Source organism: Acidovorax kalamii, assembly GCF_002245625.1.
Classification (GTDB): domain Bacteria; phylum Pseudomonadota; class Gammaproteobacteria; order Burkholderiales; family Burkholderiaceae_C; genus Acidovorax; species Acidovorax kalamii.
The window spans coordinates 162,330-217,595 of record NZ_NOIG01000005.1 but is presented as its reverse complement, the minus strand read 5'-3'; the positions used below and the strand labels follow the sequence as shown (position 1 = coordinate 217,595).

At 66.2% G+C, this 55,266-nt stretch carries 57 protein-coding genes (2 of these 57 running past the window's edge); 28 read left to right on the top strand and 29 right to left on the bottom strand.

The features are described 5' to 3' along the window. The 7 genes from CBY09_RS08740 to CBY09_RS08710 all read right to left on the bottom strand — a co-directional run. A protein-coding gene (locus CBY09_RS08740; protein ID WP_094288535.1) for a LysE family translocator crosses the window boundary here: on the bottom strand, positions 1-5 show its 5' end (the start). 637 nt of this gene lie to the left of the window's left edge; 5 of the gene's 642 nt are visible here — the first part of the coding sequence; it begins with the start codon at positions 3-5; its stop codon lies off the left edge, out of view. A 132-nt stretch (positions 6-137) separates the two neighbouring features. Continuing rightward, positions 138-698: an ABC transporter ATP-binding protein gene (locus tag CBY09_RS08735; RefSeq protein ID WP_240515647.1), complete on the bottom strand. Its 561-nt coding sequence runs from the start codon at positions 696-698 to the stop codon at positions 138-140. A gap of 90 nt (positions 699-788) precedes the next feature. Next, the gene (locus tag CBY09_RS08730) at positions 789-1,688 is read right to left on the bottom strand and encodes an EamA family transporter (protein ID WP_420807443.1); all 900 of its coding nucleotides are present in this window, start codon (positions 1,686-1,688) and stop codon (positions 789-791) included. A 14-nt stretch (positions 1,689-1,702) separates the two neighbouring features. Continuing rightward, entirely contained in the window at positions 1,703-2,713 is a 1,011-nt protein-coding gene (locus CBY09_RS08725; RefSeq protein ID WP_094288529.1) for an SDR family oxidoreductase, read from the bottom strand. Next, positions 2,710-3,645, bottom strand: a complete 936-nt coding sequence (locus CBY09_RS08720; protein ID WP_094288527.1) for a bile acid:sodium symporter family protein — start codon at positions 3,643-3,645, stop codon at positions 2,710-2,712. The genes CBY09_RS08725 and CBY09_RS08720 overlap by 4 nt, the downstream gene beginning before the upstream one ends. A gap of 10 nt (positions 3,646-3,655) precedes the next feature. Beyond that, complete coding sequence (locus CBY09_RS08715) at positions 3,656-4,990, bottom strand: flavin-containing monooxygenase (RefSeq protein ID WP_094288525.1); 1,335 nt, start codon at positions 4,988-4,990, stop codon at positions 3,656-3,658. After that, positions 4,987-5,835 (bottom strand): SDR family oxidoreductase, encoded by an 849-nt coding sequence (locus tag CBY09_RS08710; protein WP_094288523.1) that lies wholly within the window; start codon positions 5,833-5,835, stop codon positions 4,987-4,989. The genes CBY09_RS08715 and CBY09_RS08710 overlap by 4 nt, the downstream gene beginning before the upstream one ends. Before the next feature lie 90 nt (positions 5,836-5,925). Here CBY09_RS08710 and CBY09_RS08705 point away from each other — a divergent pair, with 90 nt between their 5' ends. The 5 genes from CBY09_RS08705 to CBY09_RS23845 all read left to right on the top strand — a co-directional run bounded on the left by CBY09_RS08705 (position 5,926) and on the right by CBY09_RS23845 (position 9,074). After that, on the top strand, positions 5,926-6,678 hold the full coding sequence (locus tag CBY09_RS08705; protein WP_094288521.1) for an IclR family transcriptional regulator: 753 nt from the start codon (positions 5,926-5,928) through the stop codon (positions 6,676-6,678). Positions 6,679-6,697: 19 nt separating this feature from the next. Beyond that, positions 6,698-7,066: a hypothetical protein gene (locus tag CBY09_RS08700; RefSeq protein WP_094288519.1), complete on the top strand. Its 369-nt coding sequence runs from the start codon at positions 6,698-6,700 to the stop codon at positions 7,064-7,066. A 136-nt stretch (positions 7,067-7,202) separates the two neighbouring features. Then, positions 7,203-8,171, top strand: a complete 969-nt coding sequence (locus CBY09_RS08695) for an MBL fold metallo-hydrolase (protein ID WP_094288517.1) — start codon at positions 7,203-7,205, stop codon at positions 8,169-8,171. Next, entirely contained in the window at positions 8,149-8,751 is a 603-nt protein-coding gene (locus tag CBY09_RS08690) for a histidine phosphatase family protein (RefSeq protein WP_094288515.1), read from the top strand. Before CBY09_RS08695 ends, CBY09_RS08690 begins: the two co-directional genes overlap by 23 nt. Positions 8,752-8,903: 152 nt before the next feature. Further along, positions 8,904-9,074, top strand: a complete 171-nt coding sequence (locus CBY09_RS23845) for a hypothetical protein (RefSeq protein ID WP_165773888.1) — start codon at positions 8,904-8,906, stop codon at positions 9,072-9,074. 100 nt (positions 9,075-9,174) lie between these two features. On the opposite strand, the gene CBY09_RS08685 is transcribed toward CBY09_RS23845, so the two are convergent. Then, positions 9,175-10,089: a LysR substrate-binding domain-containing protein gene (locus tag CBY09_RS08685; RefSeq protein ID WP_094288513.1), complete on the bottom strand. Its 915-nt coding sequence runs from the start codon at positions 10,087-10,089 to the stop codon at positions 9,175-9,177. A 161-nt stretch (positions 10,090-10,250) separates the two neighbouring features. Between CBY09_RS08685 and CBY09_RS08680 the strand changes: the two genes are divergently transcribed. Both CBY09_RS08680 and CBY09_RS08675 read left to right on the top strand, forming a co-directional pair. Then, positions 10,251-11,249, top strand: coding sequence for a Bug family tripartite tricarboxylate transporter substrate binding protein (locus tag CBY09_RS08680; protein ID WP_094288511.1), 999 nt, complete (start codon positions 10,251-10,253; stop codon positions 11,247-11,249). Continuing rightward, complete coding sequence (locus CBY09_RS08675) at positions 11,246-12,193, top strand: N-formylglutamate amidohydrolase (RefSeq protein ID WP_094288509.1); 948 nt, start codon at positions 11,246-11,248, stop codon at positions 12,191-12,193. The genes CBY09_RS08680 and CBY09_RS08675 overlap by 4 nt, the downstream gene beginning before the upstream one ends. A gap of 75 nt (positions 12,194-12,268) precedes the next feature. Here CBY09_RS08675 and CBY09_RS08670 read toward each other — a convergent pair whose 3' ends face one another. The 4 genes from CBY09_RS08670 to CBY09_RS08655 all read right to left on the bottom strand — a co-directional run bounded on the left by CBY09_RS08670 (position 12,269) and on the right by CBY09_RS08655 (position 16,804). Next, a complete protein-coding gene (locus tag CBY09_RS08670; protein WP_240515646.1) occupies positions 12,269-14,746 on the bottom strand; it encodes a PAS domain-containing sensor histidine kinase in 2,478 nt (825 codons plus the stop codon). Positions 14,747-14,814: 68 nt separating this feature from the next. Further along, positions 14,815-15,609 (bottom strand): ABC transporter substrate-binding protein, encoded by a 795-nt coding sequence (locus CBY09_RS08665; protein WP_094288615.1) that lies wholly within the window; start codon positions 15,607-15,609, stop codon positions 14,815-14,817. A gap of 50 nt (positions 15,610-15,659) precedes the next feature. Next, the gene (locus tag CBY09_RS08660) at positions 15,660-16,430 is read right to left on the bottom strand and encodes an HD-GYP domain-containing protein (protein ID WP_094288505.1); all 771 of its coding nucleotides are present in this window, start codon (positions 16,428-16,430) and stop codon (positions 15,660-15,662) included. A 2-nt stretch (positions 16,431-16,432) separates the two neighbouring features. Continuing rightward, a complete protein-coding gene (locus CBY09_RS08655) occupies positions 16,433-16,804 on the bottom strand; it encodes a response regulator transcription factor (RefSeq protein WP_094288503.1) in 372 nt (123 codons plus the stop codon). A 145-nt stretch (positions 16,805-16,949) separates the two neighbouring features. On the opposite strand from CBY09_RS08655, the gene CBY09_RS08650 reads away from it, so the two are divergent. The 4 genes from CBY09_RS08650 to CBY09_RS08635 all read left to right on the top strand — a co-directional run bounded on the left by CBY09_RS08650 (position 16,950) and on the right by CBY09_RS08635 (position 20,753). Then, a complete protein-coding gene (locus tag CBY09_RS08650) occupies positions 16,950-17,639 on the top strand; it encodes a response regulator (RefSeq protein WP_094288501.1) in 690 nt (229 codons plus the stop codon). Continuing rightward, positions 17,636-18,364 (top strand): response regulator, encoded by a 729-nt coding sequence (locus CBY09_RS08645; RefSeq protein WP_094288499.1) that lies wholly within the window; start codon positions 17,636-17,638, stop codon positions 18,362-18,364. Before CBY09_RS08650 ends, CBY09_RS08645 begins: the two co-directional genes overlap by 4 nt. A gap of 21 nt (positions 18,365-18,385) precedes the next feature. Further along, positions 18,386-19,075: a glutathione S-transferase family protein gene (locus tag CBY09_RS08640; RefSeq protein ID WP_094288497.1), complete on the top strand. Its 690-nt coding sequence runs from the start codon at positions 18,386-18,388 to the stop codon at positions 19,073-19,075. Positions 19,076-19,316: 241 nt separating this feature from the next. Then, on the top strand, positions 19,317-20,753 hold the full coding sequence (locus CBY09_RS08635) for a GGDEF domain-containing protein (RefSeq protein WP_094288495.1): 1,437 nt from the start codon (positions 19,317-19,319) through the stop codon (positions 20,751-20,753). A gap of 19 nt (positions 20,754-20,772) precedes the next feature. Here the strand turns inward: CBY09_RS08635 and CBY09_RS08630 are convergent, their stop codons facing one another. The 7 genes from CBY09_RS08630 to CBY09_RS08600 form a co-directional block, all read right to left on the bottom strand. Next, positions 20,773-21,846, bottom strand: a complete 1,074-nt coding sequence (locus tag CBY09_RS08630) for an XdhC family protein (RefSeq protein WP_094288493.1) — start codon at positions 21,844-21,846, stop codon at positions 20,773-20,775. 29 nt (positions 21,847-21,875) lie between these two features. Beyond that, positions 21,876-22,508: an SRPBCC family protein gene (locus tag CBY09_RS08625; protein WP_094288491.1), complete on the bottom strand. Its 633-nt coding sequence runs from the start codon at positions 22,506-22,508 to the stop codon at positions 21,876-21,878. A gap of 39 nt (positions 22,509-22,547) precedes the next feature. Continuing rightward, the gene (locus CBY09_RS08620) at positions 22,548-23,762 is read right to left on the bottom strand and encodes a vWA domain-containing protein (RefSeq protein ID WP_094288489.1); all 1,215 of its coding nucleotides are present in this window, start codon (positions 23,760-23,762) and stop codon (positions 22,548-22,550) included. A 10-nt stretch (positions 23,763-23,772) separates the two neighbouring features. Continuing rightward, positions 23,773-24,681: an AAA family ATPase gene (locus CBY09_RS08615; protein WP_094288487.1), complete on the bottom strand. Its 909-nt coding sequence runs from the start codon at positions 24,679-24,681 to the stop codon at positions 23,773-23,775. 197 nt (positions 24,682-24,878) lie between these two features. Further along, positions 24,879-25,670, bottom strand: a complete 792-nt coding sequence (locus CBY09_RS08610) for an FAD binding domain-containing protein (protein WP_094288485.1) — start codon at positions 25,668-25,670, stop codon at positions 24,879-24,881. 12 nt (positions 25,671-25,682) lie between these two features. Beyond that, on the bottom strand, positions 25,683-28,070 hold the full coding sequence (locus CBY09_RS08605) for a xanthine dehydrogenase family protein molybdopterin-binding subunit (RefSeq protein WP_094288483.1): 2,388 nt from the start codon (positions 28,068-28,070) through the stop codon (positions 25,683-25,685). 21 nt (positions 28,071-28,091) lie between these two features. Continuing rightward, entirely contained in the window at positions 28,092-28,562 is a 471-nt protein-coding gene (locus tag CBY09_RS08600) for a (2Fe-2S)-binding protein (protein WP_094288481.1), read from the bottom strand. A 178-nt stretch (positions 28,563-28,740) separates the two neighbouring features. Here CBY09_RS08600 and CBY09_RS08595 point away from each other — a divergent pair, with 178 nt between their 5' ends. Next, positions 28,741-29,910, top strand: a complete 1,170-nt coding sequence (locus CBY09_RS08595) for a sigma-54-dependent Fis family transcriptional regulator (protein WP_094288479.1) — start codon at positions 28,741-28,743, stop codon at positions 29,908-29,910. A gap of 139 nt (positions 29,911-30,049) precedes the next feature. On the opposite strand, the gene CBY09_RS08590 is transcribed toward CBY09_RS08595, so the two are convergent. Together CBY09_RS08590 and CBY09_RS08585 are read right to left on the bottom strand one after the other, a co-directional pair. Continuing rightward, positions 30,050-30,859: a TOBE domain-containing protein gene (locus CBY09_RS08590; RefSeq protein ID WP_094288477.1), complete on the bottom strand. Its 810-nt coding sequence runs from the start codon at positions 30,857-30,859 to the stop codon at positions 30,050-30,052. Positions 30,860-30,898: 39 nt separating this feature from the next. Then, positions 30,899-31,342, bottom strand: a complete 444-nt coding sequence (locus CBY09_RS08585; RefSeq protein ID WP_094288475.1) for a helix-turn-helix domain-containing protein — start codon at positions 31,340-31,342, stop codon at positions 30,899-30,901. A 105-nt stretch (positions 31,343-31,447) separates the two neighbouring features. Between CBY09_RS08585 and CBY09_RS08580 the strand changes: the two genes are divergently transcribed. From CBY09_RS08580 to CBY09_RS08530, 11 genes are all read left to right on the top strand, one after another. After that, entirely contained in the window at positions 31,448-31,945 is a 498-nt protein-coding gene (locus CBY09_RS08580) for a DUF2938 domain-containing protein (protein ID WP_094288473.1), read from the top strand. A 47-nt stretch (positions 31,946-31,992) separates the two neighbouring features. Beyond that, positions 31,993-32,592, top strand: coding sequence for a flavodoxin family protein (locus tag CBY09_RS08575; protein ID WP_094288613.1), 600 nt, complete (start codon positions 31,993-31,995; stop codon positions 32,590-32,592). After that, positions 32,589-32,837 carry a DUF2798 domain-containing protein gene (locus CBY09_RS08570; RefSeq protein WP_094288471.1) on the top strand — a complete coding sequence of 83 codons (249 nt, stop codon included), beginning with the start codon at positions 32,589-32,591 and terminating at the stop codon, positions 32,835-32,837. The genes CBY09_RS08575 and CBY09_RS08570 overlap by 4 nt, the downstream gene beginning before the upstream one ends. 80 nt (positions 32,838-32,917) lie before the next feature. Beyond that, positions 32,918-34,888: a sensor domain-containing diguanylate cyclase gene (locus tag CBY09_RS08565; RefSeq protein ID WP_094288469.1), complete on the top strand. Its 1,971-nt coding sequence runs from the start codon at positions 32,918-32,920 to the stop codon at positions 34,886-34,888. A gap of 169 nt (positions 34,889-35,057) precedes the next feature. Continuing rightward, positions 35,058-35,828, top strand: a complete 771-nt coding sequence (gene modA / locus CBY09_RS08560) for a molybdate ABC transporter substrate-binding protein (protein ID WP_094288467.1) — start codon at positions 35,058-35,060, stop codon at positions 35,826-35,828. A 35-nt stretch (positions 35,829-35,863) separates the two neighbouring features. Then, positions 35,864-36,544 (top strand): molybdate ABC transporter permease subunit, encoded by a 681-nt coding sequence (modB, locus tag CBY09_RS08555; protein WP_094288465.1) that lies wholly within the window; start codon positions 35,864-35,866, stop codon positions 36,542-36,544. Between the two features lie 7 nt (positions 36,545-36,551). Next, positions 36,552-37,676 (top strand): molybdenum ABC transporter ATP-binding protein, encoded by a 1,125-nt coding sequence (gene modC, locus CBY09_RS08550; RefSeq protein ID WP_094288611.1) that lies wholly within the window; start codon positions 36,552-36,554, stop codon positions 37,674-37,676. 171 nt (positions 37,677-37,847) lie between these two features. Then, positions 37,848-38,975, top strand: coding sequence for a saccharopine dehydrogenase NADP-binding domain-containing protein (locus CBY09_RS08545; RefSeq protein WP_094288463.1), 1,128 nt, complete (start codon positions 37,848-37,850; stop codon positions 38,973-38,975). Beyond that, positions 38,972-39,358: a DoxX-like family protein gene (locus tag CBY09_RS08540; RefSeq protein WP_094288461.1), complete on the top strand. Its 387-nt coding sequence runs from the start codon at positions 38,972-38,974 to the stop codon at positions 39,356-39,358. Before CBY09_RS08545 ends, CBY09_RS08540 begins: the two co-directional genes overlap by 4 nt. Then, on the top strand, positions 39,355-39,840 hold the full coding sequence (locus CBY09_RS08535; RefSeq protein WP_094288459.1) for a DUF2269 family protein: 486 nt from the start codon (positions 39,355-39,357) through the stop codon (positions 39,838-39,840). Before CBY09_RS08540 ends, CBY09_RS08535 begins: the two co-directional genes overlap by 4 nt. Before the next feature lie 15 nt (positions 39,841-39,855). Continuing rightward, positions 39,856-41,556, top strand: a complete 1,701-nt coding sequence (locus tag CBY09_RS08530) for an ABC1 kinase family protein (protein WP_094288456.1) — start codon at positions 39,856-39,858, stop codon at positions 41,554-41,556. A 182-nt stretch (positions 41,557-41,738) separates the two neighbouring features. Here the strand turns inward: CBY09_RS08530 and CBY09_RS08525 are convergent, their stop codons facing one another. The 3 genes from CBY09_RS08525 to CBY09_RS08515 are packed head-to-tail and all read right to left on the bottom strand — an operon-like array spanning position 41,739 to position 44,037. Then, the gene (locus tag CBY09_RS08525) at positions 41,739-42,578 is read right to left on the bottom strand and encodes an ABC transporter substrate-binding protein (RefSeq protein ID WP_165773887.1); all 840 of its coding nucleotides are present in this window, start codon (positions 42,576-42,578) and stop codon (positions 41,739-41,741) included. Next, positions 42,575-43,303 carry an ABC transporter ATP-binding protein gene (locus CBY09_RS08520; RefSeq protein ID WP_094288454.1) on the bottom strand — a complete coding sequence of 243 codons (729 nt, stop codon included), beginning with the start codon at positions 43,301-43,303 and terminating at the stop codon, positions 42,575-42,577. Before CBY09_RS08520 ends, CBY09_RS08525 begins: the two co-directional genes overlap by 4 nt. Then, entirely contained in the window at positions 43,300-44,037 is a 738-nt protein-coding gene (locus CBY09_RS08515) for an ABC transporter permease (RefSeq protein WP_094288452.1), read from the bottom strand. Before CBY09_RS08515 ends, CBY09_RS08520 begins: the two co-directional genes overlap by 4 nt. Positions 44,038-44,100: 63 nt before the next feature. Here CBY09_RS08515 and CBY09_RS08510 point away from each other — a divergent pair, with 63 nt between their 5' ends. From CBY09_RS08510 to CBY09_RS08495, 4 genes are all read left to right on the top strand, one after another. Beyond that, positions 44,101-45,219, top strand: a complete 1,119-nt coding sequence (locus CBY09_RS08510) for a substrate-binding domain-containing protein (protein ID WP_094288450.1) — start codon at positions 44,101-44,103, stop codon at positions 45,217-45,219. 297 nt (positions 45,220-45,516) lie between these two features. Beyond that, a complete protein-coding gene (locus CBY09_RS08505) occupies positions 45,517-46,056 on the top strand; it encodes a TRAP transporter small permease subunit (RefSeq protein WP_094288448.1) in 540 nt (179 codons plus the stop codon). A gap of 92 nt (positions 46,057-46,148) precedes the next feature. After that, positions 46,149-47,669: a TRAP transporter large permease gene (locus tag CBY09_RS08500; protein WP_094288446.1), complete on the top strand. Its 1,521-nt coding sequence runs from the start codon at positions 46,149-46,151 to the stop codon at positions 47,667-47,669. Positions 47,670-47,721: 52 nt separating this feature from the next. Continuing rightward, entirely contained in the window at positions 47,722-48,186 is a 465-nt protein-coding gene (locus tag CBY09_RS08495) for a hypothetical protein (protein WP_240515645.1), read from the top strand. Positions 48,187-48,527: 341 nt separating this feature from the next. On the opposite strand, the gene CBY09_RS08490 is transcribed toward CBY09_RS08495, so the two are convergent. The 5 genes from CBY09_RS08490 to CBY09_RS08470 form a co-directional block, all read right to left on the bottom strand. Continuing rightward, a complete protein-coding gene (locus CBY09_RS08490; RefSeq protein ID WP_094288442.1) occupies positions 48,528-49,610 on the bottom strand; it encodes a TRAP transporter substrate-binding protein in 1,083 nt (360 codons plus the stop codon). Between the two features lie 199 nt (positions 49,611-49,809). After that, positions 49,810-50,892 (bottom strand): TRAP transporter substrate-binding protein, encoded by a 1,083-nt coding sequence (locus CBY09_RS08485; RefSeq protein ID WP_094288440.1) that lies wholly within the window; start codon positions 50,890-50,892, stop codon positions 49,810-49,812. A gap of 263 nt (positions 50,893-51,155) precedes the next feature. After that, positions 51,156-53,036, bottom strand: a complete 1,881-nt coding sequence (dxs, locus tag CBY09_RS08480; RefSeq protein ID WP_094288438.1) for a 1-deoxy-D-xylulose-5-phosphate synthase — start codon at positions 53,034-53,036, stop codon at positions 51,156-51,158. A 66-nt stretch (positions 53,037-53,102) separates the two neighbouring features. Then, entirely contained in the window at positions 53,103-54,023 is a 921-nt protein-coding gene (locus CBY09_RS08475) for a polyprenyl synthetase family protein (RefSeq protein ID WP_165773886.1), read from the bottom strand. Positions 54,024-54,052: 29 nt separating this feature from the next. Then, complete coding sequence (locus CBY09_RS08470) at positions 54,053-54,295, bottom strand: exodeoxyribonuclease VII small subunit (RefSeq protein WP_094288433.1); 243 nt, start codon at positions 54,293-54,295, stop codon at positions 54,053-54,055. Between the two features lie 325 nt (positions 54,296-54,620). Between CBY09_RS08470 and CBY09_RS08465 the strand changes: the two genes are divergently transcribed. After that, positions 54,621-55,266, top strand: the 5' portion of a protein-coding gene (locus tag CBY09_RS08465) for an aromatic ring-hydroxylating oxygenase subunit alpha (protein ID WP_094288431.1). Its footprint extends 509 nt past the window's final position; the window shows 646 of its 1,155 coding nt (coding positions 1-646); the start codon lies at positions 54,621-54,623; its stop codon lies off the right edge, out of view.

Here is a 55,266-nt window from a genome sequence, read left to right as displayed (position 1 = left end):
TCCATGGTGCGGTCCTTGCAGGGTGAGGCGTGTGAGAGGAAACGAAACGGCCAGCGCTGCAGTCTACGGCAGACCTTGCCTACACAACCGCCCCCAGGGTACATGCCCCCAAGGCGCCCTCTACCACCTCACGACCGCTACAGATCCAGCACCGAGCCCCAGGGCACATCGGGCAGGGCTTCGTAATGCGCCACCACGGTCAGGCGGTCTGGCCGGGCCGCCTGGGACGCCAGGGCCTGCGCCAGGTAGCGGGCGGAAGGTTTATCCAGCCCGCCCACCGGCTCATCGATCAAGGTCAGCGGTGCGTTCGAGGCCAAGGCCCCAGCCATGAGCACCTTGCGCTTGCTGCCGGTAGACAGGGCATAAAAAGGCTTGTCCAGGTGCTCGTGGAGGCTGAACCCGTCGATGTGCTCCACCAGGGCTGCCGCATCCCACAGGGGGTAGCGCGCCGGCAGACTGTCGAGCCAACCCCGGGCCGTGAGCGGGTCCCACTCGCTGGATCGCGGGTCCGCCCAGAAGACCAGTGGTGCCGAGGCCTTGGCGGCCTGGTTCAGGTCCACCCCTTGCAGCACGATATGGCCAGCCTGCGCCGTCAGTTCGCCAGCCAGCACACGCAGCAGCGTGGTTTTGCCGGTGCTTTCATCACCCCGCACCAAAGCCAGACCCGGGGGCCAGGCCAGCGACAGGTTGTCCAGCACCGCACACTCCGGGTACGCAAACCGCAACCCTTTCACCCACAAAAACGCGCTCTCAGCCACCCTGTCTCCTCGATGCGGAAAGCGGCCATTCTAGGAAGCTGCAGCACGCCGGGCCCACCACAAGCCTCCCACCTGGTTCACCACCAGCCCGCAGAGCACTGCGGCTGCGCCCAACCACTGCAGAGGCGCCGGGGTTTCACCCAGAAAGGCATAAGCCGCCCACAGCCCCACCACCGGCACCAGCAGCGAAAACGGTGTGACACGCCCCGCCGCATGGCGTTGCAGCAGTTGCGTCCACAGCGTGTAGGCCAGCAGTGTGGCCAAAAAGGCCAGGTAGGCCACGGCCAGCAACCCTTTGCCATTCAAAGACTGCAGCTGTGCCCACACGGCGGTGGAGCCTTCACTCCACAACGCCAGCGCAAAGAACGGCCCGATGGGCACCACGCTGCTCCACACGATGAAGGGAAACGGCGCATACGCCCCGGCCTGTGCCGCGCGGCGCGCCACCAGGTTGGACACCGCCCACATGAATGCGGCGCCGAGGGTGAGCACAAACCCCGCCAACGTCATCTGGCCCGGCCCCTCGCCATGCGCGAGGCCGATGGTCATCAAGCCGCCGAACGCCAGCAACAAGCCGCCCCACTGCCAGGGCTTGGCGCGCTCCCCCAGCAACGGCGCGGCCAGCAGCAAGGTGAAGAACGCCTGGGTCTGCATCACCACCGACGCCATGCCCGCCGTCATGCCCAGCTGCAGCCCCAGAAACAGAAAACCAAACTGCCCCAAGCCCTGCGCCAACCCGTAGCCCACCACAAAACGCCAGGGCAGCGAAGGGCGCGGCACGAACAGCAGGAATGGCAGCGACGCCGCCGTAAAGCGCAGCGCGCCCAGCAGCATCGGGCTGAGCCCCTGCAAGCCGAGCTTCATCACCACAAAGTTCAGCCCCCAGATGACCACCACCGCCAAGGCGCGCAACAGGTCGCCACGGCTCAAGGCCGCTGGCGCACTCATGCGGCAGCCACCGATGCGCCCGCCGCCACCGGGCGGCCCTGCCGCGCCCGTGCAGTGACGAAAGCCTCAAACGCCTGGGCACTGGTCTTGCCGGGCACATAGCCCAGCACCTCCTTGAGTGCGGTATTCAGCAGCACCGGCCGGTAGCGCAGAAAGTCGAGCTGCTCAGGGCCATAGCGGCTCACACCGAGCGCAGAGCCCACCGCCAGCGCGGTGCGCAGCAGCCCGGCGGGCAGCTCCAGCACGGGCTTGCCCAGGCGCCGGGCGATCTCACGCAAAGGCAAGGCACCATCACCCGCCAGGTTGAAACAGCCCGCCAGCTGCGTGCGCAAGGCATGCAGGATGGCACCGGTCACGTCTTCGTCCCAGATGAAGACAAACGGGCTCTCGCTGCCCCGGATGGCAAGCAGGCGCGGCTTTTCAAACAAGGCGGTGATCTGGTTGTCCACCCGCTCACCCAGGATGGTGCCAATGCGCAGCACCGTCTGCGCCAGCGCCGGGTGCTGCGTGCGGTATTGCGCCAGCATCTCCTCCACCAGCCGCTTGTGGTGTGAATAGGCAAACACCTCGTTGCCCCGCAGCGCATCCGTCTCGCGCAGCCATTCGGGGTTGTCGGCGTGGTAGCCGTAGGCCGCACCGCTGGAGCTGACGACCAGCTGCTTCACGCCAGTGGCCACACAGGCATCCAGCACGTTCTGGCTGCCCAGCACGTCCACCGAATATTCGAACTCGCGGCTGGAGCCCTTGCCGGGCGTGACGATGGACGCCAGGTGCACTACGCTGTCGATGGCGTGGGCCACCAGCGTCTGCGCCAATGCGGGGTCGCGCACGTCCTGCACCAGATAGGACACGCCGGACAGGCGGCGCTCAGCAGGCACCTCGCGCACATCGGCCGCCACGATCACGCCCGCCTGTTCGCGTGCCAGCGCTGCCACCACGCTACGGCCCAGAAAGCCGTCGGCGCCGGTGACGAGGATGCGGCGGTTTGCCCATGCCGCGCCGCTCATGCGCGCTGCTCCCTGGCGCCATCGGCGGGCGGCACGGCAGCGGGCCTGCGGCCCCACCAGCCCGCCAGCGCCAGGCCAGCGATGATGTCCCAGAAACCCCAGACACCCGCCACCACCGCCATGCCCCCCAGCCCGCCAAAGAAGCTGAAAATCAGCACCAGGCCCAACCCGGCGTTTCGGATGCCGACCTCGATGCTCACTGCGCGCCGGTCGTAGTCCGGCAGGCCGCTCAGGCGCGCGCAGGCATAGCCGGTGCCAAAGGCCAAGGCATCGTGCAGCGCCACAGCCAGCAACACCAGGCCCACGTAGTCCAGAAAGTAGCGCCAGTTGCCCGCCACGGCACCGATGATGAAACCGATCAGGCAGACAAAACTGAGGATGCGCACGGGCTTGTTCACGCGCTGTGTGAGGCGCGGCAACTTTTCGGCACAGAGAATACCCAGCACAAACGGAATGCCGATGATGGCCACAATGTGGCCCGCCATCTCCAGCGGGTCGAGCGCAATGCTGCGCAACAGCGGCGCCGCCGTGGGGTGCATGCCCCCCCAGAAGGCGAAGTTGAGCGGCATGAGCACGATGGCCAGCGCGTTGGAGATGGCCGTCATCGACACCGACAGCGCCACATTGCCTCCGGCACGGTGTGTGAGGATGTTGCTCACATTGCCCGGCGGGCAGCAGGCCACCAGGATCATGCCCAGCGCAATGCTGGGCCCAGGCTGAAGCAGCAGCGTGAGCACAAAGGTCACTGCAGGCAGCACGATGAACTGCGCGGCAATGCCCACCGCCATGGCGCCCGGCATGCGCAGCACGCGCTTGAAGTCGGCAACGCGCGTGTCCAGTGCGATGCCGAACATGAGAAAACCCAGCACCACGTTGAGCACCACCAGCGATGCGGGGTTGAAGTTCAGGCGTATTTCGTCCACGGGCAGCATGGCGGTCCTTTCAGGCGAGGGCAGCGGCCGCTGCGCGCACCGCGTTGCGGTAGGTGTCCTTGTGCACGTAGTACGCCATGCGTTCGAGCTTGAGGTACTTGAAGCCACCCGACAGATCGGGTGGTGGCCCGGCCTTGGCCTGTCGCAGGGCCTCGGCGCGCTGCGACCCCTCGGCCTGCGCCTTGAAGAAGCGCGCCACCAGTTCGGCCTGCTCGTAGCGCCCCTGCCAGCCGATGCCACTCGCCTCGATCATGCCCATCACCGCCAGGTTGTCGAAACGGGGCGACAGGATGTTGAGGTACAGCTGCGGCGCCATGCCCTGCCAGTTGAGCAGGCTGTGGTCGATGAAGGGGTAGTGCAGCTTGTAGCCCGTGGCGCAGAGCACCAGATCGTAGTCCTGTGCGCGGCCGTCCTTGAAGAACACGGTGCGGCCCTCAAAACGTGCGATGTCAGGCTTCACATGAATGTCGCCATGGCCCAGGTGGTGCAACACCAGCGAATTGACCACCGGGTGCGACTCGTACATCTTGTAGTCGGGCTTGGGCAAACCAAACCGCACAGGATCGCCGGTGAACCACTGCAGCACCACGCTGTCGATCTTCTGCTTGAGCCAGGGCGGCATCTTGAACTTGCTCCCCAGCGTGTCAGCGGGCTGGCCGAACACGTATTTGGGGACGAAGTAGTAGCCGCGCCGCACCGAAAGATCCACGCTGCGCGCGTAATGCACCGCATCCACGGCTATGTCGCAGCCCGAGTTGCCCGCGCCCACCACCAACACGCGTTTGCCTTTGAACAACTCCGCACTTTTGTAGGCGCTGGTGTGCAGCAGTTCGCCATCAAACTGGCCTTCAAAGCGCGGCATGTTGGGCTCGGCCAGCGTGCCATTGGCAATCACCACGCCCTTGAACTCTGCGGTCTGCGCGGGTCCGCCGTGCTTGCTCCAGGTGATGCGCCACAGCGGTGCGGGGCTCTCACCCACAGGCTCGACCTTGAGCACCCGTGTGCCAAACCAGAAGTGCGGGCGCAGGCCAAAGTGCTCGGCAAAGTCCATGAAGTACTGCCGCATCTCGCGGTGACTGGGGTAGTCGGCCACCTCGGCGCGCATGGGGAACTCGGTGAACTCCGTGGTGTGTTTGCTGGAGATGAGGTGTGCCGATTCGTAGACTGTGCTGCGCGGGTTCTCGATGTTCCACAAACCGCCCACGTCGATGTGCGCCTCAAAGCCCTGGAAGGGCACGCCCAGCTTTTGCAGGTTGCGCGCAGCCGCCAGGCCACTGGGGCCTGCGCCTATCAGAGCGATCTGGGTGCGGGTATCTGCCACAGTGGGTGTTGTCTCCGTTGTCATGCGTTTTTGCTTTCGTTGTGTATCGGTGTCTCTGCAGGCAACGGCAGGCCCGGAATGGCCGTGGCCCCCGCCTCGCCCACGCGCGGCTTGCGCGGCTGGCCCAGCAGCAGTCGGTCGTGCAGGGCGTCGGGCAACAGGTTCAGCAAGCGGGCCAACCAGCCGATGCGCGCGGGCAGCACGATGTGGGTACGCCCTTGCGCGACGCCCGCCAGCAGAGCCCGGGCAGCGGCTTCGGGCTCCATCAGGCCCGGCATGGCAAAACGGTTGCCCGCCGTGAGCGCGGTACGCAAATAGCCGGGGCTGACCGTGCTGACCACAATGGATTCGCCGCGCAACTCAGCCCGCAGGCTCTCCAGGTAGCGGATGAGCCCGCCCTTGCTGGCGCAGTAGGCGCCGTTGCCCGGCATGCCACGCCAGCCCGCAATGCTGGCCACGCCCACCAGGGCACCGCGCCGCTGCGCGCGCATGGCTTTCACAAACGGCTGGAAGGTGGTGGCGGCGCCCAGCAGGTTGATCTCCAGCATACGGCGCAGCACCGCGAGGTCGTCGGCTTCGGCAGTGTCAAAGCCGCCCGCCACGCCCGCGTTGGCAATGACGAGGTCGGGCACCGCGCCCGAGCGCGCCATCCAATCGGCCGCCATGGCCTGCATCGCGATGCTGTCGGACACATCGGGCGTGTACACCGCGCAGCGCCCAGGCGCCATCGCAGCCAGTGCCTGCAACGTGGGCAAGTGAAGCCCCACCAGCGCCACGGCGGCGCCCTGGCCGATCAGCTCCCGCGCCAGGGCCTGCCCCAGGCCACCACAAGCGCCTGTGAGTACCGCGTTCTGAAAAGTCGCCGCCATGAGCACCCCGTGAAATGTTGATTTGCAGCTTAGCCACAATGCTCAATAATCCCGAAATGTTTTATGGATTCGTCTCGAATTCCGGGATTTATGACCAACTCATCCCCCAGCCTGCGCCTGTTTGAACTGCTGGAAATCATGTGCGCCCACGGCCGCCCGTTCAGCCTTGCAGATGCCATCGAGGCATCGGGATGGCCCAAACCCAGCGTGCACCGCATGCTGGGCCAGCTCGAAAGCGGTGGCCTGCTGGCACGTGAGCCCGATGGGCGCCGCTACACCCCCGCGCCCCGCCTGCTGCGCCTGGCCGAAAGCACGCTCAGCGCGGGGACCCAGCATGGCGTGCGCCATGCGGTGCTGCGCCAGCTGGTGGCCGATATTGGCGAGAGCTGCAACCTCACGGCGCTCAGCGGCGCCGAGGTGATCTACCTGGACCGCGTGGAGTCGGCCTTTCCGCTGCGCATGGAGCTGCGGCCCGGCACGCGCGTGCCGATCCACTGCTCGGCCAGCGGCAAGCTGTTTCTGGCCCACCTGTCGGCCGCGCGCCGGGCGGCGATCCTGGACGGACTGCCGCTGACCCGCCACACGGCCACGACTTTGACCGACCGCGCCGCCCTGGAGGCCGAGCTGGAGCAGATCCTGCGGCAGGGTTACGCCACAGACGCCGAAGAGTTTGTGGACGGTCTCGTTTGTGTGGCCGTGCCTGTGCTGGGCAGCGGGCGGCGGCAGGTACGCTGCGCCGTGGCACTGCAAGCACCAGCAGCACGCATGCCGCTGGCGCAGGCGCTACAGCAGGTGACCCGCCTGGGCGAAGCCGCCCAGGCGCTGGGCCGTACCTGGACATGACATCTCTTTAACGGACACCATGAACCTGAACTACCTGGATTTTGACTACAGCGAAGACGCGGACGGCGTAGGTACGTTTGACGCCATGGCGAGCGTGCAGCCCGCGCAGATCCCCACATTGCACGCCGAAATCGTTGCAGTGCTGGCCTGGGCGCACCAGCATTGGCCCGATGCCTGTGGCCCCTCAGAAGACGGCGGCGAATGGCACTACGACCTGCATGGCACGCAGGAGGTCAGCACACCGCTGGCGCTGAGGTTTGACGACTCCGCCGGGCAACTTCACGCGACGGCAGGCAGCCCTGCCCCACCCCGGACCACGATCACCCTCACAGTCAGCGGGAGCCCCGCCTTTTGCGATGCACTGCGCGCGGCTTTCGCGATCGACTAGGCCCTCGATGCGGGGTTAACCCCAATTACCAGCAAAAGCCCCACGTTGCTAACAGGTTAGTGCAACGGCACGTGGCAATCTCTCGGGCACCGCTACAGTTGCGACTCCCCAGTTCAACTCAAGACCGGAGAGTTTCATGCTGTCACGCCGCCACTTCCTGGGCGCAAGCCTGGCCACCACCGCTTACGCAGCGGGCTCCTTTGTTCCCGTATGGGCACAGAACGCGCCCAACTTCGGAACCCCCACCTTGCCCAGCCCCGGCTTTCGCCGCATGAAGGTGGGCGATGTGGAGGTGATTGCGCTGAACGATGGCATCACGCGCCGCCCGCTGGGAGAGGAGTTTGTAAAGAACGCGCCGCTGGCCGAGGTGCGTGCGCTGCTGGCATCCCAAGGGTTGCCCACCGACTACATCGACGTGCCCTACACGCCCTTTCTGGTGGTGGCGGGCGCACGCAAGATCCTCATCGACACGGGCCTGGGGGAGTTTGGCGGCGCCACCACGGGCAAGCTGCTCGACAGCCTGCGCGCGGCGGGCCTGCAGGCAGCCGACATCGACACGGTGCTGATCAGCCACTACCACGGCGACCACATCAACGGCATCCGCAACAAGGCCGGTGAGTGGGTGTTCCCCAAGGCCAAGGTGATGGTGCCCGCCGCTGAACACGCGTTCTGGATGGGCGACGCCCGCATGGCCGCTGCGCCTGCGGGCATGAAGGGCGCATTCGAGAACGTGCGGCGCACCTTTGCCACCATGCCCGCCGACACCCTGGTGCAGTTTGCGGCCGATGCGGAACTGGCGCCAGGCATCAAGTCCGTGGCGGCCTACGGCCATACGCCGGGGCACACGCTGTTCGAGCTGACCTCATCGGGCCAGAAGTTCTTCTACGTCGCGGACCTGACCAATGTGCCCGCGCTGTTTGCACGCAACCCCGACTGGGCCGTGACGTTTGACATGGATGCCGAGGCTGCGCGCAAGGTGCGGCGCGATGTGTTCCAGCGCATCACCGCCAGCAACGCCATGCTGGGCGGCTTCCACTTCCCGTTCCCGGCCTTTGGCCGCATGGCAGCCTCGGGCAGCGGCTATGCCTTCCAGCCTGCTGCCTGAACCCCGCGTTGCGCGCCGTGCGGTGCTGGGTGCCGGGCTGGCCCTGGCCAGCCTGCGCAGTTGGGCAGCACAAGACCCGGATGCCGAAGCCTTGTTGCGCAAAGGCGGGGTGGTGGCCGCGTTCCGCCATTCGCTGGCCCCCGGCACGTTCGACCCGCCCGGATTCCGCCTGGGTGACTGCAGCACCCAGCGCAACCTGAACGACGAAGGCCGCGCCCAGGCGCGCAGCGTGGGGGCGTGGTTTCGGCAGCGCCAACTGCAACCAGGCAAGGTTTTGTCGAGCCCCTGGTGCCGCTGCGTGGACAGCGCCACCCTTGCCTTTGGCCCACCCCAGGTCTGGGCGGCGCTCGGGTCCCCCCGGGGCAGCCCGGAGACCACCAGCGCGGCCTACCTGCGTGAACTGCGGGCGGCGCTGGTTGCGGCGTCGTCCCGGCCTGGTCGATTCGAGGCGTGGTTCACCCACATGTTTGTGCTGTCCGACCTGGCAAACACCAATACCAGCTCGGGTGAAGCGCTGATCCTGCGGGCGGACACCAAAGGTAAAACCGAGGTGCTGGCACGTCTTGCGGTTCCTGGCTGACGAAGGGGCTGGCTCGCGCACCGGGTGCTGTTGGGGGCCGCAGTTTGTGACGCTATGAGAGTCTGTAAAACAGCTGCCAAACACCTTTCAGCGCCCGGCCACCCGGCTGTGGCCTAAAATCGCTCTCTTTTCCACCAACTTTGAGACCTACCATGGGCAACAAGATCGTCACCGAAGCAGACCGCAAGCGCACCCCCCGCCCAACGCCCCTGCCCGGCTACACCCTGGCCACCCCCGGCCGTGGCCAGCGCGTGAGCCTGGAGCGCGGTGTGGCAACCCGCAGCAAGAAGAACCCTGGCAAGCGCTCCAAGAAGGGCGGCTGATCGCCAGATCGTCATAGGCCGGTGGCACAAACCGGCACCTTGCAAAAGAGCCCTCGCAAGAGGGCTTTTTGTTTTGAGTGCACGCTTTGCCAACCAGGCCCTACACAGGCATCGACCCAATGTCCTGGCGCGCCATCTCCAGCAGCCACTGGCGAAACACGGGCAGGCTGGCCGCCGTGTGGCGGCCGGGCAGGCGGCACAAAAAGTAGCCACGCTGCAGGCTGATCGGCAGGTCAAACGGCGTGACAAGGCGGCCCGCCTCCAGCTCCGCACGCACCAGGCAGCGCTGCACCAACGCCACGCCCATGTCGGCCAGGGCCGCCTGGATCAGGATGGAAACCTGATCGAACACCGTCGATAGCTCGGGCTCCATCCCTTCGACCCCAGCGGCACGTAACCACTGAGCCCAGTTACCAGGGGATGTGGAATGGGCCAGCAAGGGTTCGGCAACCAGATCTGCGGGGCGCCGCCAGCGTTGCCTGGCTGCACGTGCTGGGTGGCACACGGGCACCACTTCGCGGCCGATGAGGTAGTCGCACTCCCAGGTGGGCCATTGCGACGGCCCCAAGCCGGTCAGGATGGCGGCATGCGGTGTGGGCCCCGAAAAATCCTCGTCCTTGCGGTAGGGGACGAAACGCACACGCACCTCGGGGTGCCGGGCCTGGAAATCCGGCAGGCGCGGCACCAACCACACACTGGCCAATGTGGGCACCACCGAAAGAACCAGCTCCATGGTCTGCGAGGGGCCCACGCGCAGCGCCTCGCTTGCCGCTTCAATCACAGCCAAAGGTTCCCGCACGGCCTCCAGCAATTGTTCGCCAGACTGGGTAAGCACCATCTGGTGCGCACTGCGCCGCAGCAGCACCTTGCCGTAGTGGCTCTCCAGCCGCGCCACCGCCCGGCTGATGGCGCCCTGCGTCACACACAGTTCCTCAGCCGCCCGCGAAAAGCTGCCCGTGCGTACCACCGTGACAAAGGCATGCAGCTCAGACATGGATGCGGAATGAAGACGCATAGGGCACAGAAGCGTGAAAAGAAGCGGACGCCAAAGGCAATGGCGCGATGACGGCTGTATGACTAATGGTAATGCAGCAATGCGAGACTGTCGTTTGCGGGCACGCGCCGTTCACAGGAGACTTGCCGGCACCTTTTTGGCCACCGAGACAACCCACCACCATGGCAACCTTCCACTCCTCCTTTTCACCCGCCCGCAGGGCCGCGCTGCTGGTGCTGGCCTTTGCACCATGGAGCGGCATGGCCCACGCGCAGGCAAGCTACCCAGACCGGCCCATCAAGCTGATCGTGCCCTTTGCGCCCAGCGGCTCCACCGACTTGGCGGCCCGGCTGATTGCCGAATTTGCGAGCCGCGAGCTGGGTCAGCCCATCGTGGTGGAGAACAAGGCGGGGGCTGGCGGCTCGCTGGGCATGGAGCTGGTGGCCAAATCGCGTGCCGACGGCTACACCCTGGGCATGGCCACCATGAGCACGCATGGCTCCAATGCGGCCGCCTATGGCAGCCGCATGAAGTACGACGCGGTGCGGGACTTTGCCCCCATCTCCAACGTGGCCACCGTCCCCAGCGTGTTTGCGGTGCACGCGAACTTCCCCGCCAAGACCATGCAGGAGTTCATCGCACTGGCCCGTGCCAACCCCAACAAGTACACCTTCGGCTCTCCGGGCACAGGCTCGCTAGGGCATGCAAACGTTGAGCATTTCTCCAGCCTGGCCAAGATCCAGCTGCTGCATGTCCCCTACAAGGGCGCGGGCATGGCACTCAATGACGCCGTCGCCGGGCAGGTCGATGGCATCACCGACAACCTGCCTTCTGCATTGCCCCACATCAAGTCAGGCCGCCTGCGCGCCCTGGCGGTGCTGTCGGACAGCCGCTCGGCCCTGCTGCCCGACGTACCGACCTACGGCGAGCTGGGTTTCAAGGAAATGGGCTCAGGGGGCTGGTTCGGCGTCGTCGCCCCAGCGGGCACGCCAGCCCCGGTGGTCAACCGGCTCAACCAGGCGATCCACGCGGCTATGAAACAACCCGACTTCATCAAGAAGATGGACGACGCAGGCGCCACGCTGATTCCTGGCACGCCGGCGCAGTTCGGGGTGCAGATCCAGCAGGCGCTGGAGCGCTATGCGCGCGTGGCAAAGGTCGCCAAGCTGTCTGCAGAATGAGCGCGCCGCACCTGCACAGCGGGGAACCCGCATTCACCCTGCGCGCCCCGGTGGCACCTGCCATTCCGCTGGTCTGCGACTCCCCGCACAGTGGCACCACCTATCCGGAAGATTTCGGCCACGCAGTCCCCCGCGCACTTCTGCGCGCAGCGGAAGACACGCATGTGGAGGCCCTGTGGCATGCCGCCCCGGACGTGGGCGCCACTTTGCTGGCAGCGCATTTCCCGCGCAGCTACATCGATGCCAACCGCACGCTCGATGACCTGGACCCGGCATTGCTCGACACACCTTGGCCCACGCCGCTGGCCCCCAGCGAAAAGACCCGCCTGGGCTATGGCCTTATCTGGCGCAACGTGAACGCCACCACCCCCATCTATGCCCGCAAGCTCCCGGTGGCCGAGGTACAGCGGCGCATCAGGCGCTGCTACCAGCCCTACCACGAGGCACTCGCCACTGCCATCGAGCACACCCATGCAAAATTCGGCGCCGTCTGGCACCTGAACCTGCACTCCATGCCCAACAACGCCTACGAACGGCTGCAGATCCAGAGCGAGCACCCTCTGGCCGACTTCGTGCTGGGCGACCGCGACGGCACCACCTGTGAGCCAGCTTTCGTGGACCTGGTTGAGCAGGAACTCAAAGCCAGGGGGTACACGGTGGCGCGCAACAACCCTTACAAGGGCGTGCAGCTCATCGCACAGATCGGCCAACCCGGGCACCAGCGGCACAGCTTGCAGGTGGAAATCCGGCGGCCGATCTACATGGACGAAGCCAGCCGCGAACGCAGCGCCCAGTTCGATGCCGTGCAGCGGGATCTCAGCGGTGTACTGGAGGCCATTGCACGCTACCTCCGGGAGCATTCAGCAGTGCGACGATCAGGCTCAACGGCTCAACCAGAGTTTCCGCAGGCAGCACCAGTGGCGCCGCACGCGATCGCGCCATAGGGGTAGCTACTACAAGCGGTCTCTCTGCAAAAACTCCTGTTGGCAGGCTGGTTGCCGCAGTTTGGCGAGGTCCGACTACTCCAGCCCCAAGGGTGCAGGCATGGTTTCCGCTTGCCCCCTTGCGGGCAGGACGATGTGAAAGGCCGCTCCGCTGGCGGGCACATTGCGGGCATAGATCTGACCTCCCATAGCCTCCACAATCTTGCGGCAGATAGCCAGCCCCAGGCCTGTCCCCCCTGAACCGTCCTTGGTTTTGCTCGACTGCACAAACGCCTCAAATATGGTTTCGAGTTCGGACTCCGGAATGCCTGGCCCCTCGTCCTGCACCGCCAGGTGCACCTGGCCTTGCGGGTCCATGAAGCCCTGCAGCGTGATGGTGCTGCCCGGTGGCGAAAATTTGATGGCATTGGCCACCACATTGCGGATCACTTGCTGAAAGCGCAGCGGGTCGGCCTTGGCCACCAAGGGCGTCTCGGACATGTCCATATCCATCATCAGATGGCTGCGTTCCAGAAGTGGCTCCAACTCACGGATGACCGGGCGCACCACGCCACGCAGGTCGATGCGCTCCAGGTGGAAGGTCCCCACCGTGCTCTCCAGCTTCGAAACCTCCAACAGGTCGTTGACCAGCGTCAGCATGCGCTTGCCCGCAAGATGAATGTCTTCAAACATTCCCGCTAGCTTGGGCTGCGCACGCCCGCGCAACATGCCCAGCTCGGCGAAACCCAGGATGGACTGCAGTGGGGTACGCAGTTCATGGCTCATGTTGGCCACAAACTCCGACTTGGCCCGCGACGCCTCTTCGGCCGCATCACGTGCCTCCTGGGTCGCACGCTCGGCCTCGCGGAACTCACTCACGTCCATCAGGATGCTGAGCACACCCGTCACCCGGCCATGCTCGTCTTCAATCGCCGCCTTGGCGATCCGCGTGTCACGCCGCGATCCGTCCCCGTGGCGAACCTTGGTGTCCAACAAGGCCCGCCCACCCCAGCGCAACAACTGGACGTTGGAGGACTGGTGCACCTTGGCCTCATCGGGTGGAAGGACGGATACGAATTCCCGACCCAGCACGGTTGCGCGCTGCCGCCCTTTGTATTGCTCCCAGGCCTTGTTGACCAACATGAATCGCCCCTGCTCATCGGTGACCGAGATCGGAAGCGGGTTGGTCTCCAGCAGCAAATCCTGGAACGCCAACTGAGAATGCAACTGTTGCTGCGCAACCCAACGCTCCGTCACATCCACTGCGCTGCCAGCAAAGCCTGTCACACGCCCTTCGGAAAGCAACGGAACCACCGCGAGCTGCAACATCATCTCCTTGCCCTCGCCTACGTTCAGCACGACCTGGCATGTACGCACCCCATCGGCAGAAGTGGGATTCAGCACCCTGGCAAGCTCCGCTCGGCTCAATGGGGCCACAACGTCACGCAGATTCTGCCCCTTGGCCCGCGTTGCTGCATCTCCTGTAAAAGCCGTCCAATGGGCATTGACATAGGTGATGACACCATCGGCATCGGTGCGAAAGATCAACTCCTGCACACTGCGCATCAGGACTGACAGTTCTCGCTCATTGCGGGCTACCCGGGCATGCGCTGCATCCACTGCACGGCGCGCGAACTCGCGGGTTCTCACACTTCGCCACACCACAAAGGTCAACCCGACTACCAGCAAAACCAGCGCAATGCCAATGCCCAGCAGGGCACGTGCCTCCCGCAACCAGCGCTGTACAGCACTGCGCGAGGACTCTTCAACCATCACCAACAGTGGCTTGGTACCCGAAACGCGAAAGCCGACGATCTGGTTCTCGCCCAACACGCCCGCACCAATATAGGCTGCGTGCTCTTGACCGGGCAGGTAATGCGTGAACACGGGAACACGCTGGTTGACCCAGGTCCCGACGTATCCGGCTGCGGGCCCGGACGTTGCGAGAACCTGCCCCCCGTAAGAGGTCACCACCGAATCAAAGCTGTCTGTCTCCAGCGTCAGATGCTGAAAATTTGAGAGCGAATCCGGGTTGACCAAAGCGATCAATGTCAACTCGTGCCCGGCTTCGTTCTTGTAGCTGTACAGCATCGGCACGAACGCCACACCAGCCGGTGCCGGTGCAGCAGCTCCATGAAGACGGATTGCCTGCAAGCCACGCCCAGGGGTTAGTGTTCCCAGAACGCTACGACCGAGGGTGGGCTTGCCTCCAAGCCGGGACATGTCCACGAACGTTTCTGCATCCCCCTTTTGCGTACTGGCCACAATGCGGCCGCCGGTATCCACCACCGCCAGGCTGCGCAGAAACGACAAGCCCGTCAAAGCCTGGGTCAGAGCTTCTTCCATCCGCCGGGGGTCTGCCGCCACCGAACCCAGCGCGGGTGCGATGGCCAGCGCCTCCAGCGCCAACTCAGCGGTCTCGAAGGTTCGGGTGGCCTGGTCCTCCAGGATGCGGGCCAGCATCGTGGCATGCGACAGGTCATTGGCCCGGGCTCCTCGAAAGTCATTCACAGCCAACGCCCCCACGGCAAGCAGACTCGCCAGCGCAGCGAGCGCCCCCACCACCAGGACCATGGTACTTGCGTGCGAGATCCACGAAACAGACCTCAGGGACAACTTCTCCAGATGGCGCATGAGGCCCATCAGCGCACCACGATGGATTTGAGGCCATGGTGGCCCGCTGCGCGTAGCAGCCGACCGTCTGCCTTTATGCGAGAGACAAAGGCATCCACAGCAGCGAGCCAGGCGGCATCCCCTTGCTTCACCGCGTAAGCGTAAGGGAGCACGGAGAAGGGCTCCGAAGGTTCGATCAGCCGGGCCCAGTCCGCGTTGTCCAGCAAGCGTCTGCTGTAAGGGTAGTCGGTCATGAACACATCCACGCGTCCTGCAACCAGTTCACGCTCTCGGGTTGCGGGGGGGCTGATCTTCACCAAGGTTGCACTCTTAAGGCGCTGCGCCATGATGGGCTCCATGAACGTACCAGCCTGAACGGCCACCATCACCCCCGGCTTGTCGATATCGGCCCATTGTTTGACCACCACGTTGCTTTTGGTGGTGACAGCATAGATGTCGCTTTGCATGTAGGGCTGCGTGAAAGCGAGTTTTTCCATGCGCTGCGGCAGCATGCCAACGGCAAACATCGCAACATCGCAGCGGTCTTGACGCAAGTCTTCGATCAGCGTTGCGAATGAGGACTCTACGTACTCAACTTTGACCTTGAGGTCGCGCCCCAGCTCTGCCGACAGCTCAATGTCGATACCCGCCAGCTCCTGGGTGCGTGGGTGGCGATAGGTCACCCCATAGTAGTCTGGCCAGATGCAGACCTTCGCCAGGGCCTGGCCCTGCACACGATCCAGCACCGGGCCCGCAGCGGCACTTGTGGCGACCAAGGCCGTGCACAGGCCTGCGGCCACGCTCCATCGATTCAGACAAGACATCAGCATACGGACTCCTTGAAATTCGGCTTTTTCCAGCACATGTTTTCGCCCTAGGGCGAGTCAATCAGCGAATCGAACGAAGGGCACTCCTGCGTGATCCTGCAGCGCAGGGCATTGATGGCCTCGGCATGCGCCAGGAAGGCATCCACCACCACCGGGTCGAAGGCACGGCCCCGCTCTGCCTTCAGCATCTCCAGCGCCTCCTCCACGCTGAAGGCGGGGCGGTAGACACGGTCCATGGTGAGCGCATCAAAAAAATCAACCACGGCAGTGATGCGACCCGACAGCGGAATGGCCTCCCCGGCGAGCCCCGCCGGATACCCTGCACCGTCATAGCGTTCATGGTGGGTCAAGGCCACCTCTGCAGCCATGCGAAACACCGGAATGCGGGAGCGGCCCAGAATCTCTGCGCCCATAGCAGCATGGCCATTCATGATCTCCCGCTCCTCGGGGGTCAGCTTGCCGGGTTTCTTGAGCACGCTGTCGGGCGTGCCGATCTTGCCGACATCGTGCATAGGCGCTGCCTTGCGCAGCATCCGGGCAAAGCCCACTGTTTGCCCCAAGGCCAAAGCCAGAGCTTCTGCCAGGTAGCCGATGCGCACGATGTGTATCCCCGTGTCATCGTCCTTGAGATCGGCGGCCGCTGACAGGTGCAGCAAGGCCTCATGGTGGGCCCGGGTGACTTCGCGCAGGGCCTCGTTGCGCTCGCGGTACATGCGGCCGAAGTCGTCCACAAAACGCTCCATCTGCGCTGCGGCGGCTTCATCGAAACAGCGCGCCCCCTCTTGGGCCTGAGGCGCAGGGTACGAAAGGGCTCCCATGATCACAACGCCGCCTCCATGCGGTAGATCGTCTCCAGGACCTGCAAGGTGCTGAAAGGCTTCATCAGGTAGTCATCCGCACCGGCAACGAACCCCGCCGCCCTGTCATCGGACTGCACCCGCGCCGTAAGCATGACAACCTTGGTGTGCCGCATCCCCGGATCGGATTTGATGCGACGGCACACATCCAGGCCGTTCAAGGTGCCCGGCATCATCACATCCAGCAGCACGATGTCTGGCTGCAGCTCGCGGGCCAGCGCCCAGCCTGCGTCCCCGGTGGCGGCTTCATGGATCTCGAAGTCATCGAACTCCAGCGTCATCTTCAGCAGTTTGCGGATATCCATGTGGTCTTCAACGATCAAGATCTTCTTCACGGCAAGCCCCTTTCCAGGACATGAATCAATTAGGAGCAGAAAACCACCAAGCCAGGTGATTTTTTTGCGATTGATTGAATCATATCAATCATTTTTATCAAATACAAGATCTCCAACATAAAAAATCGTCCAAAATGCGCGATCTATGCAATCTGACAAATTCCCATCGGAGCGCCAGGCACCGGACCACTACACCACGCTCGAAGTGGCCAAGATCCTTGGCATGGCCGTGCGCTCGGTCCAGCTCATGGTGGACCGCAACGAGCTGGAAGCCTGGAAAACCCCCGGAGGGCACCGGCGAATATCTCGAACCTCTGTAGAACGCTGGGCCAGCGCCCATGGCTTGGCAGGCGCTGGCAGCGCGCCAATCTCGCCTGCGCCACCTCCGGCTCCCGCTACCCGCTCCTCCACGCCTGCCGCACAGTCAGCGACACCGGCATCGGTGCATGCGCCGCAGATCCTGCTGATTGAAGACTCCGTCCATTTCCAGAACCTCGTGGGGCTGATCGTGAAGCAGCACTTTCCAGGGGCAGTGCTGCAAGTGGCCAATGACGGGATCACGGGACTGGCCCTGTATGGCCAGATCCAGCCCGACGTGCTGATCGTTGACATCCTGCTGCCGGGCATCGACGGCGCCACCCTGATTACCACCCTGCGCTCACACCCGCAGTTTGCGCGCAGCCACCTCATCGTCGTCACATCGCTGGACGAAGCGCAGCGCGAGCCCTATGCCTTTGCCCTGCAGGGAGTGAAGGTGATCCACAAACCCCGGCTGGTGGCAGAGTTGCCTGCAGTCCTCGCGACCTGCCTGCCGCAGGGCCAGGAGCCGTCATGAACCTGCCCCGGGTGCTGCTGGTCGAAGACGATGCCTCCATCGCTCGCTTCGTGGAGCTGGCGCTGGAAGAACTGCCCATCGAGCTGGTCACCTGCACCAATGTGGGCGACGCCCTGCTGGCGCTGCAGGCCGGCCACACACGGCTCATCATCACCGACCTCATGCTGCCCGGCGAGTCTGGCATCGGCCTGGTGCAGCGGCTGCTGCACGAGCCGGGCCTGGGCCATCCGATCCCTGTCGCGGTCTTCAGTGCCGGACTGACCCCTGCCGTGCGCGACCAGCTGGGTGCCATGAAGGTGTGGCGCATGCTGTCCAAACCCGCCTCGGTGACGGAACTGGAAAACTGTGTGCGCGACGCCTTGGCCCTCCCTATGAGCCCATCCGCTGATGCGCAGCCTTCGCAGGCACCAGCACCCGCCACCCAGGCCGAGGCCGAAGCGATAGCCACCCACTTTGCGGGCGACGAGTTCCTGTTCAGGGCCTACCGCGCCAGTTGCCTGCAGCAGTTCCCTGCCGATGTGCACCAGGGCGATGCAGCGTGCGCTGCGCAGGACTGGCCCACCCTGCGTCGCCTGGCACATAGCCTGGCCACTGTGCTGCTGACGCTGGGGCACCCCACGCAAAGCGTGCGGGCGCGACAGCTGGAGAACGCCGCCGCCCAACTCGCCGCCAGCCAATGCCTGGACCACTGGAGCAAGCTGCGCGCATTCATGATCCAGCTCTGACAAGCTGCACAGGACCACGCCATGATCACTGTCCACCACCTCGAAACCTCCCGCTCGCAGCGTGTTCTTTGGCTGCTAGAAGAACTGGGCGTTCGTTACGAACTCAAAATCTACCAGCGCGACAAGGCCACCAAGCTGGCCCCGCCGGAACTCAAGAAAATACATCCCCTGGGCAAATCCCCTGTGATCACAGACGGTGGCGAGGTCATCGCCGAGTCGGGTGCCATCATCGAATACCTGGTGGAAACCTATGGCGCCCAGGCCAGTGGCGACCTGGCACACCTGCAACCGGCACCGCGCACTCCAGAGCACCGCCAGTGCCGCTTCTGGATGCACTACGCCGAAGGATCGCTCATGAACTGGCTGGTGATGAAGCTGGTGTTCATGACCATCCCCACCCAGCCCATGCCCTTCTTCGTGAAGCCCATTGCGCGCCAGCTGTGCAGCACGGTGCAGACGAAGCTCATCGACCCCAACGTGGACAGCGCGCTGGCCTTCATCGAAGCGCACCTGGCCACCCACCGCTGGTTTGCGGGCGAACACCTCACCATGGCCGACTTCCAGATGAGTTTTGCGGTGGAGGCCCTGCTGTCCCGCGCCAATGACGCCAGCGGCAGTCCGCATCTGCGTGCCTACAAGCAGCGCATGGAAGCCCGCCCGGCGTACCAGCGCGGCATCGCCAAGGGCGGGCCAGTGGTGATGGGTGCCTGAGGGTCTTTTTTACGATCTGAGTCCCAGGCCCACCCCTTCCCCGGGTGACGGGTGACGGGTGACGGGCGACGGGTGACGGGCGACGGGTGACGGGCGACGGGCGACGGGCGACGGGCGACGGGCGACGGGCGACGGGCGACGGGCGACGGGCGACGGGCCTGGAAGATATGTAAGCAAATAGCTGTTCACGTAACAAAAGCATAAAATTTCGCATCCATCCCGACCCTTGGGGGGATGCACCATGCCCAGCAACCCAATCCAGCGGCCGGCCCCGGCCCACCTTGCCAATGAACCGGCAGGGCACCGGGAACGTTTTGCCGCCGGGGCCACCATCCTGGTGTCGGTGGTGCTGTTCATGCTGGCAGTGCCCTACGCCACGGTGGCACTGGTCCCCTTTCCGGCCTTCATTCCCATCTACGTCACCGCCCTGGTGATCTTCGACCTGATCACGGCCGTGCTGCTGTTCGGGCAGTACCGCGCGCTGGGCGCCGTGGGGCTGCTGGTGCTGGGGGGCGCCTACCTGTTCACCGCCACGGCCACGGCGGCCTATGCACTGATCTTTCCAGGCCTGTTCGCGCCCACGGGGCTGCTGGGCTCGGGGCCGCAGACCTCGTCCGCGCTGTACATGCTGTGGCATGCGGGCTTTCCACTGGCCGTGATGGCCTACGCCCAGATCAAACACCACAGGCCACCCGGCCCGCAATGGTGGGAGCACGGCCGCGCCCACCGGGGCATCCTGGCCACGGTGGGCGTGGTGCTGCTGGTGGTGGCCCTGTGGACCGGATTCGCCACCGCCGGGCACGCGCACCTGCCGGTGTTCCTGGATGGCAACCGCACCACCGCCACGGGCAAGCTGGTGCTGGCTGGTATCTGGCTGCTCAGCCTGGCTGCACTGGTGCTGCTGTGGCGCCGCAAGCCCCATGCACTGCTCGACGTCTGGCTGCAGGTGGTGATGTGCGTCTGGCTGCTGGACATTGCCCTGGCCGCCTTGCTCAACACGGGACGTTACGACCTGGGCTGGTACATGGGGCGCATCTACGGCCTGCTGGCGGCGGGCTTTTTGCTCATCGTGCTGCTCAGCGAAAGCGCGCGGCACCAGGCGCAGTTGCGGCAGGTGACTGCGGCACTGGAGGCGGCCAACGCGAGCCTGTGGCGCCTTTCGATGCAGGATGGCCTGACCGAGCTGGCCAACCGCCGCGCCTTCGACCTGCACCTGGCAGAGCAGCTGGCCCTGGCCACGCGGCACCACCGCCCGCTGGCGCTGGTGCTGATGGACGTGGACCACTTCAAGGCCTACAACGACGAATACGGACACCAGCTGGGCGACGAGTGCCTGCGAACCATCGCCAAGGTGCTGCGGGCCAGCGGCAAACGCCCTTCAGACCTGGCGGCCCGCTACGGCGGCGAGGAGTTTGCGCTGGTGCTGCCGGAGACGGACAGCCACGGTGCGCTGCATATCGCCACGGCCACACAAGGCGCGGTGGCACGGCTGTCCATCCCGCACAGCCAGTGCTCCACCGGCCCGCACGTGAGCATCAGCGTCGGCATCGCCGCCATCCATCAGGGCGAGGCCATGACGCCGCAGCACTTGATCGAAACCGCAGACAAGGCGCTGTACGAGGCCAAGAGGGCCGGACGCAACCGCGTGGTGCTGCAGGACATTCCCTGCTCGGCCTGACCCGCACCGACGGCCGGCTTCAGCCCACGCCACACACCCGGGCTCCCGGGTCGTTGTGCGCCAGCTCGCGCTCATTCTTGGCCTGGGCCACTTCCATGTCGCGCGGCAGGGTCACGCCGTTCTTCACGGCCAGGATCTCGGCCATCACGCTCACCGCGATCTCGGGCGGTGTCTTGCTGCCGATGTAGATGCCAATCGGGCCGCGCAGGCGCGCCAGGCTGGCCTCGGTCTGGTCGAAGTGCTCGATCATGCGCGCGCGGCGGGCTTCGTTGTTGCGGCGCGAGCCAATGCCGCCCACATAAAACGCCTCGGTGTTCAGCGCCTCCAGCAGCGCCAGGTCGTCGAGCTTGGGGTCGTGCGTGAGCGCTACCACGCAACTGCGGCGGTCGGGCTTGAAGGCCAGCACCACGTCGTCGGGCATGTCGCTCACCACCGTGGCGCCTGCCACGCTCCAGCTGCCCCGGTATTCCTCGCGCGGGTCGCACACCGTCACGGCAAAGCCGTTGAACAAGGCCATGGTGGCCAGGTATTCGGCGAGCTGCCCGGCGCCGATGAGCAGCATGCGGTACTCCGGCCCGAAGGTGTTGGTGAGCTGCACCGCATCCACCGCCAGTTCTTCTGGCGCCTGCGTGGGCGCCAGGGTCACGGCGCCATCGGCCAGGCGCACCGTGCGCTGCATGAGGCGCCCGGCGGCCAGCTGGGCAATCAACGCGGCCAGCAGGGTGGGATCGGGGTCGTACTCCAGCAGCAGCTCCAGCGTGCCGCCACAAGGCAGGCCAAAGCGGTGCGCTTCGTCGGCACTGATGCCGTATTTGACAAACGACGGTGGCCCGCTGGGAATGCTGTGGGCACCATCGTTTGTTGCCGCAGCGGCCTGCGCATAGGCGCGGGTGTGGCGGTCGATCAGGTCGTCCTCGATGCACCCACCCGACACCGAGCCCACCACCGCACCATCCTCACACAACGCCATGATGGAACCCACCGGCCGGGGCGACGAGCCCCAGGTGCGCACCACCGTGGCCAGCAGCGCGCGGCGCCCTGCAGCCCGCCAGCCCTGCAGGGTGCGCAGCACCACAACGTCCAAATTTTCCATGACTCGCTTCCTCTGGGTACCCGGATCACTCAGCCGCGATTGAACCACCAAGCCAGCAACACCAGGGCCCCTGCGCCAACACCCCACGCCCATGCAGGGATACCCCCACCCTGAAGGGCTCCGCCTCCCCCATCCGGCGGGGTGGTGACATCGGCCTGCACGGTATCCGACGCACCGGCCTGCGGGACCTCGGCGCGCGGAAAGCGGCGCTGCATCTCGTCGTCGAAGCGCTTGAAAAAATCCTCCGCCATGGTCTTGGCGGCACCGTCGATGAGCCGCTGGCCCAGCTGGGCGATCTTGCCGCCCACGGTGGCATGCACCGTGTAGTGCAGCTCGCAGCTGGCCTGCCCTACCCCATCTACAGCCAAGGGCACCAGCTTGACCTGGGCGCTGCCCTTGCCAAACCCCGCCACGCCGCCCGAGCCGTCAAAGGCGATGTTGTAGCTCTCGGGCGGCACGATGTCCGACAGCGTGATCTTGCCCGCGAACTTGGCCGACACGGGCCCGATCTTGAGGGCCATGGCCACGGCGTACTGGTTGTCGCCCGTGGCCTCGACCTTGTCGCAACCGGGGATGCACAGCTTGAGGACCTCGGGGTCGTTGAGCGCTTCCCAGGCCTGCTGCTGGCTCACGGCAAGGGTGCGGCTGGCTTGCATTTCCATGGTGGGTTCCTCCTGGTGTCTGGTTATCTCTGAAATCGGTCATTGCCGCAGCACGCTGGCCAGGCTGGCGGCCAGGTCCTGCAGGCGGCTGAGGTTGTGCACGGCAAGCATGCCGTGGGCCTGGCGGTGCAGCTCGGCAGCGCCCCGCGCCGTGGGCGCATAGCCGTCAAAGCGCAGCAAGGGGTTGAGCCACAGCAGGCGGCCACAGTGGCGACGCAGCCAGGCCAGCTCCTGCGTCAGCACCTCGGGCGCGCCGGTGTCCAATCCGTCGCTGATCAGCAGCACCAGCGTGCGCCGCCCCACCAGGCGCCGCGCATGCTGCTGCCGCAGCTGGGCCAGGCTGTCACCCATGCGTGTGCCACCGGCAAAGTCGTTGATGGCCTGGCTGGCCACCTGCAGCATGGCGTCGGTGTCGGCGAGGCGGAAGGCGGGTGTGAGGTTGGTCAAGCCCGTGCCAAACGCAAACACGTCGCGGCGCACGGCGGCGCCGGTGTGGCGCGGTGCGGTGGCCGCGTGCAAAAAGGCCAGTAGCAAGCGGGCGTAGCGCTCCATGGAGCCCGATACGTCCACCAGCACCAACAACGGCAGCGGTTGCTGGCGCCGCTGCAGCAAGGGGATATGCAGCACCTCGCCCCCACTGCGCGCCGCATGGTGCATGGCGCCGGGCCAGTGCGGGCGGCTGCCGCGTGCGCCCGGCCGGGTGCGGCGGGCGGCGTAGTGCGGCAAGGGCAAAGGCACGTCACGCGCCAGGCGCTCTACCAGGATGTATTCGCTGGCCGAGAGCTGGTTGAAGTCAGCCTGCCGCAGGCGCTGCAGGTCGCTGGCCGTCATGGCGGCATCGAACTCGATCTTGTCTTCTTCGCGCGCAGGCGGCGCATTGCGTGCAGCGCGTACCGGAGCCAATGCCTCGTTCACGCGCGGGCGGCGTTGGACGGGCTCGGCCTTCGATTCGGCGCTGGGCAGCATCTGTGCCAGCAGCTTCTGGGCAACGTCAGGGTTCTTGAAGTAGGCATCGAACAGCTCGCGAAAGACCAGCCGGTCCTGCTCGCGGCTGACCAGCACGGCCTCCAGCGCAGCGCAAAAATCCTCTCGCTGCAGGCCCACGAGCATCACCGCCTGCTGGGCCAACGCCATGCGGGCAGCGTCCACCCGCACACCGGCGCGACGCAGGGTGCGGCCAAAGCCGCTCAGGTTGTCGGCGAGCTTGCCGGTGCGGGCATCGCCGAGCTGGGAGAGCACCGCGCCCTCAGCCATGGGACGGCTCTCATGCATCGGTGTCGGCGGGCTGCAGCAGCTGCACCGCCATGTCGCGCGTGAGCGCCGCCACGTCCTCACGCTGCTTGAACAAGATGCCCGCCGTGTCGGACACCACCTCCGGGTCCACCAAGATGGTGTCGAGCGCGACCAGGGCCTTGGCCCATTCCACGCTTTCGGCAATGCCCGGCGCGCGCTGGAAGGCATTGGCAAACGGCTGGCTGCGCAGGCGGCCCACAAACTCGGCCACCTGCTGCGCCAGCGCCGCGCTGGCGCCCGGCACCTGCGCGCGCACGATGGCCAGCTCGCGCTCACGCTCAGGGTAGTCCAGCCAGTGGTACAGGCAGCGGCGCTTGACAGCGTCGTGCAGGTCGCGCGTGCGGTTGCTGGTGAGGATGGTGACGGGCGTGGCGCTGGCGCGCACCGTGCCGATCTCGGGGATGCTCACCTGGTACTCGCCCAGGTACTCCAGCAGGAAGGCCTCGAAGGGCTCGTCGGCGCGGTCCACCTCGTCGATCAGCAGCACGGCGCCGGGCGCAGGCGCCTGCAGGGCCTGCAGCAGGGGGCGGCGGATGAGGTAGCGGTCCTGGTACACCTCACGCTCCACCTGCGCCATGTCGGCACCGCCTTTTCCCTCCGCAGCCCGCATGTGCAAGAGCTGGGCGGCGTAGTTCCATTCGTACAGCGCCTCGCGCTGCTCCAGGCCGTCGTAGCACTGCAGGCGGATCAGGCTGCGCGAGAGTACTTCAGACAGCGCCTTGGCCAGCGCCGTCTTGCCCACGCCGGGTTCGCCCTCCAGCAGCAGCGGGCGCTGCAGCCTGAGCGCCAGGAACACCGCAGTGGCCAGCCGCCGGTCGGCAAAGTAACCCACGCTTTGCAGCGCCTGCACCAGGGCATCGACGGTGGTTGGCAAACTCATTGCTACTCTTCTAATAGCTTCTTGCGCATGATGGACGCGCGCAGGAGGCCGATTTGGCTATAAATCGTTGTTGTCGGCACTGTGCCCGGGCTCTGGCAGGTGCTGTCCGCACAGCTGGCATGCCCCGCACCGCAGGTCGCAGATCGGGTCACGCCCTGGTGGTGGGCACACCCGGCCTGCGGTGCGGCGCGCCTCGCTCAGCCAAGCATCTTCTGCACCGCCCGCTGCGTCTGCACGCTGATCAGGTTGGCGCGGTAGGCAGCGCTGGCGTGGATGTCGCTGTTCAGCTCGCTGGCGTCGATCTTCACCCCCGCAGCCGCTGCAGGCGTGAAGCTCTGGCTCAGCGCCGCCTCCAGCCCCGCGTGGCGGAACACGCTGGTCGCCGCGCCGGTGATGGCCACGCGCACGCCGCTGCCCGTCTGCGCCACAAACACTCCCACCAGCGAGAAGCGCGACGCGGGCTGCTTGAACTTCATGTAGGCCGCGCGCTGGGGGATGGGGAAGCGGATGGCAGTGATGATCTCGCCCTCCTCCAGCGCCGTGGTGTACATGCCCACAAAGAAGTCGTCGGCTGCGATCTCGCGTTTGTTGGTAATGACCGCAGCGCCCAGGCCCAGCACGGCGCTGGGGTAGCAGGCGGCGGGGTCGTTGTTGGCCACCGAGCCGCCCAGCGTGCCGCGTGCGCGCACCTGCCGGTCGCCAATGTGGGCAGCCAGGTCGGCCAGTGCGGGGATGGCGGCCTTCACGTCCGCGCTGTTCGCAACGTCCATGTGGCGTGTCATGGCGCCGATGACGAGGGCATTGCCCTCGCGGCGAATGCCCGCGAGTTCGGCCACACCATTCAGGTCCACGATCTTCTCGGGGTTGGCCAGGCGCAGGCGCATAGACGGCAACAGGCTTTGCCCGCCCGCCAGCAGCTTGCCGCCCTGGGCGATGTGTTGCGCAGCTGCGGCGACGGAGGTAGGCGCTTCAAAGGTAAATGCGTACATGGTCGAATCTCCTTATGCCTTGGCCGACTGGATGGCTTCCCACACGCGGTGCGGCGATGCGGGCATGTCGAAGTCCTTCACACCCAGGGGGCGCAGGGCATCGAGCACGGCGTTGATCACCGCCGGGGGCGAGCCAATGGCCCCGGCCTCGCCGCAGCCCTTGGTGCCCAGCGGGTTGTGCGTGCAAGGGGTGCACACATGGCCGAGCTTGAACTCGGGGAAGTCATCGGCGCGCGGCATGGCGTAGTCCATGAAGCTGCCGGTGAGCAGCTGGCCTGTCTCACGGTCGTACACGCAGTTCTCCAGCAGCGCCTGGCCGATGCCCTGCACCAGGCCGCCATGCACCTGGCCTTCCACGATCATGGGGTTGATGATGGTGCCGAAGTCGTCCACAGCGGTGAACTTGTCCACCCGCGTGGCGCCTGTGGCGGGGTCCACCTCCACCTCGCAGATGTAGGTGCCTGCAGGGAAGGTGAAGTTGGTCGGGTCGTAGAACGCGGTTTCGTTCAGGCCTGGCTCCAGCTTGTCCAGCGGGTAGTTGTGCGGCACATAGGCCGTGAGCGCCACCTGGCCGAACGGGATCTTCTTGTCCGTGCCGCGCACGGTGAACTCGCCGCCGCTGAAGTCGATGTCGGCGTCGCTCGCCTCCATCAAATGCGCCGCGATCTTCTTGGCCTTGGCCTCGATTTTGTCTAGCGCCTTCATGATGGCCGCGCCGCCCACGCTGATGGAGCGCGAACCGTAGGTGCCCATGCCAAACGGAACGCGGCCCGTGTCGCCGTGCACGATGTCCACGTTCTCCACCGGGATGCCCAGGCGCGCGGCCACCACCTGCGCAAAGGTCGTCTCATGCCCTTGGCCGTGGCTGTGCGAGCCGGTGAACACCGTCACGCTGCCCGTGGGGTGCACGCGCACCTCGCCGCATTCAAACAGCCCGGCGCGTGCGCCCAGGGCGCCTGCGATGTTGGACGGCGCAATACCGCAGGCCTCGATGTAGCTGCTGTAGCCGATGCCACGCTTGAAGCCCTTGGCCTCGCTGGCCGCCTTGCGCGCCGCAAACCCGGCCACGTCGGCCAGCTGCTGCGCCTGCGTCATGCACGCGTGGTAGTCACCAATGTCGTACTGCAGCGCCACCGGCGTCTGGTACGGAAAGCTGGTGATGAAGTTGCGCTTGCGGATCTCGTCCTGGCCCAGGCCCAGCTCCCACGCGCAGCGGGTAACCAGGCGCTCCAGCAGGTAGGTGGCCTCGGGCCGGCCCGCGCCCCGGTAGGCATCCACCGGCGCGGTGTTGGTGAACCACGAATCCACCTCGACATAGACCTGCGGCGTGGTGTACTGGCCCGCCAGCAGCGTGGCATACAGGATGGTGGGCACGGCGCTGGCGAAGGTGCTGAGGTAGGCGCCCAGGTTGGCGTGGGTGTGCACCCGCATGGCCAGGAACTTGCCGTCCTTGTCCAGGGCCATTTCGGTGTGGCTGATGTGGTCGCGGCCATGCGCATCGCTCAGAAAAGACTCGCTGCGGTCCGCCACCCACTTGATGTTGCGGTTGAGCTTTTTGGCGGCCCAGGTCAGGCACACATCCTCGGCATACAGATAGATCTTGGAGCCGAAGCCGCCACCCACATCGGGCGCGATCACGCGCACCTTGTGCTCGGGCAGACCCATCACAAACGCCGTCATCAGCAGGCGCTCGACGTGCGGGTTCTGGTTGCTCACGTACAGCGTGTACTCGTCACTCGCGCGGTTGTAGCTGCCGATGGCCGCGCGCGGCTCCATCGCGTTGGGAATGAGCCGGTTGTTGATCAAATCAAGCTGGGTGACATGGGCCGCGCCCGCAAACGCGGCGTCCACCGCGCCCTTGTCGCCAATGGCCCATTTGAAGCAGTGGTTGTCGGGGGCAATGTCGTGCAGCGCCGCACCTGGCACGGCACCTGCGGCCGCATCGGCCACGTTGACCACGGCGGGCAGCACGTCGTAGTCCACTTCCACCAGCTCGGCCGCATCGCGCGCCTGCTGCAGCGTCTGGGCCACAACCATGGCCACGTGGTCGCCCACATAGCGCACCTTGCCTTGCGCCAGGATGGGGTGCGGCGGCTCCTTCATGGGCTCGCCATTGGTGCTGGTGATGAGCCAGCCGCAAGGCAGGCCGTTGATGTTGTCGGCGGCCACGTCCGCGCCCACAAACACACCCAGCACGCCCGGTGCCGCCTTGGCGGCGCTGGTGTTGATGCTGTTGATCTTGGCGTGCGCGTGCGGCGAACGCACAAACACCGCATGGCTTTGCGCGGCCAGCACCACGTCGTCGGTGTACTGGCCCGCGCCGGTGAGGAAGCGGTAGTCCTCCTTGCGCTTGAGCGATTCGCCAATGTGCGGCAGCTTGGAAAAGTCGGATGCACCCATGGTCGTTCTCCTTTTTCCTGGTTAGGCCGATGCCATGGCCTTCTGGCCAACCTGCACTGCGCGCACGATGTTCTGGTAGCCCGTGCAGCGGCAAATGTTGCCTTCGAGCAGCTCGCGGATCTCGGCTTCGCTCGCGCCGGGGTGGTTCTTGCACAGGTCCACCGCGCTCATCACCATGCCGGGCGTACAGAAGCCGCACTGCAGGCCATGGCACTCCTTGAACGCGGCCTGCATGGGGTGCATGGTGCCGTCGGCAGCGGCCATGCCTTCGATGGTGGTCACCTCGGCCCCCTGGGCCTGCACGGCCAGCATGGCGCAGGATTTGACGGCGCGCCCGTTCACGTGGACGGTGCAGGCGCCACACTGGCTGGTGTCGCAGCCTACATGGGTGCCGGTAAGCGCCAGGTGCTCTCGCAGCGCATGGACAAGCAGGGTGTTGGGAGGGACGTCAACACTGGCAGCGCGCCCGTTGACCGTGAACTGGACTTGCATCTGGCTGTCTCCTGAATAGGTTGTAGCTGGACTGACCTCGCGCATCTTCTGCCGCCCCCCACCACCCATCCCTAGGGACAACCCTAGATTTCCGGGGGCCCTCGCCGGATATTCTCAAAATGAAACATGTTGCAGCGCACACCGGCGCATCATGCGCAGCTCAAGGATCCGGATCACCATGCTGCCCTCCGCCCCCACCTCCACCGCCCACCGCCACGCGCTGATTGCGCAGGCCCGCCAGACCCTGCTGGCGGAGGGTGCAGCGCCCCTGCGCGCAGAGGTGGAGCCCTGGATCGCGCGGTCGTGGCAGCGCTGCCTGGCGCAGGGTATGGACCCCACGCAGCGTGTGGTGTTCGAGGCCGTGAGCGCCCCGGCGCTGCGCCGCAGCCTGGAGCAGAACCAGGCCCTGCTGCGCGCGGCCCGCCCCGTGCTGGAGCAGCTCACGCGCGCCATTGCGGGCATGCGCTACTTCGCCATCCTGACGGACGCCCGGGGCACCGTGGTCGAGGTGCAAGGCCATTGCGACCCCAGCGACCCGCGCGCCAGCAGCATCGGCCGCGTGGGCATTGATCTCTCGGAAGCCGCCGTGGGCACCACGGCCATCGGTGCGGCGCTGGCCGAGCTGCAGCCCGTGTGGCTGCACCGGGGCGAGCATTTTCTGGACGACAACGGCAGCTACAGCTGCGCGGGCGCACCGCTGTTCGACCCCGAAGGCCGGTGCATGGGCATGCTGGACTTGACCGGCATCGATGTGCCCGAGCGGCCGGAGCTGCGCCACCTGGTGGCGCGCTCGGCCCGCGCCATGGAAGACGCCCTGCTGCTGCAGCGCCCCCACGCGCTGCTGCTGCGCATGAACTGGCCCGGTTGCACGCTGGGCAGCGAAGGCGATGGCCTGCTCGCACTCGACGCCGATGGCTGCGTGGTGGGCGCCAACAGCATGGCCCGCCAGCTGGTGCCCCAGCCCTTGCGCGCGCCCGGTGCAACCACCCACTGCAGCGACCTGCTGGCCATGCCCTGGACCATGTTGTTTGACGCGGCCCGGCGCCACCCCGCGCAGCCGCTGGATTTGCCCCTGTGGTCGGGCCTGCGCCTGCAGGCCCTGGCCCAGTGGTCCGCGCACACCCACCGCAGCAGCGCCACCAGCACCGTCAGCCCCTTCAGTCCCACCGGGGCCGCGCCCCTGGTTTCTGCCCCCCCGCCAGTGGCCGCGCCGCTGCGCGAGGCCGAGACCGCCCTGATCCGCCAGGCCGTGCTGGACGCCCGGGGCAACGTGGCCGAAGCCGCACGCGCACTGGGCATCAGCCGCGCCACGGTGTACCGCAAGCTGGGCACGCCCAAGGGGCCGTGAACGGCGCCGCGCCAGCCCACCTTGCCCGCACGCTGTCGATCAGAGTCAAAATTTTGATAAAAAAAGGCCTCTGCGCGCGACCATATTGCCTTTTAAGCTATCAAATATATAGCGCAATCATCCCGCAAAACAACGCCGCTTAGAGCTCTGCCAGTGCCAGCACTACGGCGTTTTCCTCCACGACCAGCACCACGGCGCTGCCCGCGCGCAGCCCGCTGTGGGGCGCAGCAAAACCCACCATGTGCAGGCCCGCCGCCAGCTCGGCCGACACCTCGTCGCCTGACTCACCCCGCACCACGCGCGTGGCCCGGCCGGGCAGCCGCAGGGTGCCAGCGGGCGCCGCAGTGGCGGGGGCAGGTGCCGCGCGCCCACCACGCTCCACCCGCACCGCCGTGGCCTTGCACAGCGCCAGCACGGCCAGCCCCGGCTGCAGGCCCAGCAGCTCGGCGCTCTCGCGGGTGATGCGTGCGGCCAGCGCCCCGGCACCTGCGACGTCGCCCACGGCACCCGCTCCCTCCAGCCGCAGGTGCGCACACACGATCTGCCCCTGCACCGTGAGCCGGTCCACCACACAAGGCAGCTGGTTGCGCATGCTGGTGCGCACCGCCAGCCGCGCCAGTGCCGGGCCCGCGTGGGGTGTGGCCTGCCAGCGCGCCAGCACGGCGCCGCGCGCCTGCGCCATTGCATCGGCGGCGGCCAGCAGCTGGCGGCCCGCCTGGGTCAGCTGCGCGCCGCCGCCGCCCGCCCCGCCCACGGCCCGGGCCACCAGCGGTGTGCCCGCGAGGTTGGTGAGTGTGTCCACCGCCTGCCACGCGGCCTTGTAGCTCACGCCCACGGCTCGGGCGGCCTGCGAGATGGAGCCACAGGCGCCAATCTGGCGCAGGATGTCGATGCGTTTGTCGGTCAGCGCATGGCCCAGCGCGTCGGTGAGGGAGAGTGAAGCAGGCATGGGCTGATGATGCCTCACAGGGCCCGCCACACAGGCTCTTCAGCCCGCCTTGCGGCGCAGCCCCTTGACCGGCTTCGCCAACTTTTGCTGACGCGCCAGCGCGCCATCCGCCGCCGCCTTCAGCAGCCGCTGGAAGGACGGGCATTGCGCATGGCTTTCGGCCGGGCAGGCCGCTGCGTGGCGCAGACCGTTGCTCATGGCCTTGAGGCGCTTGACCATGGCATCCAGCTCGTCGGCCTTGGCCGAGAGCAGTTGCCGGTCGATGTGGGGCTCGCCACCAGGCAGGAACATGGAGCGGATCTCGTCCAGCGAGAACCCCGCCGACTGCCCGAGCGCAATCAGCGCCAGCTGGTCCAGCACGCCGGGCGCAAACCGGCGCCGCTCACCCGGCGGGGCCACCGAGTGCACCAGGCCCTTTTCTTCGTAGTACCGCAGCGTCGATGCCCGCAGGCCCGAGCGTTTGGCAACTTCTGCAATGTCCATAAAAAACCTCCAGCAAGCCCTTGACTTCAAGTTGACTTGAACTTCTACAGTCCATTCAACCGTGAATTCAACCCGTTTTCACGTCCACCGTCCAAGGAGTTTTTTATGGCTTTTCAATGGCAAGACCTTCCGCTCGCCCTGCTGATCGGCATCGGCGCCACCGCCGTCATGGACGCCTGGCTGGTGCTGCTCCAGCGCCTGGGCGTGCCCACGCTCAACTTCGCGTTCATCGGCCGCTGGGTGGGCCACCTGCTGCGCGGCCAGTTCGCCCACGCGGCCATCGCCGAGGCGGCACCCATCCGGGGTGAGAAGGCCTGGGGCTGGCTCACGCACTACGCCGTGGGCGTGGGTTTTGCCATGGTGCTGGTGGCCATCCAGGGCACGGACTGGGTGCGCAGCCCCACCCTGCTGCCCGCATTGGCCCTGGGCATTGGCACCGTGGCCGCGCCGCTTTTGGTGATGCAACCGGCCATGGGCGCGGGCTTTGCCGCATCGCGCACGCCCACGCCGCTCAGGAACTGCCTGCGCAGCCTGGCCAACCACACCGTTTTTGGCTTCGGCCTGTACCTGTCCGCGCTGGCCATCGGCCTGGTTTCACGATGACCGCCTCCCGCGCCCTCCCCCCAGAAAACACCCAAGGAAACCACACCATGCAACACATCGCCATCATCTATCACAGCGCCCACGGCCACACCGCCCACATCGCGCAGCAGGTCTGCCAGGGCGCCCAAGGGTTACCCGACATACACGCCGAGCTGGTCCGGGCCGAAGACCTGGCCCACACCCCCGACGCCCTGCTGCGCTACGACGGCGTGATCCTCGGCTCGCCCACCTACCTGGGCGGGGTTTCCGGCCCGTTCAAGGCCTTCATGGACGCCACCGGCCGCCTGTGGAAGACGCAGCAGCTCAAGAACCGGCTCGCAGCGGGCTTCACCGTGTCGTCGCTGCCTGCGGGCGACAAGCAGTCCACGCTGCTGTCGATGTTTGTGTTTGCGATGCAGCACGGCATGGTGTGGGTGGGCAACCCCATCCTGCCCGAGCAGCATGCCGGTGTACCGTACGACGAGGCCGCCAACCGGCTGGGCTCGTGGTCAGGCCTGATGGCGCAGGCAGGCCACGGGTCCCCCGCCGATGCCTTTGCCCCAGGGGATGTGAAGACGGCCCGGATGTTTGGCCGACATTTTGCGCAGACCTTGCAGCGCCTGGATACCGTTGCTGCGCCACAGCCCCGTGAGGAGATCGCCGCATGATCCCCGCCCGCTATGGCCCCGCGCTGTTCAGCCTGATTCTGTCGGGCACGATGTCGCTGCTGGTGTCGGGCATCGCCACCTACCGCACGCTGCCGCCGCACCAGGGCTTTGTGGGCCCGTGGATGAGCGCCTGGCTGACCGCGTGGCTGCTGGCGTTCCCGGCCGTGATGCTGGCGGCCCCGCTGGCCCGCCGGGCCGTGGCCCGGCTCACCACACCCGGTGCAAAGGGGTCGCACCGCCACTGAAATGCGGTAGCAACCTCAGCCTGGGGCCCACAGCAAAAACCGCGTTTCGCAGCGCCCCAAAAGCGGCTACGCTGCGGGCCATGAACACCCCCACGCTCCCGCCACGCACCGTGCGCCTGCGCCTGCGCATGTGGCTGCTGGGCCTGTCGCTGCTGACGACCCTGCCGCTGCTGGTGTTTGCACTGTCGGTGGTGTGGGAGTTCAAGGAGTTCCAGCAGCGCACCCTGGTGGAGCAGCTGGAACGCCGCAGTGACGAGCTGGCCCACACCGTGGCCGAAAAGCTGCACAGCACCCTGGGCACCCTCAATGCGCTGGCCGAATCCGATGCCGCCCTGGCGCTGGATGCGCCCGGCCTCTACCTCCACGCCAAGCGTGTTGTTGCCCGCGACCCCGACATCCGCGCGATCACCCTGGTCACCCAGGACCGCATCCTTTTCCTGACGGCTGCCCCGTTTGGACGCACCGACCTGCCCGTGAGCGCCGCCAGCCACGTTGCCACCGCGTTGCGTACCCAGAGTCCGAATGTGTCCGGGCCATTTTTATCCCCGGTGAGCCCCATCCAGGTGGTCGCACTCACCGTGCCGCTGGCGCGCGAGGGCGAGGCCACCTATGCGCTGCGCGGCATCCTGGCTGTGGACTCGCTCAACAGCCTGGTGGCCGCTGAACGCCTGCCCGCAGGCTGGATTGCGGGCATCGCCGACGCCGAAGGCACCGTGGTGGCACGCAGCCACGATGCGGCGCGGTATGTGGGCAAACCGGCCAGCGCATCGTTCCGGCAAGGCATCCTCTCCGCCGGACAACCCGCCCCGTTCCTGGGCGCCACGCTGGAAGGCACGCCCACCATGAACCTGGTGCGGCCCGTGTTCGGCTTTGACTGGTACCTGGGCGTGGCGGTGCCGCAGACCATCCTGCACGGCCCCCTGACGGACATGCTGTGGCACATGGCGGGCCTGGGCCTGCTGTGGATGGCGCTGTCGGTAGTCACCGCCATGGCGTTTTCGCGCTACCTGCTGCGCCAGATGAAGGCCGTGGCCCACGCCGTGGACGGGTCTGCCGATCCACGCAGCAGGCCCGTGACCCTGCGGGTGTCCGAGCTGGCGGCCATTGCCGAGCAGTTTGATGCCACCCGGCGCAGCGAGGCGGCCATGCGCGGCGACCGCGACGTGGCCGTGAGCGCGCGCGAACAGGTGCAGGATTTGTACGACCACGCGCCCTGCGGCTACCACTCGCTCGACCACGAGGGCCGCGTGTTGCGCATGAACCAGACCGAGCTGCAATGGCTGGGCCTGCCGCTGGCACTGGTGCAGGGCCGGGCCTATTCCGACTTTCTGACACCGGCCAGCCAACAGATCTTCCAGGACCGCTTTCCCCAGTTCATGACCGAAGGCCACATCAAGGACCTGGAGATGGAACTGCTGACCGCGTCCGGCGAGGCCATGCCCATCCTGATCAGCGCCACCGCCATCCACGATGCCCAGGGCCGCTTTGTGGCCAGCCGCTCCACCGTGTTCGACCATACCGAGAAGAAGCGTGTGCAGGCCCAGCTGGAGCGCATGGCGCGCAGCGATGCACTGACCGGCCTGAGCAACCGGCGTGACTTCTACGACAAAGCCGAACACGAAATCGCGCGCAGTCGCCGCAGCATGCAGGTGTTCTGCGTGCTGATGCTGGACGTGGACTTTTTCAAGAAGATCAACGACGAGTACGGCCATGCCGGGGGCGACGATGTGCTGGTGCAGCTGGCGCAGTTGCTGGTGGCCCAGTTGCGCAGTGTGGACCTGCCCGCCCGCATCGGCGGAGAAGAGTTTGCCGTGCTCATGCCTACCACCCCGCTGGCCGAAGCAGTGACCGCCGCCGAGCGCCTGCGCCTGGCCCTGCAGACCACCCCAGTGGCTCTGCGCGATGGGCGCGCCGTGCATGTCACGGCTTCCATCGGGCTGGCGCAATGGGGCCCGGGCGATGCCGATATCGAGGCCACCCTCAAGCGGGCCGATGCGGCGCTCTACCGGGCCAAGGCCCAAGGACGCAACCAGGTGTGCACCGAAGACTGACGTCCATCAGGCGGCCTGCTGCACGGCGGCACGGCGGTGCCACCGACAAGGTCTCCGCCCCTGCGCCCCTGGCTCCCATCCCCCAACAAGCCCTCGCGGACAGGCCACCAGCAGGGTGTCTATACTCGCTATTCCAAATGTGAATAACGACTCCCTCGCATCCACCACCATGCTCCAGCACCTCGCCCCCGCGCTTCGCGCCATCGTTGGCTGGTTCGGTCTCGCCCTGGCCTCCGTACAGACGGCGCAGGCCGACACCGTCTCTGTTGCAGTGGCCGCCAACTTCACGGCCCCCATGCAGAAGATTGCTGCAGCTTTCCAGACCGACACGGGTCACAAGGCCGAGTTGTCGTTTGGCGCCACCGGCAAGTTCTACGCGCAGATCAGCAACGGCGCACCGTTCCAGATCCTGCTGTCGGCCGACGACACCACCCCCGCCCGGTTGGAGAAGGAAGGCAAGGCCGTGGCCAACGCGCGCTTTACCTATGCCATTGGCACACTGGTGCTGTGGAGCGCCCAGCCCGGCTATGTGGACGCCCAGGGCAGCGTGCTCAAGACCGGCGACTTCAAGCACCTGGCCATTGCCAACCCCAAGATCGCGCCCTATGGCATGGCAGCCATGCAGGCCATGGACAAGCTGGGCGTGACCGCACGGCTGCAGCCGCGTTTGGTACAGGGCGAGAACATTGCACAGACCCACCAGTTTGTGGCCACCGGCAATGCGCAACTTGGGTTTGTGGCGTTGTCGCAGGTGATGGCCGACGGCAAGATTACGAACGGCTCGGCCTGGCAGGTGCCCGCTGGCCTGCACGAGCCCATCCGCCAGGATGCCGCCCTGCTTTTGCCCGGCAAGGACAGCGCAGCGGCGGCAGCATTGCTCAGCTATCTGCGTGGCGACAAGGCCAGGGCCATCATCCGGTCGCACGGCTACAGTTTCTGACCCCCTGCGGCCCACACACTCCTCCATCCCCTGCCATGCCCTTCTCCAGCGCTGACCTGGCGGCCATTGGCCTCACGCTGCGGCTGGCAGGCACCACCATGGTGCTGCTGCTGGTGCTGTGCACGCCGCTGGCCTGGTGGCTGGCGCACACGCGGTCGCGCTGGCGCGGCCCGGTGTCGGCGGTGGTGGCGCTGCCCCTGGTGCTGCCGCCCACGGTGATCGGTTTCTATCTGCTGATCACCCTGGGGCCCCAAGGCCCTATCGGGCAATTCACCCAAAGCCTGGGGCTGGGCACGCTGCCCTTCACCTTCTGGGGCCTGGTGGTGGGCTCGCTCATCTATTCGCTGCCGTTTGCGGTGCAACCGCTGCAGCACGCGTTCGAGGCCATCGGCAGTCGGCCGATGGAGGCCGCCGCCACCCTGGGAGCGGGCCCACTGGACAGGTTCTTCACCGTGGCGCTGCCGCTGGCCCGGCCGGGTTTTGTCCATGCCGCAATCCTGAGCTTTGCGCACACGGTGGGCGAGTTCGGCGTGGTGCTCATGCTGGGCGGCAACATCCCTGGCGTGACGCGTGTGGTGTCAGTGCAGATTTACGACCACGTGGAGGCGCTGGAGTATGCCCAGGCGCACTGGCTGGCCGGGGGCATGGTGGTGTTCTCGTTCCTGGTGCTGCTGGGCCTGAACCTCACGCGGCGCCGCGCCCCCCTGGTGTCGTGAGGCAATGATGGAAACCGCACCGCCCCTGCCCTTCATCGACGCCCGCCTGCACCTGGTGCGCCCAGGCTTCACTCTGGATGTGGACCTGCATCTGCCTGGACGCGGTGTGACGGCGCTGTTCGGCCCCTCGGGCTGCGGCAAGACCACCTGCCTGCGTGGCATCGCGGGCTTGACCCGCAATCATCCGAACCCGAGCCTGGCCCGCGCCCGGCCCGGCCGCGTGGTGGTGAATGGCGAGGTCTGGCAGGACGACGCCGCCCACCTCTGGCGCGCCACCCACGAGCGCGCGCTGGGCTATGTGTTTCAGGAGGCCAGCCTGTTCGACCACCTGAACGTGCGCGGCAACATCGCTTATGGCCTGCAGCGCACGCCGCCCGCGCGGCGCCAGGTGGCGCTGGAGCAGGCCGTTGAACTGCTGGGCATCGGCCATCTGATGGAGCGCAAGCCCCAGGCCCTGTCGGGCGGCGAGCGCCAGCGTGTCGCCATTGCGCGCGCGCTGGCCACCAGCCCGCGCCTGCTGCTCATGGACGAGCCCCTGGCCGCGCTGGACGCACAGCGCAAGGCCGAGGTCCTGCCCTATCTGGAGACGCTGCACCGCGCGCTCGACATCCCCGTGCTGTACGTGAGCCACGCCATCGACGAGGTCGCACGGCTGGCGAGCCACATGGTGCTGCTGCGCGAAGGCCGCGTGCTGGCCCAGGGCCCCACGGGCGAGCTGATCACCCGCCTGGACCTGCCCCTAGCCCATGGCGATGCAGCCGCCACGGTGATTGACAGCACCGTGCAGCAGCATGATGCACACGACCACATCACCACCGTGGGGTTCAGCGGCGGGCAACTGCTGCTGGTCAGCCCCACGGCGCACGCGCCGGGCGAGGCACTGCGCCTGCGCGTGCAGGCGCGCGACGTGAGCCTGGCCCTGGCCGCGCCCGAAGACAGCAGCATCCTCAACATCCTGCCCGCCACCGTGGTGGCCTTGGCCGAAGACAGCCCAGGCCAGTGCATGGTGGCGCTGGACGCCGGGGCCACGCGGCTGCTGGCGCGGGTCACCCAGCGGTCGGCCCAGGCGCTGTCGCTGGCGCCGGGTCGGGCTGTTTTTGCGCAGATCAAGGGCATTGCCATCGTGAACTGACCCCGCCCAAAGTCAGGCCGCACCGATCGTATGATGGCCCGCAGACACACAACACCAAAAGGGGAGGACAGGGTGGCCATGGCGTGGACAAAACGATGCAGACGATCACTGACCGGTACGCACGCGCGACTCCATGAAGGCGTGCACACCAAGCCGGGCGGGGTCTGAGCCATGGCAGCCCTCAAAACCCTGGTCCTGGGCGGCTACGGCAACTTTGGCGCACGCATCTGCCGCGCACTGGCGGGCGACCCGGCCACCCACCACGGCATCGAACTGCTGGTGGCAGGCCGTGATGCCACCCGCGCCCAGGCCCTGGCGCACACGCTGGACCACGGCGCGCAAGGCATCGCGCTGGACCACCAGGCACCCGGCCTGGCCAACCGGCTGCGCGCGCTGGGCGTGGGCCTGGTGATCCACACGGCAGGCCCCTTCCAGGCACAGGCCTACGGCGTGGCCCAGGCCGCTGCCGAGGCAGGCGCGCACTACATTGACCTGGCCGACGGGCGCCGGTTTGCGTGCGACTTTCCGGCAGCGCTGCAGGCCCCCTTTGCGGCGGCCGGGCGCACCGCAGTCACCGGAGCCAGCACCGTGCCCGCACTGTCGTCGGCTGTCATCGACCACCTGTGCGCAGACTGGCAGCACATCGACAGCATCGACATCTGCATCGCCCCTGCACAGCGCGCGCCGCGCGGTGAGGCCACGCTGGCCGCCGTGCTGAGCTATTGCGGGCTGCCAATTCCCGTGTGGGAAGGTGGCCGCTGGCAGCCCCGGCGGGGCTGGGCCGCGCCCACGCCGGTGCGGTTCCACCGCCTGCGGCCACGCCTGGGGGCAGTGTGCGACATCCCGGACCTGGAGATTTTCCCAGCCCACTACCGGGTGCGCGACCGCGTCCTGTTCCGCGCCGCGCTGGAAGTGGGCATCGCGCAGCGCAGCTTTGCCACCCTGGCCGCCCTGCGCCACTGGGGGCTGCTGCCCCACCCCGAAAAGCTGGCGGGGCTGCTGCACCGCACCGGCGGCGTGCTCGACGCCCTGGGCACCCCCTTGGGCGGCATGGTGGTGCGGGTGGCAGGTGCCGACGCCCAGGGCCAGCCGCGCCAGCGCGCGTGGCACATTGCGGCCGACCACGACCACGGCCCCGAGATCCCCTGCATGGCCGCCATCCTGCTGGCCCGGCAACTGGCCGCCGGGCAGGCCCTGCCCACAGGCGCCCATACCAGCACCGGCCTGCTGCCGCTGGCAGCATTTGCGCCCGAGTTTGCGAAGTGGGGCATGGTGACAGACACCGTGGAGGAGGCATGACGCCCGCCGCCCATGCGCTGCTGCGCTGGAGCCTTGTCTTCGTGTGGCTGGCCACGGCCCTGGTGAGCGTGGTGGAGCTGAACGGGCAAAGCCGCGCACTGCTGGTCAGCCTGCCCCCTGCGTGGAGCAGCATTGCAGGATTGGCGCCCTCACTCATCCTGGCCGGAGCTGCCGCCGATGCGGCGCTGGGCGCCTGGATGGCCTGGCGGCCCGGCCGGGCGGCCTACCTCGCAGCCCTGGTGCTGATGGGGATCATGACCCTGCTGGCCAGCGCCATCGACCCGTCCTGGTGGCTGCACCCGCTGGGCCCGCTGACCAAGAACCTGCCCATTGCCGCCATCCTGCTGGTGCTGCTGCAGGACGAACGCGCGAAGTCCCCATGAGCCTGTACCTCACCCTCAAGTGGCTGCACATCGTCTCCAGCGTGCTGCTGGTGGGCACGGGGCTCGGCTCGGCGTTCTACATGTTCTTCACCAACCGCAGCGGCAATGTGCAGGCGCAGGCCGTGGTCACGCGCCTGGTGGTGCGGGCAGACTGGTGGTTCACCGCGCCCACGGTGCTCATCCAGCCCGCCACGGGGCTGGCCATGGCGGCCATGGCGGGCCTGCCCTGGAGCACACCGTGGCTGGCTGTGTCGATCGCGCTGTACCTGGTGGCCGGGGCCTGCTGGCTGCCCGTGGTGTGGCTGCAGCTGCGCATGCGCGACATGGCAGCGCAGGCCGCACAAAGCGAACAGGGCGACGGCGTGCTGCCCCCGCTGTACTGGCGCTACGCCCGCTGGTGGGAGGCGCTGGGCTACCCCGCCTTTGTGGCCATGGCCGTGGTGTTCTACCTGATGGTGAACAAGCCTGCGCTGGGCTTCTGAACCTATGATGGCCCCATGCTCATCGAAACGCTGGACACGGCCCGCGACCTCGGGCGCCTGAAGGAAATCCTGGGGGTGATGGTGCGCCACGGCTTTGGCGACACCGTGCGCCGCATGGGCCTGGCCGACAGGCTGGAGCGCGCGGGCCAGGCGCTGAACTGGACGCATGCCGCCGACCTGGCCCGCGTGGAGCCGCCCGTGCAGGTGCGGCTGGCGCTGGAAGAACTGGGCCCGGCGTTCGTCAAGTTCGGGCAGATCCTCGCGGGCCGGGCCGATCTGTTCGGCCCCGAGTGGATTGCCGAGTTCGAAAAACTGCACAGCCAGGTGCCCGCCGTGCCCTTCGATGCCCTGCGCCCGCAGCTGCGCGAAGACCTGGGCGCCGAGCCCGAAGAGGTGTTCGCGTGGTTCGACACCACACCGCTGGCTGCGGCCTCCATCGCCCAGGTGCACCGCGCCCGCCTGCATGGCGGCACCGAAGTGGTGGTCAAGATCCGCCGCCCCGGCATTGCCGACACCATCCACGCCGACCTGCGCCTGCTGCAACGCCTGGCCGCGCTGGCCGAGGCCGAGCTGCCTGCGCTCAAGCCCTACCGGCCGCAGCAGCTGGTGCGCGAATTCGCACGCTCCCTGCGGCGCGAGCTGGACCTGGCGGGCGAATGCCGCCAGGCCGAGCGCATCGCCGCCAACATGGCCGAAGCGCTGCCCCACATCGTGATCCCGCGCGTGCACTGGGCCTACACCCGCGAGCGCATCAACGTGCAGGATTTCATCGACGGCACACCTGGCGGCGCGCTGGCCGCGCTCACGCCCGAGGCGGGTTTCAACCGCCGCGTGCTGGCGCAGCGGGGCGCGCAGGCGGTGATCAAGATGATTGTGGAAGACGGCCTGTTCCACGCCGATCCGCACCCGGGCAACGTGTTCTACCTTCCCGGCAACCGCATTGCCTTCATCGACTTCGGGATGGTGGGGCGGCTGTCGCAGCGGCGGCGCGATGAGCTGCTGCAACTGCTGCTGGGCCTGGTGGAGCACCAGCCCCAGGCGGTGGCCGATGTGCTGCTGGACTGGACGGGCGACGCCCAGGGCCTGAACCTGGGCCAGCTCGAAACCGAGGTCGAGGCCTTTGTGGACCAGTACCACGGCGTGCCGCTGGCGCAGCTGAGCCTGGGCCAGATGCTGGCGGACGTGAGCGCCATCCTGCGCGAGCACCGCCTGGGGCTGCCGCCCGACCTGGCGCTGCTGATCAAGGCCTTCATCTCGCTCGAAGGCATGGGCCGCAACCTGGACCCGGGCTTTCACATGGCCACCGAAACCCTGCCCGTGCTCCAGCAGGTGGTGCGCCACCGCTACCGCCCTGAGGCGCTGGCCGGGCGCGCCTGGACCGCGCTGCGGCGGGTGCTGGCCACGGCGGAGCAGCTGCCGGACGACCTCTCGCGGCTGCTGCGCAATGCGCGGCGTGGGCACCTGCAGGTAGGCATCGAGCTGGCCCACCTCAAGCGCGTGGGTGACCAGATCGACCGCTCGGCCAACCGCTTGGCCATGGCGCTGGTGATTGCGTCGCTGATCATCGGCTCGTCCATCGTGATGACCGTGAAGGGCGGGCCCACGCTGTTCGGGCTGCCCGCGTTTGGTTTTCTGGGCTTCTTTGGCGCCGTGGTGTGTGGGCTGTGGCTGGTGCGGGCCATCTGGCGCAGCAGCCACCACCGGGATGACGACTGAGCATGCAGCTGTTGGGTTGCGCCCCTTCGCGCGAGCCCGACCTGCCTTGCTAACGTGACAACCCGCACAGCCCCTGTCGCTTGGAAACTGGCGCGGCGCAAGCCCGTGCCACCGTGGAACCGGCTCCGCCGGGCCACCGGTGGCGTCCCCTTGGGGGATGGCGCGAAGCGACTCAGGGGGATTTACTTTCCAGCGTTGGGGAAGAACAGCTGCTCGCCCCCGATCTTGTAGCCCGCGATGGCCTGCTGGCCAGCGGGCGACACCACCCAGTCCACAAACTTCTGCGCGTCCTGCGCCTTCACATGCGGGTGCTTGGCGGGGTTGACCACCATCACGCCGTATTGATTGAAAAGCCTGGTGTCGCCTTCGACCAGCACGGCCAGGTCGGCACGGTTCTTGAAGTTGAGCCAGGTACCCCGGTCGGCCAGCACGTAGGCGCCACTCGACGCGGCGATGTTGAGCGCCGGGCCCATGCCGCAGCCGCATTCCTTGTAGCCGCTGCCCTTGGCCGTGTCGGCACCCGCAAGCTTCCAGTAGCGCAGCTCGGCCGCGTGCGTGCCGCTCTTGTCGCCGCGCGAGACAAAGTTGCCGTTGGCCGTGGCCAGCTTCTGCAGAGCGGCCACGATGTCCTTGCCCTTGGTGCCCATCGGGTCGCCCTTGGGGCCGATCAGGATGAAGTCGTTGTACATCACGGGGTAGCGCTTCACGCCCCAGCCGTCGGCCACAAACTTCTCTTCGGCGACCTGGTCGTGCACAAACAGCACATCGGCATCACCCCGGCGCGCCATGTCGAGCGCCTGGCCGGTGCCCAGGGCCACCACCTTCACGTCCAGGCCACTGGCCTTCTTGAACTCGGGCATCAGGTGGCCAAACAGGCCCGACTGCTCGGTGGACGTGGTGGACGCCATGGTGATGTTCTGGGCGGATGCTGGGCCATACGCTACAAAAACAGTAGCTATCAGCACATACTGGACGCGCGCAAGAGGCTTAAAAAGCTTGAAGTTTTTCGTCATCGCCATCATCCCAGTTCTCCCTTGACAAACAAACGGGCGGCCTCTGGCAGGGGGCCGTTGAAAAAGTCGTGCACCGGCAGATCGGCCACCAGGCGGCCATGCTCCAGGTAGATCACACGGCTGGCCAGGCGCTTGACCTGGCCCAGGTTGTGGCTGCTGAACACCATGGTCACCGGGTGGGCCGGGCCCGCCGCGCCGTGGCTGGCGGCAAAGTCGGCCATCAGGGCTTCGACCTCGCGCTTGGCATGGGGGTCGAGGCTGGCGGTGGGCTCGTCGAGCAGCAGCACATCGGGCCGCAGCGCCCAGGCGCGGGCCAGCGCCACCCGCTGCTGCTGGCCGCCCGACAAGGTGCGGGCGTTCTGCGCAGCGATGTCGCGCAGGCCCACGCGCTGCAGCGCCGTGAGCGCCTGCAGCCGCGCATCGCGCCAGCGCGTACCGCGCAGCCACAGGCCCAGCGCCACGTTGTTCTGCGCGCTGGTGCGCAGCATGTGCGGGCGCTGGAACAGCATGGCCTGGCGCAAGGTGGCATCGCAGTGCAGGCCGCCTGCCTGGGTGCCCGCCAGGCCATTGAGCACGCGCAGCAAGGTGCTTTTGCCGCTGCCGTTGGCGCCCACCAGCGCCACGCGCTCGCCGGGGGTGATGCGCAGCGTGACCTGCTCCAGCGCGGGCACGCGGCCGTAGCGCACCGTCACCTGCCGCAGGTCGGCCCACGCCGTGCTGGGTGCGCCGCTCATGCCGCCACCCCCACCGCCGTGCCGCTTGCCGAGCCGTCCACCCGCTCGCGCCAGCGGCGCAGCAGCGCAATCAGCACATTGAGCGCCAGCACCACGGCCAGCAGGATGATGCCCAGCGCAAGCGCCAGGGGCAGGTCGCCCTTGCTGGTCTCCAGCGCAATGGCCGTGGTCATCACGCGCGTGAAGCCGTCGATGTTGCCGCCCACGATCATCACCGCGCCCACCTCGGAGATGGCGCGGCCGAACGAGGCCAGCAGCACCGTGAGCAAGGCATAGCGCTCGTCCCAGGCCAGCAGCAGGGCCCGCAGCAGCGGGCCTGCGCCCATGGAGCGCAGCTGCTCGCCGTGCGCGCGCTCGGCGTCTTCCACCACCTGGCGCGTGAGCGCCGTGACCACAGGCAACACCAGAATGGCCTGCGCCAGCACCATGGCCTTGAAGCTGAACAGCCAGCCCAGCGACCCGAGCGGCCCGCTGCGCGACAGCACCAGGTACACCACCAGCCCCACCACCACCGAGGGCACAGCCAGCAGGGTGTTGAGCACCGCCAGCGCCGCCCCGCGCCCGGTGAAGCGAGCCACGCCCAGCCAGGCGCCCAGCACCAGGCCCATGCCACAGGCCAGCAGACAGGCCGTGGCACTGACAGACAAGGAGCGGCCCACGATGGTCCAGAGGACGGGGTCGGAGGAGAGGGTGAGTTGCAGCGCTGTGACCGCGCTTTCGGTGAGAGTGGACATGGGCCAGAGGATCGGTTTGGGCTATCGTAGGCACCCATCCAATATCCAGCGATATGAACGTCCGTGCATAGGGTCCAACTTCACTACACACTCAGCAAGGATGCCGGCAACGCCCTCATCCGCAACCCGCTGCCCGAGCTGCTGCAGGCCGTGGCAGAACATGGCTCCATCTCGGGTGCCGCACGTGCGTTGGACCTTTCGTACCGCCATGTCTGGGGTGCACTCAAGCGCTGGGAGGACCAGCTGGGCGGCGAGCTGATCATCTGGGGCAAGGGCCAGTCGGCCCAGCTCAGCGAGTTCGGCGCCAAGCTGCTGTGGGCCGAACGCCAGGCCCAGGCACGGCTGGCACCGCAGATTGCGGCGCTGCACGCCGACCTGGAACGTGCGTTTGCCGTGGCCTTCGACCCCAACGCCCATGTGCTCACCCTGTACGCCAGCCACGACGACGCCCTGGTGGCCCTGCGCACCCATGCCGCGCAGGCCGATACGGGCGCACTGCACCTCGACATCCGCTTCACTGGCAGCGTGGACGCGATCCGCGCGCTGAACGAAGGGCGCTGCACGCTGGCTGGCTTCCACACCGTGGAGCAGGCCGGGGCCGATTCGCTCACCGCACATACCTACCAGCCCCTGCTGCAGCCGGGCCTGCACAAGATCATCGGCTTTGCCCAGCGTACGCAGGGCCTCATCGTGGCGCCAGGCAACCCGCTGGGGCTGCACAGCCTGCAGGACGTGGCCCGCACCGGCGCACGCTTCTTGAACCGGCCCCTGGGCACGGGCACGCGGGTGCTGCTCGACGACCTGCTGGCCCAGGCGGGGCTGGATGCGCAGGGCATCGTCGGCTATGCGCTCAATGAGCCATCCCACACCGCCATTGCCCAGGCCGTGGCCGCCGGGGCCGCCGATGTGGGCATGGGCATCGAGCTGGCCGCGCGCGCGCGCGGGCTGGACTTTGTGCCGCTGGTGCACGAGCGCTACCACCTGGCCTGCCTGAAAGCCAGCCTGGACCAACCCGCCACGCTCGCCCTGCGCACCCTGCTGCAAACCCCCGAATGGCTGGCCCACATGGCCACCCTGCCCGGCTACACCCCCCTGCGCTGCGGCGAGGTGCTGGCCATGAGCATGGTGCTGCCCTGGTGGCAGTTCACCCGAGCCAAGCGGTCTCCGTCCAAAAGGGCTTAGCAAACCAGTCGCCCCGGCAGGGTTGAGGAAGGGACCAAAGAGACCCGCCTTGTCAGCTCCAGCCCGGCGGCCTGCGGGACAGCACAGGTTTTCGCCTCAAACCAAGCACCGGGCAACAGTGCCCTGGGTGCCCGGCTGAATCGGCACGGACCAGCCGCCCCCTGAGGAAAACCCCATGGTTCCGCGTCAGGCTTTCTTCAGCGCCGAAGGGGTAGTATCCGCGTTACTTTCAGACACCCTCGGGCCCAGCAGCGTACTGGGCCCGCGTATCCGTTTCTAAACTCGAGGAGACACCACGTGTCAACACTACTCAAATTGGCTCTGGGCATGGACTGGATTTCCAGCAGGCTCAGCAAAGTTGCGACCTGGACCGTCCTGGCTGCAGCCCTCATTTCCGCAGGCAATGCGTTCATCCGCTACGGGTTGGACCTCAGCTCCAACGCCTGGCTGGAGATCCAGTGGTATCTGTTCGCCGCCACGGTCATGCTGGGCGCCCCTTTTGTACTGATGCTCAACGAGCACGTGCGTGTTGACATTGTGTATGGCAAGTTGCGTGGCAACAAGCAGGTCTATGTAGATATCGCGGGCCTGGTGATCTTCCTGCTGCCCGCCATGGCACTGATCGCCTACTTCAGCTGGCCGCTGTTCATGCGCGCCTTCGTCTCCGGAGAGATGTCCGGGAATGCCGGTGGCCTCATCCGCTGGCCCGCACTCCTGCTCATGCCACTTGGCTTCGTCCTCATGTTCCTGCAAGGCCTCGCCGAAATCGTCAAGCGCGTGGCCTATCTGCGTGGCATCTATCAGATGAACACCCACTACGAGAAGCCGGTTCAGTAGCCCGACCCCAGGCTGAACTAAGAACCTGCGGTGCCAATGAGCTGCAAAGCGTCGCGCCGCGATCTCCATTCCGGATAAATCAGGAAAAAAAAATGCAAATGGAAAACTTTGCCCCGATCATGTTCGCGGGCTTGGTGGTGGTGATGCTGATCGGCTTCCCCGTCGCCTTCTCACTGGCAGCGCTGGGGCTCGTATCAGGCTTCTTTGCCATCGAGATGGGCTGGTTCCCCGCTGTCTTCATGGCCAACCTGCCCATCAACATCTTCGGCATCCTCTCCAACGAGTTGCTGCTCGCCATCCCCTTCTTCACCTTCATGGGCGCCATCCTTGAGAAGTGCGGCCTGGCTGAAGACATGCTGGACTCCATGGGCCAGTTGTTTGGCACCGTGCGCGGCGGCCTGGGCTACTCGGTGATCATCGTTGGCTTCATCCTCGGCGCAATCACCGGCACCGTGGCGGGCCAGGTGATTGCCATGGCGCTGATCTCGCTGCCCGTGATGATCCGCTACGGCTACAACATGCGCTACGCTACCGGCGTGCTGGCGGCCTCGGGCACCATCACGCAGCTGGTGCCGCCCTCGCTGGTGCTGATCGTGATGGCCGACCAGCTCGGCCGCTCGGTGGGCGACATGTACCGTGGCGCCTGGGGTCCCTCCATCCTGCAAGTGCTGATCTTTGCGGGCTACACCTTCTTGCTGGGCGTTTTCAAGCCCCACTATGTGCCTGGCATCCCCAAGGAAGCACGCACCATGTCGGGCGCCAAGCTGTGGCTCAAATGCCTGCGCGGCATCATCCCCTCGGCCCTGCTGATCTTCGCCGTGCTGGGCTCCATGGGCGGCCTGCCCGGCATCGACACCGCCATTGCCACGCCAACAGAAGCGGGCGCCATGGGCGTGGTGGGTGCCATGCTGCTGGCGGCCATCCACAAGCGCCTGAACTGGGCGCTGATGTGGGAGGCCATGCAGGGAACGATGCGCCTGACGGCCATGGTGGTGTTCATCCTGATTGGTGCGCGCGTGTTCTCGATGGTGTTCCAGGGCGTGGACGGCGCAAAGTGGGTCGAGCACATGCTCGCAGGCCTGCCAGGCGGCCAGATCGGCTTCCTGATCGCTGTGAACATCTTCATCTTCTTCCTGGCGTTCTTCCTCGATTTCTTCGAGATCGCCTTCATCATCCTGCCCATGCTGGGCCCCGTCGCCGACAAGCTCGGCATCGACCTGATCTGGTTCGGCGTTCTGCTGTGCGTGAACATGCAGACCAGCTTCATGCACCCGCCCTTCGGCTTCGCGCTGTTCTATCTGCGCGGCATTGCCAACACACTTTTCAAGGAAGGGCGGATTCCCAAGCCGGTGCTGTCCAGCGATATCTACATGGGGGCAATCCCCTGGGTGGTGATGCAGATCCTGCTGGTCGCCATCGTGATCTTCGTGCCCCAGACAGTGACCATGTTCCTGCCCAAGCAGGAAATCATCGATACCGACAAGGTCCAGATCGAAGTGCCCGTGGACGACATGCGCACCGAAGAATCAACATCGGGCGCTGGGGAGAACCCCTTCGGCGATACGGCAACGCCTCCGGCGGAGCCCGCTGCACCGGCCGAACCCGCCAAGTGACCGGCGCACTGCGGCACGATCGATCTGCATGTTGAACTTCACACCCCAACCCATGATGGAGCCCTTCCGCTTCGCCCCCACAGGTGGCGAAGTGGCGGGCGCGGCGTTCTCCACCACCTTCCGGGTCTTTGCCACGGTGATCGTGGGGGGCTCCACCCTCTGGTTTGCGCAGCTGTGGTCACGTGGCGCGCTCGGTAGCGGCGTAAGCAACGGTACGGGCTGGTTCATCGCCGGCCTGGTGCTTATGGCCTGGACCTGGTGGAGCATCATGGTCAGCCGCACCCGCATCCATGCGAGCGGCTTGCACCAACGTTGGGTGTGGGACAAGGCCATGGCTTTCGATGATCTGGCCTACGTGCGCGTGATCCGCGTTCCAGGCCTGAGCTGGCTCATCGCACCGCGCCTGTATGTGCGCACACTGGCAGGCAAGTTCACTGTGTTCTACGGCGCCACACCCGAGCTCATCGCCGAGTTCGAACGCATCGGCGCCGAACTCAAGGCATTTCGCCAGTTCTGATTGGGGGGGTGGCCAGCAGCCATCACCTCCCACACCCGCTGCACCCTGCAGCCCAATGACCGCGCCCTGGCGCGGTTTCTTTTTCTCGCGCCGTCGTCCCCCGTGACTCAGCGGTGAGCACAGGACGCAATATCTGCAAGACCTGCGCAAAACCAAAGCCATCATGATGGTACCGCCGCACGGCGCGCCCATTGCGTCGTGCCAGGTGCTTGGTGCATCCATGCAAAACAACCCGCAGGCTAGGCTCTGTGCCAGCAGAACCCAACCTACTGGACCAAAAAAAACCGCGCCGAAGCGCGGTTTTTTTTTGTTTCCCCAGAACGGGTTGGGCGAGTGCGAGATCAGAGCTTGACGGTTTGCATGTAGCTATCAAACCGGCCTTCAGCCACACGGAACCATGCCACTTGATCGCGCTGGAACGCACGGAAGTCGGCGTAGATCTTCTTCCACTCAGGGCTCTTGGCGTCGTTCGCAGCGTACACCTCTTGCGATGCCTTGAACGAAGCGTCCAGCACATCCTTGGTGAACGGCAGCAGCTTGATCTTGGCGCCGATCAGCTGCTTGAGTGCCACGGGGTTGCGGGCATCGTACTTGGCCAGCATGTCCACGGCTGCATGCGACGATGCAGCCTGAATGATGGCCTTGTTCTCAGCCGACAACGCGTCGTAGGCTTTCTGGTTGACGAAGAAGTCCACCTCAGGACCGCCTTCCCACCAGCCGGGGTAGTAGTAGTGCGGGGCGACCTTGTTGAAGCCCAGCTTCTGGTCGTCGTACGGCCCCACCCACTCGGCTGCATCAATGGTGCCTTTTTCCAGCGCCTGGTAGATTTCGCCACCAGGCAGGCTTTGCGGAACCACGCCCAGCTTGGTCATCACTTCACCGACCAGACCGCCGCCCAGACGCATCTTCAGGCCCTTGAGGTCGGCAACCGACTTGATTTCCTTGCGGTACCAGCCGCCCATCTGCGTGCCGGTGTTGCCGCCAGCGAAGCTCAGCATGCCGTAGCCGGCATAGAACTCATCCATCAGCTTGCGGCCGTTGCCGTGCATCATCCAGGCGTTCATCTGGCGCGAGTTCATGCCGAACGGAATCGCCGAGCCCAGCGCGAAAGCGGGGTTCTTGCCGTAGAAGTAGTACGGCACGGTGTGGCACATTTCCACCGAACCTTGCTGCACGCCGTCGGCCACGCCCATGGCTGGCATCAGCTCACCGCCAGCATGGACGGAGATTTCGAACTTGCCGCCCGACATGGCCTTCACCGCATTGGCAAACACTTCAGCGCCGCCGTAAATGGTGTCGAGTGGCTTGGGGAAACTCGACGCAAGGCGCCAGCGCACAGCAGCCTGTGCGTGAACGGCAGGAGCAACACCCGCAGCCAGCACGCTAGCAATACCAGCATGCTTGATGATTGAACGACGATCCATGTGGTTATCTCCGAAAACTCTATTGCACAACTTGGCGCGCAGGGCTAATACCCGATGCCCAAGGACCTCTTTACCGGAAACGATTGTAGGAAGATGCCCCCCGCCAGATTTGCGGGTTTTCCCGTGAAAATCACGGAGGTACCCGAGCGTTCAGGCTTCTGCAAGCAATTGCGCCAACCCGCAGCCACCTCCATCCCACTCAGATCTTCTGGGCTGACATAAAAGTGTCGTAGCGTGCTTCGGCAAATCGAAACCAGAGGATCTGGTCACGCTGGAAATTACGCATGTCACCGTAGATCTTCTTCCACTCGGGAGATTTGGCGTCGTTCTCTGCAAAGACATCCATCGAGGCCTTGAACGATGCGTCCATGACGGCCTGTGAAAAAGGCAGCACCTTGGTCTTGGCTGCAACCAATTGCTTGAGCGCTGTGGGATTCAGCGCGTCGTACTTGGCGAGCATGTCCGAATGCGCCAAGGCGGCGGCGGCCTCCACGATGAGTTTGTAGTCTGCAGAGAGACCATCAAACGCCTTGCGGTTGATGAAGAAATCCACCTCGGGCCCACCCTCCCACCAACCTGGGTAGTAGTAGTAAGGCGCCACTTTGTGAAAGCCCAGTTTCTGATCATCGTAGGGCCCCACCCATTCAGCAGCATCGATGGTGCCTTTCTGCAGCGCCTGGTAGATCTCGCCCCCTGGGATGCTCTGCGGAATGGCCCCCAGCTTGGCCATCACGTCTCCGACCAGTCCGCCTCCCAGCCGCATCTTCATGCCCTTGAAGTCGCTCGGGCTCTTGATCTCACGCAGGTACCACCCCCCCATCTGCGTGCCGGTGTTTCCACCGGCAAAGCTCACCATGTTGAAGCCTCCGTAAAACTCGTTCATGAGTTTGCGCCCGTTGCCATGCTGCATCCAAGCACTCATCTGGCGGGAATTGAAACCAAAGGGGATGGCAGAGCCCAGAGCAAAGGCGGGGCTCTTGCCATAGAAGTAGTACGGCACGGTGTGCGCCATTTCCACGGACCCGCCCTGCACTGCATCCACGACACCGAACGCCGGCATCAATTCTCCACCTGCGTGCACCGAAATATCGAAGCGGCCGTTCGTCATCGTTTTGACGGCCCTCGCAAACACCTCGGCGCCACCATAAATAGTATCCAGCGACTTGGGGAAACTGGATGCCAATCGCCACCGTATGGATGCTTGCGCAAACACGGCAGGCGCCGCTCCGGTGGCCAACACCCCGGCGATGCCTGCATGTTTGATGAGGGAACGGCGATCCATAACACTAGTCTCCGTGAGTTTGTGACAGGCAATGGAGCAGAACCCCGTCGCGACGCCCAGCGCAGGCCTTAGCCTATTGCCTTTTGTCACGATTGTAGGAGTACGAGGGGCATCGAGCCCTCTTGGTTTTCCCGGTCTCACAAGGAACTGGATCGCCGCAGCACACCCAATTCCGCCCCTCCACCACCAGCGATCAATGGCTAGAAAGGGCTAGAGACACGGGCTGCATGAGCCGTCCGGAGGACAACCGAAAAGCAAGCTGGCTAGCGCGAAAACCGAAGCTCGATGGCTTTGCGTATCCCCACCGCATCCAGCCCTTGCAGCGACAGCAGCTTGGCCGGGTCGCCGTGTTCGATGAACGCATCGGGCAGGCCCAGCTGCAGCACGGGGCGCACGATGCCCATGGTGTTGAGGGCTTCGGTCACGGCACTGCCCGCGCCACCCTGGATCGCACCTTCTTCGAGCGTGACCAAGGCATCGTGGCGCTCGGCCACGTCGCGCAGCAAGGCCTCGTCGATGGGCTTGGCCCAGCGCATGTTGACCACGGTGGCATCCAGCGACTCCGCCGCCTCCAGCGCGGGGTACAGCAAGGTGCCAAACGACAGGATGGCGATGCGCGGCGCGTTGGCATCGGTGCCCTGGCGCTCGCGGCGGATCTCGCCCTTGCCGAACGGCAGCCCCTCCAGCCCCGCCAGCGGGGCCACACCTGCTCCGCTGCCACGCGGGTAGCGCACGGCCACGGGGTGGTTCTGCTCGAAGGCCGTGGTGAGCAGCTGGCGGCATTCGCGCTCATCGGCCGGGCAGGCCATGCCCATGTTGGGGATGCAGCGCACAAACGGGATGTCGTACGCCCCTGCATGGGTGGCGCCGTCGGCACCGACCAGGCCCGCACGGTCGAGCGCAAACACCACGGGCAGGTTCTGCAGGGCCACATCGTGGATCAACTGGTCGTAGCCGCGCTGCAGGAAGGTGGAGTAGATCGCCACCACGGGCTTCACGCCCTCGCAGGCCATGCCCGCGGCAAAGGTCACGGCGTGCTGCTCGGCAATGCCCACGTCGTAGTAGCGCTCGGGGAAACGCTTTTCAAACTCGACCATGCCCGAGCCCTCGCGCATGGCAGGCGTGATGCCCACCAGGCGCTGGTCCTGCGCGGCCATGTCGCACAGCCACTGGCCAAACACCTGGGTAAAGGTCTGCTTGGGTGGCGTGGCGGGCTTGGTCAGGCCCACACTGGGGTCGAACTTGCCAGGGCCGTGGTAAGCGATGGGGTCGGCCTCGGCCAGCTTGTAGCCCTGGCCCTTCTTGGTGACCACATGCAGGAACTGCGGGCCCTTGAGGCTCTTGATGTTTTCGAGCGTGGGGATCAGCGAATCGAGGTCATGCCCGTCGATGGGGCCGATGTAGTTGAAGCCGAATTTCTCGAACAGGGTGGCGGGCACCACCATGCCCTTGGCCTGCTGCTCGAAACGCTTGGCCAGCTCCAGCAGGGGCGGCACGGGCTTGAGCACGGTCTTGCCCACATTCTTGGCGGCGGCGTAGAACTGGCCGCTCATGAGCTGGGCCAGGTAGCGGTTGAGCGCGCCTACGGGCGGGCTGATGCTCATGTCGTTGTCGTTGAGCACCACCAGCAGGTTGCAGTCGGCCACACCGGCGTTGTTCAGCGCTTCAAACGCCATGCCTGCCGTCATCGCGCCGTCGCCGATGATGGCCACGGCGTGGCGGTTTTCGCCCTTGCGCTTGGCGGCCAGTGCCATGCCCAGGGCCGCCGAGATGCTGGTGCTGGAATGCGCCGTGCCAAAGGTGTCGTAGATGCTTTCGGCGCGCTGCGGGAAGCCCGAGATGCCGCCCAGCTGGCGCAGCGTGTGCATGCGGTCGCGGCGGCCGGTCAGGATCTTGTGCGGGTAGGTCTGGTGGCCCACATCCCACACTAGGCGGTCTTCGGGGGTGTTGAAGACATGGTGCAGGGCCACGGTCAGCTCCACCGTGCCCAGGTTGGAGCTGAGGTGTCCGCCGGTCTGGGAGACGCTGTGCAGCACGAACTCGCGCAGCTCGGCAGCCAGCGCCTTGAGGTCGGCGCGCGCGAGCTGGCGCAGGTCTGCCGGGTCGTTGATGGTCTGCAGCAGGGGGAAGGAGGTCGTGGACATTTACTATTCTTTTAATAGCTGCTAACGCATGATGGACAGGCGGTAGAGGCCAATTTTGTTCAAATTCTAGTAAGAGCGGCGCACCACCATGTCGGCCAGCGCAGCCAGGGCACGGGTGTCCGGCAAGCCACTGCGCGCCAGGGCAGCGTGTGCGTCCTGCAGCAGTTCCTGCGCGTGGGCCTGGGCACGCTCCAGCCCCAGCAAAGAGACATAGGTGGGCTTGTCGGCGGCAGCATCCTTGCCCGCCGTCTTGCCCAGCGTGGCCGAATCGGCCACCACGTCCAGGATGTCATCCACCACCTGGAACGCAAGGCCCATGGCCGCGCCGTACTCCGACAGCGCCTGGTAGGCCGCCGGTGCCGCTTGGCCGCACACGGCGCCCATGAGCACACTGCCCTGCAGCAGCGCACCGGTCTTGAGCCGGTGCATCTGGCGCAGCTGGTCTTCGGTCAGCGCCACGCCCACGCTGGCCAGGTCAATCGCCTGGCCGCCCGCCATGCCGGCCGAGCCCGCTGCGCGCGCCAGCAGGCGGCACAGCGTGGCCTGCATGGCAACAGGCACGGGGCTGTCGTCGGGGGTGAGCAGCTCGAACGCGAAGGCCTGCAGCGCATCGCCCGCCAGCAGGGCCTGGGCTTCGCCAAACTGCACATGCACCGTGGGCTTGCCCCGGCGCAGCACGTCGTTGTCCATGCAGGGCATGTCGTCGTGCACCAGGGAATAGGCATGGATCAGCTCCACCGCACACGCCGCGCGCAGGGCCGCCTCGCCCGACACCTCCGCAGCTGGGGTGCCGCTGCACACCGCCTCGTACGCGGCCAGCACCAGCAGTGGCCGCAGCCGCTTGCCGCCATCGAGCACGGCGTAGCGCATGGCATCGCCCAGCCCGGCAGGGGCACCATGACCCACCCACCCGGACAGGGCCTGCTCCACGCGGGCCAGGTGGTTGTGGCTCCAGGGGACCACATCAAACGGGGAAAGCTGACTCATCACTGCGTCTGAAGGCGCGGGCACTGCACTCATTCCTGGGTCCATGGTTGGAGCTGGCCATCGTCCAGCACCTTGATCTGGTCCTGCACCGCTTCCAGCCGCTGGCGGCAGAACGCCAGCAGCGCCGCGCCACGCTGGTAGCCCGCCAGCATCTGGTCCAGCGGCAACTGGCCTGACTCGATGCGGGCCACAAGCTGCTCCAGCTCTTCCAGCGCCGCTTCGTAGCTGGCGGGTTCGGCGGGTGGTGCAGGGGTGGCAGGAGCCTTGGGCATGGGCAAAGCGGCAGAGCGCAGGTGAGAAAACCGGCCATTTTAGGCGCACCACCACGGCGCAGAGACCGGAGCCCGCCGAATGGACGCAGCGCCCCAGAACCCGCCCGGCAGCCGCCAAAGGCACAAGCCCACCCAGCGCCTGTTTGACCTGCGTCTAGAACAGTAATTTCAATACACGTAGGGGGGGTGCGGGAATAACCCCACCACCTATAATCCCATTCCCGTCGAGCCGGCTACTCACCCTAGCCGGTTTCTTTTTTCTGGATGCGCCTTGGCGCACCTCCCGCACTTTCTCCCTGTGGGGAGTCTTTAGGTCAGGTCACCCATGTCTGATTTAAGTCTTCAACTGCAGCAGGCCGCAAGCCAACTACCAGTTTCAAGCTACTTTGACGATGCGCTGTTCCAGCGCGAGCTGGACACCATCTTCCAGCGCGGGCCCCGCTATGTGGGGCACCAGCTGAGCGTGCCGAATCCCGGCGACTATTACGCCCTGCCCCAGGAGGGCGAGGGCCGCGCGCTGGTGCGCAACGCCCAGGGCGGCATCGAGCTGGTCTCCAATGTCTGCCGCCATCGCCAGGCCGTGATGCTCAAGGGCAAGGGGTCGCTGCAGGGCCAGGGCAAGGGCCATGCGGGTGGCAACATCGTCTGCCCCCTGCACCGCTGGACCTACAGCCCCCAGGGCGAGTTGCTGGGCGCACCGCACTTCGCGCACGACCCCTGCCTCAACCTGAACAACTACAAGCTGCGCGAGTGGAACGGCCTGCTGTTTGAAGACAACGGCTACGACGTGGCCGCCGACCTGGCCCAGATGGGCCCGCGCGCCGACCTGGACTTTGATGGCTACGTGCTCGACCACGTAGAGCTGCACGAGTGCAACTACAACTGGAAGACCTTCATCGAGGTCTATCTGGAGGACTACCACGTCGGCCCCTTCCACCCGGGCCTGGGCAGCTTTGTGACCTGCGACGACC

Excerpts from the sequence above, each read along its gene's own strand:
- CBY09_RS08725 (WP_094288529.1), bottom strand. The coding sequence starts at position 2,713 with ATGAGCGGCGCGGCATGGGCAAACCGCCGCATCCTCGTCACCGGCGCC.
- CBY09_RS08720 (WP_094288527.1), bottom strand. The coding sequence starts at position 3,645 with ATGCTGCCCGTGGACGAAATACGCCTGAACTTCAACCCCGCATCGCTG.
- CBY09_RS08715 (WP_094288525.1), bottom strand. The coding sequence starts at position 4,990 with ATGACAACGGAGACAACACCCACTGTGGCAGATACCCGCACCCAGATC.
- CBY09_RS08710 (WP_094288523.1), bottom strand. The coding sequence starts at position 5,835 with ATGGCGGCGACTTTTCAGAACGCGGTACTCACAGGCGCTTGTGGTGGC.
- CBY09_RS08705 (WP_094288521.1), top strand. The coding sequence starts at position 5,926 with ATGACCAACTCATCCCCCAGCCTGCGCCTGTTTGAACTGCTGGAAATC.
- CBY09_RS08700 (WP_094288519.1), top strand. The coding sequence starts at position 6,698 with ATGAACCTGAACTACCTGGATTTTGACTACAGCGAAGACGCGGACGGC.
- CBY09_RS08695 (WP_094288517.1), top strand. The coding sequence starts at position 7,203 with ATGCTGTCACGCCGCCACTTCCTGGGCGCAAGCCTGGCCACCACCGCT.
- CBY09_RS08690 (WP_094288515.1), top strand. The coding sequence starts at position 8,149 with ATGCCTTCCAGCCTGCTGCCTGAACCCCGCGTTGCGCGCCGTGCGGTG.
- CBY09_RS23845 (WP_165773888.1), top strand. The coding sequence starts at position 8,904 with ATGGGCAACAAGATCGTCACCGAAGCAGACCGCAAGCGCACCCCCCGC.
- CBY09_RS08685 (WP_094288513.1), bottom strand. The coding sequence starts at position 10,089 with ATGCGTCTTCATTCCGCATCCATGTCTGAGCTGCATGCCTTTGTCACG.
- CBY09_RS08680 (WP_094288511.1), top strand. The coding sequence starts at position 10,251 with ATGGCAACCTTCCACTCCTCCTTTTCACCCGCCCGCAGGGCCGCGCTG.
- CBY09_RS08675 (WP_094288509.1), top strand. The coding sequence starts at position 11,246 with ATGAGCGCGCCGCACCTGCACAGCGGGGAACCCGCATTCACCCTGCGC.
- CBY09_RS08670 (WP_240515646.1), bottom strand. The coding sequence starts at position 14,746 with ATGGTCCTGGTGGTGGGGGCGCTCGCTGCGCTGGCGAGTCTGCTTGCC.
- CBY09_RS08665 (WP_094288615.1), bottom strand. The coding sequence starts at position 15,609 with ATGTCTTGTCTGAATCGATGGAGCGTGGCCGCAGGCCTGTGCACGGCC.
- CBY09_RS08660 (WP_094288505.1), bottom strand. The coding sequence starts at position 16,430 with ATGGGAGCCCTTTCGTACCCTGCGCCTCAGGCCCAAGAGGGGGCGCGC.
- CBY09_RS08650 (WP_094288501.1), top strand. The coding sequence starts at position 16,950 with ATGCAATCTGACAAATTCCCATCGGAGCGCCAGGCACCGGACCACTAC.
- CBY09_RS08645 (WP_094288499.1), top strand. The coding sequence starts at position 17,636 with ATGAACCTGCCCCGGGTGCTGCTGGTCGAAGACGATGCCTCCATCGCT.
- CBY09_RS08640 (WP_094288497.1), top strand. The coding sequence starts at position 18,386 with ATGATCACTGTCCACCACCTCGAAACCTCCCGCTCGCAGCGTGTTCTT.
- CBY09_RS08635 (WP_094288495.1), top strand. The coding sequence starts at position 19,317 with ATGCCCAGCAACCCAATCCAGCGGCCGGCCCCGGCCCACCTTGCCAAT.
- CBY09_RS08630 (WP_094288493.1), bottom strand. The coding sequence starts at position 21,846 with ATGGAAAATTTGGACGTTGTGGTGCTGCGCACCCTGCAGGGCTGGCGG.
- CBY09_RS08625 (WP_094288491.1), bottom strand. The coding sequence starts at position 22,508 with ATGGAAATGCAAGCCAGCCGCACCCTTGCCGTGAGCCAGCAGCAGGCC.
- CBY09_RS08620 (WP_094288489.1), bottom strand. The coding sequence starts at position 23,762 with ATGGCTGAGGGCGCGGTGCTCTCCCAGCTCGGCGATGCCCGCACCGGC.
- CBY09_RS08615 (WP_094288487.1), bottom strand. The coding sequence starts at position 24,681 with ATGAGTTTGCCAACCACCGTCGATGCCCTGGTGCAGGCGCTGCAAAGC.
- CBY09_RS08610 (WP_094288485.1), bottom strand. The coding sequence starts at position 25,670 with ATGTACGCATTTACCTTTGAAGCGCCTACCTCCGTCGCCGCAGCTGCG.
- CBY09_RS08605 (WP_094288483.1), bottom strand. The coding sequence starts at position 28,070 with ATGGGTGCATCCGACTTTTCCAAGCTGCCGCACATTGGCGAATCGCTC.
- CBY09_RS08600 (WP_094288481.1), bottom strand. The coding sequence starts at position 28,562 with ATGCAAGTCCAGTTCACGGTCAACGGGCGCGCTGCCAGTGTTGACGTC.
- CBY09_RS08595 (WP_094288479.1), top strand. The coding sequence starts at position 28,741 with ATGCTGCCCTCCGCCCCCACCTCCACCGCCCACCGCCACGCGCTGATT.
- CBY09_RS08590 (WP_094288477.1), bottom strand. The coding sequence starts at position 30,859 with ATGCCTGCTTCACTCTCCCTCACCGACGCGCTGGGCCATGCGCTGACC.
- CBY09_RS08585 (WP_094288475.1), bottom strand. The coding sequence starts at position 31,342 with ATGGACATTGCAGAAGTTGCCAAACGCTCGGGCCTGCGGGCATCGACG.
- CBY09_RS08580 (WP_094288473.1), top strand. The coding sequence starts at position 31,448 with ATGGCTTTTCAATGGCAAGACCTTCCGCTCGCCCTGCTGATCGGCATC.
- CBY09_RS08575 (WP_094288613.1), top strand. The coding sequence starts at position 31,993 with ATGCAACACATCGCCATCATCTATCACAGCGCCCACGGCCACACCGCC.
- CBY09_RS08570 (WP_094288471.1), top strand. The coding sequence starts at position 32,589 with ATGATCCCCGCCCGCTATGGCCCCGCGCTGTTCAGCCTGATTCTGTCG.
- CBY09_RS08565 (WP_094288469.1), top strand. The coding sequence starts at position 32,918 with ATGAACACCCCCACGCTCCCGCCACGCACCGTGCGCCTGCGCCTGCGC.
- modA (WP_094288467.1), top strand. The coding sequence starts at position 35,058 with ATGCTCCAGCACCTCGCCCCCGCGCTTCGCGCCATCGTTGGCTGGTTC.
- modB (WP_094288465.1), top strand. The coding sequence starts at position 35,864 with ATGCCCTTCTCCAGCGCTGACCTGGCGGCCATTGGCCTCACGCTGCGG.
- modC (WP_094288611.1), top strand. The coding sequence starts at position 36,552 with ATGGAAACCGCACCGCCCCTGCCCTTCATCGACGCCCGCCTGCACCTG.
- CBY09_RS08545 (WP_094288463.1), top strand. The coding sequence starts at position 37,848 with ATGGCAGCCCTCAAAACCCTGGTCCTGGGCGGCTACGGCAACTTTGGC.
- CBY09_RS08540 (WP_094288461.1), top strand. The coding sequence starts at position 38,972 with ATGACGCCCGCCGCCCATGCGCTGCTGCGCTGGAGCCTTGTCTTCGTG.
- CBY09_RS08535 (WP_094288459.1), top strand. The coding sequence starts at position 39,355 with ATGAGCCTGTACCTCACCCTCAAGTGGCTGCACATCGTCTCCAGCGTG.
- CBY09_RS08530 (WP_094288456.1), top strand. The coding sequence starts at position 39,856 with ATGCTCATCGAAACGCTGGACACGGCCCGCGACCTCGGGCGCCTGAAG.
- CBY09_RS08525 (WP_165773887.1), bottom strand. The coding sequence starts at position 42,578 with ATGATGGCGATGACGAAAAACTTCAAGCTTTTTAAGCCTCTTGCGCGC.
- CBY09_RS08520 (WP_094288454.1), bottom strand. The coding sequence starts at position 43,303 with ATGAGCGGCGCACCCAGCACGGCGTGGGCCGACCTGCGGCAGGTGACG.
- CBY09_RS08515 (WP_094288452.1), bottom strand. The coding sequence starts at position 44,037 with ATGTCCACTCTCACCGAAAGCGCGGTCACAGCGCTGCAACTCACCCTC.
- CBY09_RS08500 (WP_094288446.1), top strand. The coding sequence starts at position 46,149 with ATGCAAATGGAAAACTTTGCCCCGATCATGTTCGCGGGCTTGGTGGTG.
- CBY09_RS08495 (WP_240515645.1), top strand. The coding sequence starts at position 47,722 with ATGATGGAGCCCTTCCGCTTCGCCCCCACAGGTGGCGAAGTGGCGGGC.
- CBY09_RS08490 (WP_094288442.1), bottom strand. The coding sequence starts at position 49,610 with ATGGATCGTCGTTCAATCATCAAGCATGCTGGTATTGCTAGCGTGCTG.
- CBY09_RS08485 (WP_094288440.1), bottom strand. The coding sequence starts at position 50,892 with ATGGATCGCCGTTCCCTCATCAAACATGCAGGCATCGCCGGGGTGTTG.
- dxs (WP_094288438.1), bottom strand. The coding sequence starts at position 53,036 with ATGTCCACGACCTCCTTCCCCCTGCTGCAGACCATCAACGACCCGGCA.
- CBY09_RS08475 (WP_165773886.1), bottom strand. The coding sequence starts at position 54,023 with ATGAGTCAGCTTTCCCCGTTTGATGTGGTCCCCTGGAGCCACAACCAC.
- CBY09_RS08470 (WP_094288433.1), bottom strand. The coding sequence starts at position 54,295 with ATGCCCAAGGCTCCTGCCACCCCTGCACCACCCGCCGAACCCGCCAGC.